We start from the raw sequence: 42,171 nt of genomic DNA, 5'->3' as shown, positions 1-42,171 counted from the left end.
GTCCCCGGAATTTTTGCAAGCTTGGCCCCGGTCTTGCAGGCCCACGCTGGCAGGCTATAAGATAGCCCCGGCATCTTGCTGGTTTTTGTAAAACTGTCCGTGATTTTTTTAGCGTCTTTTATTAACATAATTATCCTTTCTTATAAAATCCCATAATAAACATTTTAAGTTATTTGTCAAGCGGCCGTTATGCTGTCGCAACATTTAAGAGGCTGCCGAAATCCTCCACCGCTCGAGCCCCACGGGGCCCCCCGCCCCCCCCCCGGCAGGTGGCGATCGCGGCGGGCGTGCCGGTGATCCCGGCCACCGGCGTGCTGGGCAATGATTTCGACGCCATCGCGCGCGAGGCCGGAGAAATCGGCTATCCCTTGATGCTCAAGGCCTCCTGGGGCGGCGGCGGCCGCGGCATGCGCCCGGTCACCGGGCCCGAGGAGTTGAAGGAAAAGGTGCTGGAAGGCCGGCGCGAAGCCGAGTCCGCCTTTGGCAACGGCGAGGGCTATCTCGAAAAGATGATCACCCGGGCCCGCCATGTCGAGGTGCAGATCCTCGGCGATCAGCATGGGCAGATCTACCACCTGTTCGAGCGGGATTGCTCGGTGCAGCGGCGCAACCAGAAAGTGGTCGAACGCGCCCCGGCCCCCTATCTGACCGAGGCCCAGCGCCAGGAGATCTGCGCGCTCGGATACAAGATCTGCAAGCACGTCGATTACGAATGCGCCGGCACCGTCGAGTTCCTGATGGACATGGAGACGGAGCAATTCTACTTCATCGAGGTCAACCCGCGGGTGCAGGTGGAACATACCGTCACCGAGGAGGTGACCGGCATCGACATCGTGCGCGCCCAGATCCTGATCAGTGAGGGAAAGCCGATCGCCGAGGCCACCGGCAAGGCCAGCCAGGAAGAGATCCGGCTGAACGGCCACGCGCTGCAGACAAGGATCACCACCGAGGACCCGCAGAACAATTTCATCCCCGATTACGGCCGCATCACCGCCTATCGCAGCGCCACCGGCATGGGCATCCGGCTCGACGGCGGCACCGCCTATGCGGGGGGCGTGATCACCCGCTATTACGACAGCCTGCTGACCAAGGTCACCGCCTGGGCGCCGACGCCGCAGATGGCGATCGCGCGGATGGACCGGGCCCTGCGCGAGTTTCGCATCCGGGGCGTGTCGACCAACATCGCCTTTGTCGAGAACCTGCTCAAGCATCCGACCTTCCTCGACAATACCTATACCACCCGGTTCATCGACGAGACGCCGGAGCTGTTCCGCTTTTCCCGGCGGCGCGACCGCGGCACCAAGGTGCTGACCTATATCGCCGACATCACCGTCAACGGCCACCCGGAGACCAAGGGGCGCCCGAAACCGCGCGCCGACATCCGGCTGCCGAAACCGCCCGCGAAACAGGGCGAGCCGCAGATGGGCACCCGCAACCTACTGGAACAGCAGGGGCCCAGGGCGGTGGCCGACTGGATGCGGGCGCAGAAACAGCTGCTGATCACCGACACCACCATGCGCGACGGGCACCAGAGCCTGCTGGCGACCCGGATGCGCTCGATCGACATGATCCGGGTGGCGCCCGCCTATGCCGCCAACCTGCCGCAGCTGCTCTCGGTGGAATGCTGGGGCGGGGCCACCTTCGACGTGGCCTACCGGTTCCTGCAGGAATGCCCCTGGCAGCGGCTGCGCGACCTGCGCGCGGCGATGCCAAACCTGATGACGCAGATGCTTCTGAGGGGCTCAAACGGGGTCGGCTACACCAATTACCCCGACAACGTGGTGCGCGCCTTTGTGCAAGAGGCGGCGAAGACCATCGACGTCTTCCGCGTTTTCGATTCCCTCAACTGGGTCGAGAACATGCGCGTGGCGATGGACGCGGTGATCGAGGCCGACAAGATCTGCGAGGGCACGATCTGCTATACCGGCGACATCCTTGATCCCGACCGGGCCAAGTACGACCTGAAGTACTATGTCGGCATGGCGCGCGAGCTGGAGGCCGCCGGCGCCCATGTGCTGGGGCTCAAGGACATGGCCGGGTTGCTGAAACCCTCCGCCGCCGGCGCGCTGGTCCGGGCGCTCAAGCAGGAGGTCGGGCTGCCGATCCACTTCCACACCCATGACACCGCCGGGGGCGCCATCGCCAGCATCCTCGCCGCAGCCGACGCCGGGGTCGACGCGGTCGACTGCGCCATGGACGCCTTTTCCGGCAATACCTCCCAGGCGACACTGGGCTCGGTGGTCGAGGCGCTGCGCCACACCGACCGCGAGACCGGGCTCGACATCGCCGCGATCCGCGAGATCAGCGATTACTTCGAGGCGGTGCGCGCGCAATACGCCGCCTTTGAAAGCGGACTGCAGGCGCCGGCCTCGGAGGTCTACCTGCACGAGATGCCCGGCGGGCAGTTCACCAACCTCAAGGCGCAGGCGCGCAGCCTCGGGCTGGAGGAGCGCTGGCACGAGGTCGCCCGCACCTATGCCGACGTCAACATGATGTTCGGCGATATCGTCAAGGTGACGCCCAGTTCCAAGGTGGTGGGCGACATGGCGCTGATGATGGTCTCCCAGAACCTCAGCCGCGCCGATGTCGAGGACCCGGACAAGGAGGTCTCCTTTCCCGACAGCGTGATCGACATGATGCGCGGCAACCTCGGCCAGCCGCCGGGCGGCTTTCCCGAGACCATCGTGAAAAAGGTGCTCAAGGACGAAAAACCCAACACCGAGCGCCCGGGCAAGCACCTGGATCCTGTGGACCTGGAGGTGACCCGCGCGGAGCTGTCGAAAGAGCTCGAGGGCAGGCCGGTGGATGACGAGGACCTGATGGGCTACCTGATGTATCCCAAGGTCTATCTCGATTACATGGGAAGGCACCGCACATATGGCCCGGTGCGCACGCTGCCGACGCGGACCTTCTTCTACGGCATGGAGCCGGGCGAGGAAATCTCGGCCGAGATCGACCCGGGCAAGACGCTGGAGATCCGCTGCCAGGCGGTGGGCGAGACCGACGAGACCGGCGAGGTCAAGGTGTTCTTCGAATTGAACGGCCAGCCACGCACGGTGCGGGTGCCGGACCGGCTGGTCACCGCCCAGACCCGCGCCCGCCCCAAGGCCGAGCATGGCAACCCGGCCCATGTCGGCGCGCCGATGCCCGGCGTGGTCGCCTCGGTCGCCGTCACCGCGGGCCAGAAGGTCAAGGCTGGCGATCTCATGCTCACCATCGAGGCGATGAAGATGGAAACCGCGATCCACGCCGAACACGACGCAACCGTCAAGGCCATCCACACCGCCCCCGGCGCACAGATCGACGCCAAGGATCTGCTGGTGGAATTCGAATAGGCTGGGCCGGATGGCCCCCGGAGCACATGGGGGCGATTGACGCATCAGGTAAAATCGCGCAGGAGGGGAATGGGCCGGTCAGCGGCCCTTGCCCCACCCTTGGTCCGTGATCCTGTTCCATGAGCTTTTCCGCCGATGCCGCCGAAACCCTCTCGCTCCGCGCCCTGGCCTGGCTGGTGGGCAATGACGATCTGCTGCCGGTCTTTCTGAACGCGACCGGCGCCGGGCAGGACGAACTGAGCGCCCGGGCGCAAGAGCCGGAGTTCCTCGGTGCGGTGCTCGATTTCCTGATGATGGACGACGCCTGGGTGACCGGGTTCTGCGGCGCCAACGGCATCCCCTATGACCACCCGATGCAGGCCCGCGCCGCGCTGCCCGGCGGGGCACAGATGCATTGGACCTGACCCCACCGGGAGGAGCCCGCGCCATGAGTATCGAGGCCATCGTGTTCGACAAGGACGGCACGCTGTTCGACTTCGCCGCCACCTGGGAGGCCTGGGCCGAGGCCTTTCTGCTGCGCGCCACCGGGCAGGACCGCGCCCGCGCCCAGGCAATCGGGACCGAGATCGGTTTCGACCTCGCGGCGCGCCGCTTCGCCCCCGACAGCGTGGTGATCGCCGGCACCCCGGCCGAGGTGGCCGACGCGCTGGAGCGCCACTTTCCACAGCTGACCCGACCGGCCCTGATCGGCATGCTGAACGAAGAGGCCGAGCTTGCCCCCCAGATCGAGGCGGTGCCGCTGGCGCCCTTTCTCGACGGGCTGCGCGCGCAGGGGTTGCGGCTGGGCGTGGCCACCAACGATGCCGAAGCCCCGGCCCGGGCGCATCTGCTCGCCGCCCGGGTGCTGGACCGGTTCGACTTCGTCGCCGGGTTCGACAGCGGGCACGGCGCCAAGCCCGCGCCGGGGCCGCTGCTGGCCTTCTGCGCCGCCGTCGATGTGGACCCGGCGCGCGCCCTGATGGTGGGCGACAGCACCCATGACCTGCACGCCGGCCGCGCCGCCGGCATGTCCACCCTGGGGGTGCTGACCGGCATGGCCGGCGCGGACGAGCTTGCCCCCCACGCCGACGCGGTGCTGCCCGATATCGGGCATATTCCCGCCTGGCTCGCCACGCGCGGCTGATCGCAGCCTGAAAACGACAGGATTCGTCGCGGACAAGGCGGCGCGCCGCCCGCGCCTGGGGCCTGCTGTGGGGCAGCACAGCCAGCGGGAGGCATTCATGGTGCAACAGGCACAACGGCGAAAGCGCGGCGGCGGCCGCTCAGGCGCGGCGGCCCGGCGCGGGGCGGCGGTGATCGAACAGATGCCCTTCGCGCCGCCGATCAACCGCGACCGCCCGACCGAGCCGCTGACCGACGAGGGCATCGCCGCCATCCACGACGGCGCGATGCGCATTCTCGAGGAAATCGGCATCGCCTTTCTCAACCCCGAGGCCATCGAGATCCTGCGCGAGGCCGGCTGCAGCGTGCGGGGCGAGGTCGTCCGCATGGGCCGCGACTTCGTGATGGAGATGGTGGCCAAGGCGCCGTCGCAGTTCACCCTGACCCCGCGCAACCCGGACCGCACCCTCACCGTGGGCGGCAAGACCATCCTGTTCGGCAACGTCTCCTCGCCGCCCAACTACTGGGACATGGAGATCGGCCGCAAGGTACCCGGCACCCGCGAGAAATGCGCCAACCTGCTGAAACTCACCCAGTATTTCAACTGCATCCACTTCGCCGGCGGCTACCCGGTGGAACCCGTGGACATCCACGCCAGCGTCCGGCACCTCGACGTGCTCTATGACAAGCTGACGCTCACCGACAAGGTGATGCACGCCTATTCGCTGGGCAAGGAGCGGGTCGAGGACGTGATGGAGATGGTGCGCATTGCCGGCGGCCTGACCGAGGAGGAGTTCCAGGCGACGCCGCGGATGTATACCAACATCAACTCCACCTCGCCGCTCAAGCACGACTACCCGATGATCGACGGCTGCCTGCGCATGATCCGCCGTGGCCAGGCGGTGGTGGTCACCCCCTTTACGCTGGCCGGCGCGATGGCGCCGGTGACCATGGCCGGCGCGGTGGCGCAATCGCTGGCCGAGGCGCTTTGCGCCATCGCGCTGTTCCAATACGTGCGTCCCGGCTGCCCCTGCGCCATCGGAACCTTCACCTCCAACGTCGACATGAAATCCGGCGCCCCAGCCTTTGGCACGCCGGAGTACATGCGGGCGACCCAGATGACCGGCCAGATGGCGCGGTTCTACGGCCTGCCGCTGCGCTCCTCGGGGGTTTGCGCCGCCAACGTGCCCGACGGGCAGGCAATGTGGGAAACCTCCAACTCGCTCTGGGCGGCGGTGCAATCGGGCACGCATATGGTCTACCATGCCGCCGGATGGCTCGAGGGCGGGCTGATCGCCAGCCCCGAAAAATTCATCATGGATTGCGAGGTGCTGCAGCAGATCCAGCGTTACATGCAGCCCGAGATCTGGGCCACCGGCCCCGACGAGGTGGCGGTCGAGGCGATCGGCTCGGTCGGCAACGCCGGGCATTTCTTTGGCATCCAGCACACCCAGGACCGTTATACCACCGCCTTTTATCAGCCGTTCCTGAGCGACTGGCGCAACTACGAGGGGTGGGAGGCCGCCGGCGGCGTCTGGACGCCGGAGCGCGCCCATACGATGTACAAGCGCATCATCGCAAGCTTCGAGCCGCCGCCGATGGACCAGGCCATCCGCGACGAGCTGACCGCCTTCGTCGCCCGCCGCAAGGCCGAGGGCGGCGCGCCGACCGATTTCTGATTCGATCGCGCCCCGGGCGCGGCGCCGTTCGGCATTTGTTAAGCCTTCCCGGCCCAAGCTGTGCGCGGGGCACAGCAACGGGGGGCCGGCATGCACGGTCTGGTCAACAGGGCGATCCAGTCCTTTGTCACCGATACCTACGGGCCCGATCGCTGGCGCCGCGTGACCGAGGCCGCCGAACTCGGCGATTTCGAGTTCGAGGCGATGCTGATCTATGACGACGCGGTGACCGAGGCGCTGCTCGCCGCGTTCTGCGCCGATCTGGGCCGCAGCCGCGGCGAGGTGCTGGAGGATCTGGGCACCTATCTGGTCTCGCACCCCTCGGTCGAGGCGCTGCGCCGTCTGCTGCGCTTCGGCGGCGACAGCTACGTCGATTTCCTGCATTCGCTCGACGACCTGAACGATCGCGCCCGCCTTGCCGTGCCGGACCTGCACCTGCCCGCGCTTGACCTGCGCGAGGAGGGCGCGGGGCGCTATACCCTTGCCTGCGGGCCGGGGATGCCCGGGTTCGGATGGGTCATGATGGGCATCCTGCGTGCGATGGCCGACGACTACGGCGCGCTGGTGCTGCTGGAACATCACGGCCCCCACGCCGACGAGGGCGCGGATGACGAGGCGGACGAAGTCATCGCCGTGACGCTGATCGAATCCGCCTTTGCCGCCGGCCGCGCCTTTGATCTGGGGGCGCGCGCGGGATGATCGCCGAGGACACGCTGGCCGGGATACTGGCCCGGCTCTGCCCGATGCATCTGCTGGTGGACGACAGCGGCGTGATCCGCCGCGTCGGGCCGACCCTGCAAAAGCTGCGCCCCGAAACCCCCATGCCGGGGCAGCGGTTTCTCGATCTGTTCGACCTGACCCGCCCGCGCAAGGTGGGCTGCTTTGCCGATCTGCTGACCGGCGAGGGCAAGCTCGGCGTCGCCTTCCGGGATGCCCCGCACACCGCACTCAAGGGCCAGATCGTGCCGCTTCCGGGCGGCGCGGTGATCGACCTCTCCTTCGGCATCTCGCTGATCGACGCGGTGCGCGACTATGCCCTGACCAGCGCAGATTTCGCCGCCACCAGCCTGGCCATCGAACTGCTCTACCTGGTCGAGGCAAAATCGGCCGTGATGGGCGAATACGGCCAGCTCAGCCGGCGGCTCCAGACGGCGCGGATCTCGGCCGAGGAGCAGGCCTTTACCGACACGCTGACCGGGCTCAAGAACCGCCGCGCCATGGACCACGTTCTGACCCGAAAGGCCGCTAGCGGCATGCCCTATTCGGTGATGCACATCGACCTGGATTTCTTCAAGCAGGTGAACGATTCGCTGGGCCACGCCGCCGGCGATCACGTGCTGCAGCAGGTCGCCCGCATCCTGGTCGAGGAGACCCGGCAGGAGGATACCGTGGCCCGCGTCGGCGGCGACGAGTTCGTGATCGTCTTCGACAACCTGACCGACCGGCCCCGCCTGCGCCGCATCGCCGAACGGCTGATCGACCGGCTGCAACAGCCGATGCTGTTCCAGGGGCGGCCTTGCGCGATCTCGGCCAGCATCGGCATCGCGCCTTCGGTCGAGCAGCCGCTGGTCAGCCCTGCGGGCCTGCTGCGCCTGGCCGACCTGGCGCTCTACGACGCCAAGCACGCCGGGCGCTCGACCCTGCGCTTCGCCACCCCGCGACCGGCGGAACCCGCCTGGACCCGGCCAGCGGCGGGCAAGGACGGCGAAACGGCGCCTCCCAGCGCGGTTTCAGGGCGCGACTCTTGACAGTCGCGGCCCGGCGTGGTCTGCTACCCGGCATCGGGTAATCTTATTCCAGCGTGCCGCGCCGCCCCTGCGGGCCCTCCGCAACAGCTCGGCCCGCCACCATTGGTGAGGATATTGGAAATGTGGAAACGAAATCTCTGTGCATCCCTGGCCGCGGCCAGCATGGTTGTCGTCGGCGTCGAGCGCGCCAAGGCGGATGACGCCGCCGCCCTGCTCGGCGGGGCGCTGCTGGGCGGAATCATCGTCAACGAGATGAACAAGAACAAGACGCGCCGCACCACCGTCCGGCGTACCGGCGTTTCCTCGACCCAGCGCGAGGAGAACCGCCAGGTGCAGGTGGCGCTGAACTACTTCGGCTACAACGTCGGATATGCCGACGGCGTCCTCGGTCGCAACAGCCGCACCGGCATCCGCCGCTACCAGGCCGACATGGGCTATGGCGTCGATGGCTATCTCGACCCGCATGAAACCAGCTTCCTTCTGGGCAGCCATCAGCGCGCGATGGCCAGCGCGCACATGGCGCCCTACGCCCAGATCGTCGCCACCCAGGGCCACCCCGGGCTGCTGCGCACCTATCGCAACGAACAGCTCGGCATCGCCACGCCGGGCACCCAGATGCAGCCCCAGATGGCCACCGCGCCGACACCGGCGCCCATGCCGGCCCCGGTTCAGACCCAGCCCGAACCGGTCACCGCCCGCGCCGACACCAGCGGCAGCAACCTGCCGCAGTTCAACTTCGCCCCGGCGGAGCGCTCGATCCGCGATCACTGCGACCAGGTCAGCGTGAACACCGCGGCCAACGGCGGGCTGCGCACCGCCGCCAGCATCACCGACGCCGGCTTTGCCCTGAACGAACAGTTCTGCCTCGCCCGCACCCAGGCGATGTCGGACAGCGCCCGGATCGAGGCCTCGATCCCCAACATGACGCGCGAGCAGATCGAGGCGCAGTGCGACGGGCTGGCCCAGGCGATCGAGCCGCAGCTTCAGGGCATCGAGAGCCTGCAGGCCGGTCAGGTCATGGCCAAGACCAAAGCCTTCCTCGAAAGCTCCGGTCAGCCGATGGCGCAGCTGGTCTCCGGTGGCAAGGTCTGCCTCGGCGCCGGCTACCGCGCCGACAACGCGCGGGTCGCGCTGGCCAGCGCGGTGCTGCTGACCTCGGCCGGCCAGGGCGGCTATGGCGAGATGGTCAGCCACCAGTTGCGCGAGGGCTTCGGCACGCTCAGCGCCGCACCGCAACAGGCCGCCTCCTGGATGCAGGTGGCAATGACCGCTGTCGCCAACGGCCAGACGGTTCTGGGCCAGAACCAGGGCCGCGCCCAGGTGCTCCAGGCCGCCTCCGGCGGCGCGCTGCCGGTCTTCGGCACCGCCAACGAGTGACCGACGCCTTGAAAGAATGCGCAAGGCCCGTCCCCGGATCAGGGGGCGGGCCTTTTGCTTGTCCCCTGCCCAGTCAGTCCGGGCGCGGCGCAGCGGAGACCTGGACCCTCCTGCCCCCGGTGGCGAGAGATCCCCGGCTTCGCGGGGCGGACGGGGAAAGAAACGATGTCTTACCAGCCTGTTCACGGATGTCGTACAAAACGGGCCGAAAACTCCCCGATTTAACGGAAAGTTACGTGCAGCGGGCGGTGGGCGGTGGGCGGTGGGCGGTGGGCGGAGAGCCTAGAAAACGGGAATTAATCTGAACACCCCAAAAATTTCTTCCCTTGAGGTATCCGTAAGTGACCAACGCCGAAAACGAGAATCTAGCTAAATACATTGAAGATTTCGGGCCGGACTTCGGCACGGACTTATTCAATTTACAAAATTCATACTTTAATATCGCAGTACAATGGCGCTTTTACAAAAGTTTGTTTGGAGTCAATCAACAAAGAATTGACCTTTTAAATAAGGTATCCGGCATCTTCTTTCGAGAGGTCGAGCGTACCTTATTTGAATCTGTAATAACTGGATTGTGCCGCATTACTGATCCCATAGAAACAGGAAGAGGAAATGGAGCGCGAAAAAATCTTACGTTTCGCGTTTTGGAGAAGCATATTGAAAACAGTGATATGTCTATTTTTGAAGAGTTCATGGCAAGGTTTGATGAAGGAGCAACTTTTGCGAGAGACTGGAGAAATAGAAAGCTCTCTCACCTAGATTACGATGTTGCTCGCGGCGGCGCTACATTAGAGACAGCGAGTCGCGCGAAAGTTCAGGAATTAATTGATTGCCTAGGTGAATTGTTACAATGGATTCATCAAGAGTATTTAGACATGTCCCTCTCCTTAGATGTAGGACTTCCCCCTGAAGATGAAATGCGCGTTTTGGAACTCCTGTACCTTTCTACTCAGGAAGAAGAAAATTTTGAAAGGCAGTTAAAAGAAAGGATTGAACGCCGCGACTTTTCCGATATGCCGAAACGGTCAGAGGTTCCAGATTGGTTGCTTGGGCTTGATTGAAACGCATCAAACATCCAACTCCTCCACGAACCGCGCGTTTTCCTGGATATACTGGAATCGCAATTCCGGCTTTTTGCCCATCAGCCGTTCCACCAGCTCGCCGGTTTCGCCCGGTTCGTCCTCGTCGATGGTCACCCGGATCAGCTTGCGCGATTTCGGGTCCATGGTGGTTTCCTTGAGGTCCTTGGCGTCCATCTCGCCCAGGCCCTTGAACCGGCTGACGTCGATTTTTCCCTTTCCGCCCAGCCCCTTGTCCATCCATGCATCGCGCTCTTCCTGGTCCAGGCAATAGACCCGCCGCGCCCCTTGCGTCAGCCGGAACAGCGGCGGGCAGGCCAGGTAGAGGTGCCCGGTGTCGATCATCGGCCGCATCTGGGTGAAGAAGAAGGTCATCAGAAGCGAGGCGATATGCGCCCCGTCGACATCGGCGTCGGTCATGATGATGATCTTGTCGTAGCGCAGGTCGTCGATGTTGAACCGCGTCCCCAGCCCGACGCCAAGGGCTTGAGTCAAATCGGAAATTTCCGCGTTCGAACTCAGCTTGTTCGACGCCGCCCCCAGCACGTTGAGGATCTTGCCCCGCAGCGGCAACAGCGCCTGGGTCTTGCGGTCGCGCGCCATCTTGGCGCTGCCGCCGGCCGAGTCGCCCTCGACGATGAACAGCTCGGTTCCCTCTCGGGTGTTCGACGAGCAATCCACCAGCTTGCCCGGCAGCCGCAGTTTCTTCGTCGCGGTCTTGCGCTGGGTCTCCTTCTCCTGCCGCCGCCGCAGCCGCTCCTCGGCGCGCAGCACCAGGAAATCAAGGATCGCGCCGGCCGATTTGGTATCCGCCGCCAGCCAGTTGTCGAAATGGTCGCGCACCGCGCCCTCGACCAGCCGCTGCGCCTCGACCGTGGCAAGCCGGTCCTTGGTCTGGCCGACGAACTCTGGCTCGCTGATGAAACAGGAGACCAGCGCACAGCCCCCGGTCACCAGATCCTCTCGGGTGATCTGGGCGGCCTTCTTGTTGCCGACCAGCTCGCCATAGGCGCGGACGCCCTTGAGGATCGCGGCCCAGAACCCGGCCTCATGCGTGCCGCCCTCAGGCGTGGGTACTGTGTTGCAGTAGGACTGGATGAAGCCGTCGCGCGAGGGCGTCCAGTTGATCGCCCATTCCACCTTGCCCGGCGTTTTGAACCGTTCCTGGAACTCTACCGTGCCGGAGAACGGCTGATCGGCATAGGTCGAGGCGCCGTTCAGCGTCTCTTTCAGGTAATCGGCCAGCCCGCCGGGAAAGTGAAAACTTGCCTCGGTCGGTGTCTCGCCGTCGTCGATCTCGGACTTCCAGCGGATCTCCACCCCCGAGAACAAATAGGCCTTGGAGCGGATCGACTTGAACAGGCGGGCCGGCTTGAACCGGTGCGAGCCGAAGATTTCCTCGTCGGCGTGAAAGGTCACCGTGGTGCCGCGCCGGTTCGGCGCCGCGCCGATCTTTTCCACCGGGCCAAGAGGCAACCCGCGCGAGAACCGCTGTTCGTAAAGCGTCTTGTCGCGCGCCACCTGCACCACCATGGAATCCGACAGCGCGTTGACCACCGAGGCGCCGACCCCGTGCAGCCCGCCCGAGGTCTGGTAGGCCTTGCCGGAAAACTTGCCGCCCGCATGCAGGGTACACAGGATCACCTCGAGCGCGGATTTGCCCGGAAACTTCGGGTGCGGGTCCACCGGGATGCCGCGGCCGTTGTCGCGGACGGTCACCGAATAATCGCCGTGCAGCTCGACCTCGATGCGGTTGGCGTAACCCGCCACCGCCTCGTCCATCGAGTTGTCAAGCACCTCGGCCACCAGGTGATGCAGCGCGCGGTCATCGGTGCCGCCGATGTACATGCCGGGGCGCTTTCGGACCGGCTCCAGCCCCTCGAGCACTTCGATCGAGGAGGCGTCGTAGGCGGGTTGGGCGGCTCCGGAGAGGAGGTCGTTGGGCATGGGGCTGCTGCTCTTTTTCTTGGTTGGAGGCCAGTATGCCAGAGCGGCAAGGCGGGGGGAAGATGCCGTGGCCGTGCCGGGCGGCCAGTGGCGCTGCGGGGCGATCCGGTGTCGTTTTCCGGCAAGCAGCCCGCCCCGGTTGACCGCATGCGATGGCACGAAGACTCCCGCGCGCGAAGGTAGTATGGAATGATGGAACTGACAGAGGCCACCGCGCCCGAAACCCGGCTGAAATCCTGCCCCGACTGGGGATACCTGTTCCGCGAGTTTTACGAGCTCTACCGCTTTCTCCCCTCCGGCGGCAGCCCCCGCATCCGCAGTCACCAGCGCGCGGTGCGCGAGGCATTGCGGCGGGGCACCTCGAAAAACCCGGTGGTGGCGCCGCAGCCGCCCACCGACAAGCCGGTGACCGCGCATCTGAAACGGGCGCTGGACCTGGGGCGCGAACAGAACCTGGCCCCGGTGGTGCGGGCGCTGGAATCGGTGGCGCCGCTGCTGTCCTGGCAACATGGCTACGAAAAGGTGCCCAAGGGGCTGAGCGGCAGCTATGCCTATGCCGAGCTTTGCGGTCCGCACGGGCCGGTGGTGATCGACGAGCTGATCCTGGGCGTGGTGCTTTTCGCGCCGGGCTGCACCTATCCCGCCCATGCCCACCGCGGCATCACCGAAAGCTACATCTGCCTTTCCGGCGCGGTGTCCGAGAACCATCAGGGCGTCTATGCGCCCGGCTCGATGATCTTCAACCCGCCCGAGCATCTGCACCGGATCACCGTGGGCGACCGCGATCCGGCGCTGCTGGCCTATGCCTGGATCGGCGACAAGGGCGATCTGTCGGATCAAAAGATGGTGTTCACCCGCAAGGCGCGTTAGGCCCCGGGCAACCAATCCTTGATCGCCTGGGCCACCTTCTGGGGGATCTGGTGGCAGATCCAGTGATCGGCCGCCTCGAATTCCACCCGCGTGAGATCGGGGGCGAAATCCTCCAACCCCTCGGTCGCCTCGGGCAGCAGCGCGGTATCGCCCCGCCCCCAGATCAGCAGGTGCGGACAGCGCACCATCAACCGCTCGCGCGGCATCTCGGGCAGGTCGGTGATCGGCGCGCCGGGCGCTGCGACCTGCAGCGGCGAGGCGCGGTACCAGTGGATCATGGTCTTGAGCCGCCCGGGCCGCGACCATTCGGCGGTGTACTCGGCCAGCTTGTCCGGCGTCATCCAGGCGTTGTTCATCCTGGCGAGGAACAGCGCCTTCATCTTCTCGAAATCATTGGCGGAGAAATACCGCTCCGAGCCCTCGCGGCGCAGGGAAAGGATGTATTGCGAGGCCTCGGCCTGTGCCCCGCCGGCGGCCAGCGCGCGCTGGAACGGCGCCGGGTGCACGCCGTTGGCGATGATCAGCCGGCTGACCAGCTTGGGGCGGAACATCGCCAGCCCATAGGCCACCGCCGCGCCCCAGTCGTGCCCCATCACGGTGAGTGGCCCGCCGATATGGTCGATCAGCGCCGCCATGTCGCCCACCAGTTGCGAGCCGCGATACAGCGCCACGTCGTCCGGCGCCCAGCTTTGGCCATAGCCGCGTTGGTCCGGCGCGATGCAGTGAAACCGGTCGGTGAGGTAGGGGGCCAGATCGGCCCAGGCGCCGCTGTATTCGGGGAACCCGTGCAGCAAGAGCAGCGGCGGCTTGGCCGGGTCGCCCCAGCGGCGGATGTGAAACGGATGGCCGTTCAGGTCGATGATCTCGGTTCTCATGGCTTCACTCTAACCGTACGGGGGCGCCGGGCAATGGCCCGCCGCGATGACGCGGGGTCGCGCGCGCCGTTGGTGCGGCGGGATTGATGGGGATCAACGCGGTGAACCCGGAAAAAGGTTAGCATTGAACTCATAATTTTTCAGATGGAGAATTGCCTATGCCAACCCCCGCCACAGTGCCCACCCCGACGCAGACTGACGTGAAGACCGAACCGGCGGCGGCGCCTGCGGAGGAGGTTTCTTCTCCGCCACAGCCGGCCCCGTCCGCTCCCCGCCCGGCGACACCGCCCAGCCGCGAGGAGGTGCGCCGCGCCTTCGAAACCGGGCGCTATCCCTATCGCAAGAAACTGGGGCGCCGAGCCTATGAGGCGGAAAAGGCGCAGTTGCAGGCCGAACTGCTCAAGGTTCAACTCTGGGCGCAAGAGACCGGCGAGAAATTCGTGCTGCTGTTCGAGGGGCGTGACGCCGCCGGAAAGGGCGGCACGATCAAGCGGTTTATGGAGCATCTCAACCCCCGCTCGGCCCGTATCGTTGCGCTCAACAAGCCAACCTGGGAGGAGAAGGGACAGTGGTTCTTTCAGCGCTATGTCCAGGAGTTGCCGACCAGCGGCGAAATGGTGTTCTACGACCGGTCCTGGTACAACCGCGCCGGGGTCGAGCGGGTGATGGGGTTTTGCACACCGAACGAATACCTCGAGTTCATGCGCCAGACGCCGGAGCTGGAGCGGATGCTGGTCCGGTCGGGTATCCATCTGTACAAGTACTGGTTCTCGGTCACCCGGGCGGAACAGCAGCGCCGGTTCCAGTCGCGCGAGACCGATCCGTTGAAACAGTGGAAACTGTCCCCGATCGACAAGGCCTCGCTCGACAAGTGGGACGATTACACCGAGGCGAAAGAGGCGATGTTCTTTTACACCGACACCGCCGACGCCCCCTGGACCATCGTCAAATCGAATGACAAGAAACGCGCCCGGCTGAACTGCATGCGGCATTTCCTGGCCTCGATCGACTACCCGGACAAGGATCACGAGGTGGTGGGGGCACCCGACCCGCTGATCGTCGGGCAGGCGCAACATGTCGTGCACCGCACCGATCATATCCTCGGCACGGCCCAACATCCCGACAAGCGCATCGCGCGCTGATCGGCGGTGCGGCGCCGCCTGACGGTGCCGGATCTTGCCAGGGGTGCGAATGCGGCTTAACTCATCACATGCCTTTCGCCTTGCGCCTGTTTTTGCTGGTTTTTCCCCTCGCCCTGGCCAGCCCGGCGACCGCCCATCCGCATGTCTTTATCGACGCCGGTTTGCAGGTGGCGGTGGACGCGAGCGGTAGAGCGACCGGCGTCACCGTCACCTGGGAATACGACGAGCTTTACTCGTTGATCAGTTTCGAGGATCTGGGGCTGGACTCCGATTACGACGGCCAGCTGACGCCCGAGGAACTGGAGCAGATCGACGGCTTTGACCTGAACTGGATCGATGGCTACGAGGGCGATCTCTACCTTTCAACCGCGGCCGGGCCGGTGGCGATGGGACCGCCCGAGGGCCGTGGCGTGACGGCGGTGGAGGGGCGCATCCGCTCGTCCCATTTCCGACCGCTGGCGCAGCCGGTGCCGGCACAGGAGCTGACCTTGCGGGTCTACGATCCCGGGTTTTACACCGCTTACGGGCTGGGGCTGGGGATCACGATCGACGGGGATTGCCGGGCCGAGGTGATCCCGGCCGATCAGGACACGGCCGACGCGCGGCTCAACACCCTGTTAGCGGCGAGGTCACCCGACGAGGTTGAGATGGATTTCCCGGCCGTGGGCGACGCCTATGCCGATACGGTTGTGATCCGATGCGCTGGGTGAGCTGGGCCGGGGCGCTCACGGTCGTGGGGGCGGCGCTGTGGCTTTGGGGATTCGGCGGGGCCGATTGGGTGACGCATACGGCAATCACGGGCCAGCAGCGGGCACAGGTCGCCATGGCGCAGGGGCTGCGGGCGCTCAGGGCGGGCGAACCGGGCGCGCTTGCCGCGCTGCTCGGGCTCTGTTTCGCCTATGGGTTCTTTCACGCCGCCGGGCCGGGGCACGGCAAGATCGTGATCGGCGGCTATGGCGTAGCGCGGCGAGTGCCGGTGCTGCGGCTCTCGGCGCTGGCGCTGGGGGCGTCGCTGGCACAGGCGGCCAGCGCGGTGGCGCTGGTCTATGCCGCGCTGGGCCTGTTCGGCTGGGGCCGGCGCCAGCTGGTGGGCGCGGCCGAAGACCTGTTTGCGCCGCTCAGCTATGGCATGATCGCACTGGTCGGCCTGTGGCTGGCCTGGCGTGGGGCGCGGCGGCTTATGTGCATGGCCCGCACACAGCGGCAGCCCCGCCATGACCACGATCACGACCAAGGGCCGGATGGCATCTGCGAAAACTGCGGCCACCGCCACGGCCCGACCCTGGAGGAGGCCGGGCGGGTGCACGGGCTGCGCGATGCGCTGGCGGTGATCGCGTCGGTTGCCGCGCGCCCTTGCACCGGCGCGATCTTCATCCTGGTGCTGACCTGGCAGATGGGCATCGCAATGGCCGGCATCGCCGGGGCCTTTGCGATGGCGCTGGGCACCGCCTGCGTGACGGTGGCGGTGGCGCTGGCCGCGACGCTGTTTCGGGCCGGTGCGATGGAGCGCTGGAGCGGCCCCGCTGCGATACGCGTGTCGGCGGTACTGGAACTGGCCGCCGGGTTGGCGGTGTTTGCCGTCGCGGTCCCGATCATGCTGCGATTGATCTGAGGCTTGCCCGCACGGCGCGTTGCGCCTAAGCCGCCTGAATGACGCGCGAACTGATGACATATGGCGGCCATGTGCGCGCCGTGGCCCTGCTGGGTCTGCCGCTGGTGGGTGGGCACCTGGCGCAATTCGCAATCGGGTTGACCGACACCATCATGGTGGGCTGGTACGGGGTCGAGGCACTGGCAGCCGTGACCCTCGCCGGCAGTTATTTCTTCGTTCTGTTCCTGACCGGCGCCGGTTTCGGCTGGGCGGTGATGCCGATGGTGGCCGCGGCCAACGCGGCGGGCGACGAGACCAGCGCGCGCCGCGCCACCCGCATGGGGCTGTGGCTGTCGGTGATGTACAGCGTGGCGGTGATGCCGCTCTTGTGGTGGTCGGGGTCGATCCTGCTGGCCCTCGGGCAAGGCGCAGAGGTGGCGGCGGATGCCGCGCGCTACCTGCGGATCTCCGGATGGGGTCTGTTTCCGGCGCTGCTGGTGATGGTTCTGAAATCCTACCTCGCAGCGCTGGAGCGGACCCAGGTGGTACTGTGGATCACGGTTCTGGCCGCGCTGGCCAACGCGCTGGCCAACTACGGGCTGATCTTCGGCCACTGGGGCCTGCCCGAGATGGGCATCCGGGGGGCAGCGCTGGCCTCGAACCTCACGCATATGGTTTCGCTGGTGGCGGTGGTGATCTACGTGACGCGTGCCCTGCCCGAGCAGGAGCTGTTCCGCCGCCTCTGGCGCCCGGACCGGGAGATGTTCGCGCGGGTGTTCCGCCTCGGCGTTCCGATCGGCATCACCAGCCTGACCGAGATCAGCCTGTTCTCGGCCTCAGCGCTGATGATGGGCTGGCTCGGCACCACGCAACTGGCCGCGCATGGGATCGCGCTGCAATTGGCGACCGCGACCTTCATGGTGCACCTGGGCTTGAGCAACGCCGCTACGGTGCGCGCCGGCAATGCCTATGGCCGCCGCGACAAGGCGCATATGGCGCGCGGGGCGGCGGTGGTCACGGCGATGTCGCTGGCGGCCTCGGTGCTGACCATCACGCTGTTCCTGACCCAGCCCGACCCGCTGATCTCGCTGTTCCTCGATCCCGACGATCCGGAGCGACCGCAGATCCTGGTGATCGGCGCGGGGCTCCTGGCGGCGGCGGCGCTGTTCCAACTCGTCGATGGCGCGCAGGTGATCGCGTTGGGCCTGCTGCGCGGGGTTCAGGATACCGGCGTGCCGATGCTGGTTGCGGCGCTGGCCTATTGGGGGGTGGGTATCCCGGCCTCCTACGCGCTGGGCTTTCCGCTGGGCCTGGGCGGGGTGGGCATCTGGCTGGGCCTGGCCTGTGGGCTGGCGGTGGCCGGCGTGCTGCTGATGTGGAGGTTCTGGCGGCAGGGGCTGGCACGCGCCGAGGCATAGGCCCCGGCAGGCGGGAACTGAGCGACCCAAGTGCCCCTTCAAACCGATGGTCTTTGGAAAATCTGGAGCGGGCGAAGAGATTCGAACTCTCGACCCCAACCTTGGCAAGGTTGTGCTCTACCCCTGAGCTACGCCCGCGTCATTGAGTGAGGCGTGAGATATAAATATCCGACTGAAGCCGCAAGGGGAAATGCGCGCGCGGCGGAAAATAATTCCTGCCGCGCGCCCTGCCCGGTTACGCCGGGTGCCGCCCCTCGCGCCCGGACCAGTGCCAGGCCACCAGCGCCGCGGCGGCGGCCATCGCGCCGAAGCTCAGCCAGGGTGCCTTCATCAGCACCAGCACCGCGAGGACCAGCCGCAGCAGCAACTCCAACCCACCGATGGGGCGCGCCTCGTGGCAAGCCAGCACGCTGGCCAGCAGGTAGGGCGCCACCGCGACGCGCAGCATCACCAGGGCAAGCGCACCGATATGCGTCGCCCCGTCGTACCGCGGGCATCCCCATGCCCAGAAGGATCGCCATCAGCATCGTCGCCAGCAGCGCAAGGAACAGGAACAACGCGCTTTCGCCGATGATCCCGCCCAAGGCGCGCAGCCAGGAAATGATATCGACGGCGATGTAGTTCGACAGTCCCGTCAGGTTGAGGCAGAAGTCGATCACCGAAACCGCCAGAAACATCAGGTAAAGCCGGCTGACCAGCAGCCCGGCCTCGGCCAGCGCCGACACGATCTTGCCGGGGGATTGCCGGACCTCCGGATCGAGGAAGAACAGCGCCACCAGCAGCGCCATCGCCCACCACCCGGCCGAACCGGCATCGCCGGCGGAGTTCTGGATCAGCTCCAGCAGCCAGGGCAGGCTCTCGGCGCGGCAGCCGTTTTCGCTGATGATCTGCGTCACCCCCCCAGAGCCCCGCCAGCGGGCCGCAGCCCACCGCCTCCTTTGGGGTGAGCAGCAGCAGAAGGATCAGCCCGATCGGGGCAAAGATCATCACCAGATGCAGCTTGTCGGCCCGGGTCGGGCGCATGTCCTCGGTGGCTTCGCTCACTTCCTCTAAGAAAACAGTCCGGGGGACTGTTTTCCCGAGGGGCGGCCAGGTCGAGCGCATGAACCGCACGATCAAAGAGGCAACGGTCAAACGCTTCCACTACGACAGCCACGACCAGTTGCGGACACACCTCGCCGACTTCATGGCAGCCTACAACTTCGCCCGCAGACTCAAGACCCTCGGCGGCCTCACGCCCTGCGAGTACATTTGCAAGATCTGGATTTCGGAGCCAGATCGATTCATCCTAAATCCGATCCACCAAATGCCGGGACTGAACAACTAGGCCCCAGCGTTATTGGGATAAAGCGCGCGCTGGTTGGCGGCCAGCTCCGCGCCCTTGTCGCCCTGTTTGGAATAGGGCCCGCGGCCCTTTTCCAGCACGAACCCCAGGATCAGCGACATCGGCGCGATGTCGGTGCCCCCTCCGGCGACGTTGAGCACCGAATTGGTCAGCGTCTGCCCCTCCTGCACTTGTAGGCTGGCGATGCCGGCGATTTAGGCCATGTGCAGGATCGAGACATGCGGGCTGTTGCCGGAGCTCGACGCCTCGGCGCTGAGGTTGACCTGGGCTGTGACCGGCCCAGTGGCGAACGCGCCCGAGGCGATCAGGGCCGCGAGGGCCAGTGCGAGATGTTTCATGGTTTTCCTCCCTGTGGAAAATGTGGGGCACCCTCCTGCCCCTGATTGGTCAACCGCCCGGCCCCGATTTCATGTCGGGGGCCTTGCGACCGCGGTACTTGACCGTGAGGTCCAGCGGCGTGTCGTTCTCGTCGTAGATGCCGATGATGACGCCGCGCTTGCGGGTCTTGGTGCGCATCTCGATCAGCTGTTCCTCGCTGCGGGTGGTGCGCTGCGACTGGCGGCGGGTCCAGGCAAAGAGCTTGTCGTACATTTGGGCAATGATATCGGCGTGGATGTCGCTGTCGCCCAGGTCGGTCAGCTCCTGCGGATCGGCCGCCAGATCGAACAGCATCGGGCGATGGCCGCCCTCGAAGTGGATCAGCTTCCAGCGCTTGGTCGCCACCATGAACATCACCGCGTCGCGCACCGGGATGTCATGCAGATGCGCCACCGGGGTGGCCGAGAAATCATATTCGCAGATGACATAATCGCGTTCGGTTTCCGCCCGCTCTCCATGCAGGATCGGCAGCAGGCTTTCGCCCTCGAGGATATGGTAGGCAGGCGCGCCGCCCGCGACCTCGACAAAAGTGGGGGCAAAGTCGATGCATTCTACCAGCGCGTCGCAGGTGGTGCCGCGCGTCGCCTCGGCCTCCGGGCTCGGATCGTAGATGATCAGCGGCACCCGGGTGGAGGCGTCGTGGAAAAAGGTCTTTTCCCCCATCCAGTGATCGCCGAGGAAATCGCCGTGATCGGAGGTCAGAACGATCATGGTGTCGTCGATGCGGCCGGTCTCCTCCAGCCAGGCGAACAGCCGCCCCATCTGGTCGTCGGCCTGCTTGATCAGCCCCATGTAAGCCGGGATCACCGCCTCGCGCACGTCCTGGCGCGAAAAGGCCTCTCCCACCTTGGTGTCCATGAACGCCTTGAAAATCGGGTGCGCGTGCTGGCGCTCGGCGTCCGAACGCACCACCGGCTGCACGTGTTCGGGGCCGAACATCGAGGCATAGGGTTCCGGCACGATATAGGGCCAGTGCGGCTTGATATAGCTGAGGTGACAGCACCACGGGCCGTCGTGACCTTCGATGAACTCCATGCCGCGCCCGGTCAGGTAGGGGGTTTCGCTGTCCGGCTCGGCGATGTTGGCCGGCTCGCGCGAGTTCTTAAGGAACCAGCCCGAGAGCACGTTGCCCTCCGCGTCGAGGCCGGAGTTGGCAAAATCGTGCCAGGGATTGTCGCTCTCGTAGCCCTTTGCCTTCAGCCACTTGTTGTATTCCTTCGCGCCGTCCGGATCATACGAGCCATCGGGCCCCTCGGGCAGCATGCCATCGTCGCGCTCGAACACGTCGAAGCCGCATTCGCTCACCCGGGCGCCGATCAGGCTATCGGGTTCCAACCCCAGCCTTGCCATCCCCTCCTCGTCCGCGCGCATATGGGTCTTGCCGACGAGATAGCAGTCCATCCCGGCCTTGCGCAGGTGATCGCCCATGGTGATCTCGCCCACTTTCAGCGGGATGCCGTTCCAGCTGGCACCGTGGGAATGCACGTAGCGGCCGGTATAGGTGCTCATCCGGGAACTGCCGCAGATCGGCGACTGGATATAGGCGCGGGTGAACCGCACGCCCTTTTCGGCCAGCCGGTCGATGTTGGGCGTGTGCAGATGCGCATGCCCATAACAGCTCAGATAATCCCAGCGCAGTTGGTCGAACATGATGAAAAGGACGTTCTTCGCTTTGGCCATTCCTCGTGCAGCGCGCGCGCCCTGTGCCCGCCTTCGCGGCATCAGGGTCGCGTCACCTCTCCTCCCGTGACATTCGGTCGCAACCTAACAAGTCCGGTAAAGGGTGAGAAATAATGATTCCGAACGACCTATAGCGATTCCGCTATATTCCCGCCGGACGCGGAGGTCAGCGCCCGCACCTCTTCGCGGATCATCTGCATCAGCAGTTGCGCCGGAGCGCTGACCGTCTGTCCCGCCGGTGTGGTCAACCCGACCGCCCCGTCCATCGCACCGCGCGCGAAATCGAGGCACTGCACCACACCCTCGGACAATTCGCGCCGCATGGCGCCCATCGGCTGACAGACCACCGCATCGGACATCGCCAGGTAGGACCGCGCGAATTCGAAGGAGATCGTCTCGATCATATTGCTGAAGCGCGATACCCCCTTTGAGATCAGAAAGCGGTCCAGCTCGTCGCGGATGATGGTGCCGGGGGTCGGGATGACCACCGGGTGGCGGTCGATATCGCGGATCGACAGATCGCCGCGCCCCGCCAGCGGATGACCGGTGCGCACGAAGAAGACCAGCGGTTCGCTGAAGAGATGCTCGAAATTCATCCCCTGCATGTGCTCGACCGCGAGCAGGCGGCCAAAGCCGAAATCCACCTGCCCGCCGCGCAGGTATTGCTGCAACCCGCCGCCCGTCGTGGCGATGAACCGCAGGTCGACCGTGGGATAGAGCGTCTTGAACCGGCGCACCGCGCCCGGCATCACCACGCGCACCACGTTCGGCAGGATATAGGCCACCACCTGCGCCTCGGCGCTCTGGCCCTGCAGCGCCTCAAGGCCGCGGTCGATCTGGCCCATACCGTTCGAGACAAAGGAAAACAGCGTGTTGCCGATGGCGTTCAGAACCAGCCCGTTGGCGGTGCGGTCGAAAAGCGGGCTTCCCAACTCCTCCTCCAGCTCGCGGAGCGACCGGGACACGGCGGGCTGCACCGTGCCCATCGCCTCGGCGGCGCGGGTGGCCGATCCGAGGTTGGCCACCGACAGGAAACAGCGCAGATGGCGCATCCGGATGCGGCTCGATGCAAGGCCCCTGGTCATGTTCGCCCCCCTGTCCGCACGGGTCCGGTCACTCCCCGCCCAGCAGGCGGGAGATGCGTCGGCCGGTCTGATGCACCGCCTCGCGTATTTCGGCGGGGATCGCCCCGCTGCCGTCGTTGGCGATGGTGGCGTTGATTGCCGCGATAACCCGGCCCGACATGTCGCGCACGGGGGCGGCGACCGAGGCGATGCCGGCCTCGAAGCTGCCGATCTGCTCGATGGTTTCGCTGTCACGGTCGCGCCGCCATTGCGCCAGAACCTCGGCTTGCCCACGCACTGCACGCCCCGGCGCAGCGTCAGCGCCGCGGTCGCGATAGAGCGCGATCATCGTATCCTCGTCCAGATCCGCCAGAAGCACCCGGCCCATTGTCGTGCTGGCTGCCGGCAACCGGCTGCCCACGTGGACGATACTGCCCATTCCCATGCGCGAGGGGATGCGCAGCATGTAAAGCACGCGGTCGCCGTCGCGCACGCCGAGATGAGCGGACCAGTCGGTCTCGTCGCGCAGCCGTTCCAGCTCGGGCAAGGCGATCTCGACCAGTTCGCGCGTGGCCATGTAGCCGTAGCCGAGCCGCAAAACGGCGGGCCCGAGGCTGTAGCTCTTGCCGCGCGGGTCCTGCAACAGGAACCCCATCTGTGCCAGCGTATAGACGGTGCGAAAGGCGGCGGAGCGGCTGAGCCCCAACTCGCGCGCCAGCTCCGACAGCGTCATTTCCTTGCGCTTGGGCGTGAAGGCGCCCAGCACCCTCAGCCCGCGCACGAGGCCGGGAACGATGTAGCGGTCTTCTGATGGGCTGGGCGAAAATGTTTTATCCATAAAACGCATGGTATCCTGCAAAACGATTTCTGACTAGACCGGTTGCAAGACGCGCGACAGAAGAAAGGATTCGCCATGAACATCCAGACCTCCTCCACCTCGCTTGCGGAAGAGTTGAAGGCCCACACAGGCCGCTTCACCGACAAGGAATTCGACTGGAACGCCTTTCCATCGAACGCCGGATTCGAGGAATTGAAGCGCGCGCAGATGCGCTATATCGGTGCCGGCGGTTCGCCCAAGGTGGGCGATACCAGCACGCTGAAGCCGAATCACTTTACCCTAAGCCTGATCTACAAGGAGCCGGGCAAATACGCCGCTTGCCATTCCCACGAGATCGAGGAAAGTTTCCTGATCATCGACGGTACGCTGGTGGTCGGATGGGAGAAGGACGGCGAGGTTGTCGAGGTCAACCTCGGACCCAAGGACATGATCCTGAACGCGCGCGAGATCGGCCACGGGTTCCGCGTCGACGGGGTCGAGCCGGTGCTGATGTCGATCTCGGTTGATGTCGGCAAGCCGCTGCCGCCGGTCTATCACTATCACCCCAAGGAGCACGCGCCGGAACTGGCCCGGTCGTTCGGCGCACAGCCGGGCAAGACGATGAAATTCGACCGAAACTGCGCGCATCCGCTGCAACAGTTGATGGCGAAATACGTTGTGCGCCACCACGAACAGCCGACGATCTGGGAGGACGCCGGGTTCACCCGCAAGGTTTATGTCGGCCCCGGCGGGATCGAGAACGACACCTGCCGCAAGGAGATGTGGGGCGTGCCCAGCCGGGTCGGTGTCAAACCCTTCACGCGGCCGGTCGAGGATGCGCTGATGGTGCTGGAGGGATCGCTGACCGTGGGCTGGGAAGAAAACGGCGAGGTGGTCGAGATCGAACTCGGGCCCCGCGATCTGGTAAAGACGCCGGCAGGGCGCAAGCACTGGTTCCGCAACGACTCGGCCGCGCCGGTGACGGTCTGGACCGTGATCGGCCAGTCGGAAGAAGATGGCGTGACCTACCAGGCCGGGTAAGAAATACCCTCCCCAACTGCAAAGGGCGCCGTCGCGGCGCCCTTTTTTCGTCTGCCAAAGGCGGCCAGACTGCTCAGACGGCCGACGCGGGCTCTCCCAGCGGTGCGGCCCAGGCGCTGTAGCCATAAACCCAGTCGGCGTTGCCGCCCTGTTTCAGCCAGTCGTTGGCGAGCGATCCGCGCTGCACCGCCGCCGTTCGGTCGCGGCGGGCGCCTCCGGCGATTGCGATTCGTAGCCCGGTCATCGTGATTCTCCCTTTGCTTTTCGCCACTTCATAAACTCGTTAACATTGTTCATTATATAACCATTTGGTCGTATTTGAATTTTCTGCGCTAAAGCAGACACTTGTCAACGCTCTCCAAGACAGTGCGCCCAATCTGAAAACGCCTTGACTCAAAGGGGCTCGCCAGTTCAAACTAATTCTTGAACACACTGTTTAAATATGAACAACTCCACAGGGGGAAGCGGACATGGACGCATTTAAGGACAGGTTGTCGCAGCAAGCCCACGACACCGGCCGCCCGGCTCTGGCCCACCAATCGCGGGGGCGGGCCCTGAGTACACAGGAGACCGCGCTGGCCGAGGCTTTGATGGAAATCTACGGCAAAGGCACCCACGATTTCGCCGCCGTTGCCGAAAAGCTGACCGCAAAGAACATCACCGCCCCGGTTTCCGGACGCACCGACTGGTCCGAGGCGCTGCTGGCCGGAGAGTTGACTGCGATCAACGCCGACATGGACGCCGCGTATGAGGCCAATGGCTATGGCGCTTGAGTTCCGCTCCGTCACCAAGGTCTTTCCAACCAATTCCGGCGCCCCGCTGACCGCCGTCTCCGACGTGAGCTTTCGCGTGAACGAAGGCGAGTTCGTCTCGGTCGTCGGCCCGTCGGGCTGCGGCAAGTCGACCATCCTGTCGATGACCGCCGGCCTTTACCAGCCCAGCGAGGGCGAGGTTCTGGTCAGCGAAGAACGCGTGGACGGCCCCAACGCGCATGTGGGCTTCATGCTGCAAAAGGACCTGTTGCTGCCCTGGCGCAACATCATCTCGAACATCGAGTTCGGGCTGGAATCGCGCGGTGTGCCGAAGGCCGAGCGCCATGCCCGCGCCATGGCCGAGCTCAAGCATTGCCATCTGGACGGGTTCGACCGGCAGTACCCCTATCAGCTTTCAGGCGGGATGCGGCAGCGCGCGGCGCTGGCGCGCACCCTGGCCATCGACCCCGAAATCATCCTTCTGGACGAGCCGTTTTCGGCACTCGACGCGCAGACCAAGCTCTTGCTGCAGAACTCCTTCGCAAAGACCATCGCCGAGGCCGGCAAGACCACTCTGCTGATCACCCATGACCTGGCCGAGGCAGTGCTGATGTCGGACCGCATCCTGGTGCTGAGCGAGCGGCCCGGCACCATCGTGGCCGAGATCGAGGTGGATCTGCCGCACCGTGAAGAGCCGATCAAGCGCCGTGTGCTGCCCGAGGTGGGCGAATACGCGGCACAACTCTTCAAGCATCTGAAACTGGAAGAAAAAGCAGCCTGACAACTGGGAGAATCAAGGTGAAACACAGCATAATCAGAACCATCGCCGCCGCTGCGATCGCCCTTTCGGCAACCGCCGCGCTGGCGACCGAAAAGGTAACCTACCTGTTCCCCGCGCCGGATTTCCTGCCCGCCTTCGCGCCGTTCCAGCTGGCCAAGGGCAAGGGCTACTTCGACGAGGCCGGCCTTGACGTGACCTTTCAGGTCGGCAAGGGCGGCGCCGATGTGGCCACGCAGGTGGCGCTGGGCAACGCCGACCTGGGCGGTGGCATCGGCGACACGCCGATCATCGTGCGCGCCAACGGGCTGAAGATCCAGGGCGTCGGCCTTCTGGGCGGGCGCGGGCTGACCCAGCTGGCCTGGCGGGCCGACAGTGGCATCACCGGCCCCGCCGACCTCAAGGGCAGGTCGATCGGCGTGCTGTCGTTCCAGGACACCACCTATTACAACCTTCTTGGTGTTCTCGCCTCGGTCGGGCTGACCAAGAACGACGTCGATATCCAGGCAGTGGGTCCCGGCGGGATCATCCAGCTCAGCATCGCGGGCAAGCTTGATGCCATGTCCGGCGTGCCGGAGTGGATTGCCGCCATCGAAGGCGCCGGCGTGAAGATGGAACAGATCCCCGTGGACACCGTGTTCCCCGCCATGGCGCAGGCGATCATCGCATCCGACGCGACCATCGCCGAGCGCCCCGAGGTGGTGCGCGGCTTTGTCCAGGCGGTCATCAGGGCGATCGGCGACATCAATGGCGACCCGGCGCAGGCGGCCAAGGATTACGTTTCCTTCGTGCCGCAGCACACCGGCAAGGAGGCCCAGGTCGAGGGGGTCATGCGGGCCTATTCCACGCTGATCTACCCCGAGGGCGAGAACCAGCCGCTGGGCGCCTTCGACCCTGACCGCATCGCCGAGGTGCAGAAATTCTATCTCGACTCCGGGATCGTCCGCACCGCGGTTCCCGTCGACGAGCTCTACACAAACGCCTTTGTGAAATGACCGACGCAACCGCAACCCAGGCCGGGGCAAACGCCCCGGCCGCCACCCGCAAACGGACGATCCCCGGGGGACTGCGCATGGACCGCCTGAACACGACCGTCGCGAGCCTTGGCCTGCTGGCTCTCGTCCTGCTGGCCTGGCAATACCTGCCGACGGCGCTTGACGTGCCGAAGTACATCATCCCGACCCTGTCGGACTGCCTGTCAGAGCTGAAGCGGATGTGGCTTTACGAGGGGCTCACCGCACACACCCTGTCGACCGCGCTCTATACCCTTCTGGGATTCCTGATCGGCAGCCTGCTGGGCGCCACGCTGGGCTATCTTCTGGGCATGTCGGCGTTCTGGGAAAAGGTGCTCTCGCCTTACATCCTTGCGCTTCAGATCGCGCCCAAGGTGGCCTTTGCGCCGCTGTTCATCATGTGGTTCGGCTACAACTCGGTGCCGAAGCTGCTGGTGACGGTGCTGATCGTGTTCTTCCCCGTCCTGGTCAACGTGCTGCAGGCCATGCGCACCGTGGACCGCGACCTGATCAACCTCGCGCGCGCCTATAACCTGAGCCGGCTGGGCGTCTTCCGCAAGATCGAGATGCCCTCGACCCTGCCCAACCTGATGGCCGGGCTGCGCATCGCCTCCACCCTCGCCGTGATCGGCGTCACCGTGGGCGAACTGGTCGGCGGAAACACCGGGCTGGGATACCTGATTTCCTACGGCGGCGGCCAGGCCAATGCCGCGATGGTGTTCAATGCCATCGTCCTGCTGACCGTGATCGGGTTCGTCCTCTACAGCGCGCTGGTGCGCATCGAGAACCGCATTCTGCATTACCTGCCCAAGGCCCACGGCTGAGCCGGCGCAGGACCAAACAGGGAGACATGAAGAAATGACTGCCATCGACAAGAAGGCCCTGATCGAGAAACGGGTAAACGAGGGCCTGCGCGGCCAGTGGTACCCGGTTTGCAAATCGGTCGAGGTCAAGACGACGCGACCCTATGGCACGAAGCTTCTTGGCGAGAAGCTGGTGCTGTGGCGCAATGGCGCGGGCGAGTTGAAATGCATCGAGGATTTCTGCCCGCACCGCGGCGCTCCGCTGAGCTATGGCGAGATCCACGAGGGAAACATCGGTTGCCGCTATCATGGCGTGAAGGTCGATGGCGACGGCGTCGTGGTGGAAGTGCCGGCCATGCCGGAATGCGCCCTGGAAGGCCGCAAGGCGCTGACCTCCTACGAAGTGACCGAGGCCAATGACGCGGTTTTCGTATACGTGCCTTCGGTCGACCAGCCCGAAGCGCCCAAACTGGTATTGCCGGACGTGATGAATGACGACGCCTGGACCGGTTTCCTGTGCACCTCGGTCTGGGGCGCGAATTACCGCTATGCGATCGACAACCTCGCCGATCCGATGCACGGCTGCTACCTGCATGCGGAAAGCTTCACGCTCGCCTACGGCTCGAAACAGGACCTGATGAAGCTCGACAAGACCGACAACGGCTTCCGCATCGAGCGCGTTGGCCAGACCGGCGAAAACTTCGACTGGACCGAGTTCGAGGTCTATCCCGGCGACATGTTCTGTTTCCTCGAAATCCCCTATCCGCCGGCGGCGGGTCCGGGGGGCGTGTTCCGCATCATCGGCTTTGTGCAGCCGATGGATGAACACACGACCAAGGTGTTCTTCTGGCGCATGCGCCAGGTCGAGGGGCTGGCGCGCGAAAGCTGGCGCTTTCTCTATCGCGCCAAGATGGAAAAGACCCATTGGGACGTGCTGGAACAGGACCGGGTGATGCTCGAAGGGATGCCCGACGACGCCCGCAAGCGCGAGATGCTCTATCAGCATGACCTCGGTGTCAGCCGCATCCGCCAGATCCTGACCCGTGCCGCCAAGGCACAGGTCGAGGCCGAGCTGAAACAGCAAGACGTCGCGGCGGAGTGAGCATGCTGAAAGACCGGCATATCCTGCTGACCGGCGCGGCGCGCGGGCTGGGGGCGGAAATCGCCCGCAGCCTGGCCGGGCACGGCGCGCGGCTGATCCTCGCCGATATCGCCGAGGACGAGGGGCGCGCCACCGCGACCGAGGTCGGGGCGGCGTTTCTGCCCGTCGATCTGGGCGATCCCGCCTCCGTCTCCGCGCTCGGACAGAAGGTATCCGCCATGACCGGCGGCGGGCTGCATGGGCTGGTGAACAACGGCGCCATCGCCACCGGAATCGGCGGCATCCCCTTCGACCAGATCGAGATCGACAGCTGGGACCTGGTGCAGCGCGTCAACGTGCGTGGCACCTGGCTGATGACGCGGGCCTGTGCCCCGATGTTGCGGAACAGCGGCTCTGGCCGGGTGGTAAACGTCGCCTCGGACACCGCGCTCTGGGGCGCGCCGAACCTGCTGTCCTATACCGCGAGCAAGGGCGCGGTGATGGCGATGACCCGCTCGCTGGCGCGCGAGTTGGGGCCGGACCGGGTGGGAATCACGGCCGTCGCGCCGGGCATCCTGACCACCGAGAGCACCGAGTATGTCCCCGAGGCACGGCACCGGCTGTATTCCGAGGGGCGCGCTTTGCCCGGTCCGCAGGGTCCGGGCGAGATCACCGACGTCATCGCCTTCCTGCTGAGCGAGGGGGCGCTGACGCTCACCGGGCAGGTGCTGCCAGTCAACAACGGCTTCGTGTTCGCATGAGTGGCTGGCAGACGCATATCGCCAGCGGGATCGAGTATCTCGAGCGCCCCGGCAGCGGCCCGGTGCTGGTGCTGCTGCACGGGATCGGCTCTCAGGCGGCCTCGTTCACACCGCTGTTGCCGTATCTGGCCCGTGACCAGAGGGTGATCGCCTGGAACGCGCCGGGATACGGCAACTCGGCGCCGCTGGCGCAGGACTGGCCGGTTGCGGCCGATTATTCTCGCGTGCTCGAGCGGTTCCTCGACGCGCTCGATCTGGCCCGCGTCACGCTGCTGGGTCATTCGCTGGGCACGCTGATGGGGGCGAGCTTTGCCGCCGCCCGGCGCGAGCGGGTCGCGCGGCTGATCCTTGCCGCGCCGGCGCTGGGTCACGGGGTGCCGCGCGGCGGTGCCCTCAGCTCGGCCGCGCGATCGCGGATCGACGATCTGGAGCGACTGGGCGCAAGGGCCTTTGCCGAGGCCCGCGCCGCGCGGCTGCTGCATGCGCCCGAGGACAACCCCGAGGCGCTGGCCCTGGTCCGCGACAGCATGGCGAAAGTCACTCTTCCCGGCTACGGCCAGGCAGCGCGGATGCTGGCCTCGGGGCGGCTGCTGGACGATGCGGAGCGGCTAAGCGTGCCCACCGACGTGATCGTCGGCGCCGACGACCGGGTGACGCCCCCCGACGGCGCCTGTCGCGCCCATGCCGCCCTGCAGGGTGCCGCGCGCGGGCGGCTGACGCTGTTGCCGCAGGCCGGCCACGCGATTTACCAACAGGCCCCGGCCCGGTTCGCTGCCGCGCTGGATCTGACACCCGAACCTGCAAGCTGAACTGCGGGACCCGGAGGAGAGACCGAGATGACCGAGACGATACGAACAGGCGGACTGAGGGGCATCATGATGCGCGGTCCCGACCTGCCCGCCACCCTGCCGTTTTACGAGGACATGTGGGGGCTGAACCTGGCGCACAAGGACGACCACACCGCCTATCTGCGCGGCACCGGGTCCGAGCCGTTCCTCTACGGGCTGACCGAGGGCGAGGTGTTCGGCATCGAATATGTACATTTTTCGATGCCAAACCGGGAGTCGATGGATGCGCTTCACGCCCAGGCCGTCGCGCGCGGTGCCGATGTGCTGGGTGCGCCGGCCGAATTCGACGACTGGCCCGGCGGCTATGGCTTCGAGCTGCTCGACCCCGACAACCGCCGCCTGCGCTTTCGCACCGAGGCGCGAGAGCTTGAACCCGAGGCCGAATGGGCCAAGCCGCGCAAGGTCAGCCATGTGGTGCTGAACACGCCGGACATGGAGGGCGTGCAGGGCTTTTACGAGGAGGTGTTGGGGTTTCGCGTCTCGGATTATTCCGCCGACCAGATGGTGTTCCTGCGCTGTTCGACCGACCACCATGCCATCGCGCTGGTCCGCGCCCATTACCCCAGCGTGAACCACGTTGCCTTCGAGTTGCCATCGATCGACGAATTCATGCGGTCGATCGGGCGGATGAAGCAGAAGGGGCACGTCCCCACCTGGGGACCGGGCCGGCACGGACCCGGCAACAACCCGTTTGCCTACTTCGTCTCGCCCTCGGGCTTCGTGATCGAGTTCACCTCGGAGGTGCAGCAGATCGACGAGACCAGCCACGAGGCGCAGGTATGGCCGCGCGACGTTCCTGAGAAAATGGACCAGTGGATGACAGCAGGTCCGCCCACCCCGGCGCAGCGCGCGGTGATGCAGGGGCGGCCCGATCCGGGCTTTCCCGAGCTGCGCAAGGCCGACCGGGGGGCGGCGGAATGAACCTCGGTTATGACAACGCCGTCGCCGTGGTGACGGGGGGCTCTTCCGGTATCGGATTGGCTACCGTCCGCGTTCTGCTGGGTGCCGGGGCCAGGGTGGCGCTCTGCGCGCGCAACCAATCCCGGCTGGAGGATGTGGCCGGGGTGCTGCGCCGCGACTATGGCGAGGACAGGGTACTGACCCGCGCCTTTTCGGTGCTGGACGAGGCGGCGGTCAACGCCTTTGCCGATGCGGTGCGCGAGACTTTCGGGCGCTGCGATCTGCTGGTCAACAACGCCGGGCAAGGCCGCCAATCGACCTTTGCCGACACCTCCAACCAGGACTGGTGCGACGAGTACGAACTCAAGATCTTCAGCCAGGTCCTGCCGATCCGCGCCTTTCTGCCGATGCTGAAGGAGGCGAGCGGCGCCATCGTGGCGGTCAATTCTCTGCTGGCCTATCAGCCCGAAAGCCACATGGTCTGCACCTCGTCGGCCCGCGCCGGCGTTCAGAACCTGTTGAAATCGCTCAGCCTGGAGCTGGCGCCCGACGTGCGCGTCAACTCGGTGCTGATGGGGCTGATCGGGTCGGGCCAATGGACCCGCCGTTTCGCCGAGCGCGAAGATCAGAGCGTCAGCCGCGAGGACTGGTATCGCGACCTGGCCCGGCGCAAGGGCATTCCGCTGGGCCGACTGGGCGACGCCGAAGAGGCCGCCAACGCCATCGCATTTCTGGGGTCGCGCGCGGCCAGTTACATCACCGGCGCCCAGCTCGACGTTTCGGGCGGGCTGAACCGGCATATTTAGGGACATTCAGGGACGTGGGCATGAAATACGAACAGATCCAACAAACCGCGACCGTCGGCGATTCCATTGCGGGGGCGCTGGCCGATATCGGGGTGACGACGATGTTCGGCGTCATCTCGATCCACAACATGCCGATCCTCGACGCGGTGGCACGCCAGGGGCGCATCCGCTTCGTTCCCGCCCGCGGCGAGGCCGGCGCGATGAACATGGCCGATGCCTATGCCCGCGCCTCGGGGGGCTTGGGCGTCTGCCTGACCTCGACCGGCACCGCCGCGGGCAACGCGGCTGGGGCACAGGCCGAGGCGCTGACGGCGGGCAGCCGGGTGCTGCACATCACCAGCCAGGTCGATACCGACCTTGCCGACCGCGACCGCGCGCCGATCCATGACGTGCCGAAACAGGCCGAGATGCTGCGCGGAATCTCAAAGGCGGTGTTCCGCATGTGGGACGCCAACGGCGCCATCGGCACGTTGAACGCGGCAATCTCGGCCACGCTGTCGGCACCCAGCGGCCCGGTCAGCCTGGAGATCCCGGTGGACGTGCAGCGCAGCCCGGCCACATCCGCCGCCCGCCTGCATGCGCCCGTCCCGGTGCGTCCGCGCGCCAGCGACGCGATGATCGACGAGTTGGCGGAGTACCTGACGGCCGCCAAGCGTCCACTGATCTGGCTCGGCGGCGGCGCGCGCGGGGCGGTGGCCGAGGCGACCGAACTGATGCGGCGCGGCGTTGGCGTGGTGACATCGACCAACGGGCGCGGCGTGGTGTCCGAGGAGGAACCGGCGACGCTGGGCGCCTTCAACATGGGGCCGGAGGCGGCGGCGCTTTACGAAAGCTGCGACCTGATGCTGGTGGTGGGCTCGCGCCTGCGCGGCAACGAGACCCGCAACAACAAGCTGCCGCTGCCCCGGCCGCTGCTGCAGATCGACGCCGACGCGGGCCAGGGCGGGCGCAACTACCCGGTGGACGCCTTCGTGCACGGCGATGCCGCCGACACCCTGCGCCGGTTGCTGGACCGTCTGCCCGAACGGCTCGCCACCGACCCCGACCTGAGCTTCGACATCGCGCGGGCGCGGGCCGAGGCCGAGGGGCGCTTGCGCGACCAGCTTGGCCCCTACCGCGTGGTGGCCGATGCGCTGAGCGACAAGGTCTCGCAAGAGGGGCACATCTGGGTGCGCGACGTGACTATCTCGAATTCCACTTTCGGCAACCGCTACGTGCGCCTCACCGACCCGAAACAGGGGGTGCATGCGCTGGGCGGCGGCATCGGTCAGGGAGTGGCGATGGGCATCGGAGCGGCGCTGGCCTGCGCGCCGGGCACCAGGGCGATCACGCTTCTGGGCGATGGCGGCACCATGCTGGGCCTGGCCGAGGCGATCACCGCCGTCGAGGAAGACGCGCCTCTGGTCTATGTCCTGATGAACGACCAGGCCTATGGCGTGATCCAGAACATCCAGGACGCGCAATACGACAGCCGCCGCCACTACTCGGCCCTGCGCGTTCCGGAGTTCGGAACCTTTTGCGCCGCCATCGGCCTGCCTCACCGCAAGGTGGATGACGTGGCCGGTTTTGCAGCGGCGCTGGACGCCGCCGTCGCCGCCGGGGGTCCGCAGCTGATCGAGGTGGACATGTGCGCCATCGGCCCCTTTGCCGAATCCTTCGCAGGTCCGCCCGCCGGCGCGGCGCAAAAGGCGGAGTGACCCCATGCGGCTTGGCCTGATCGGATACGGCAATATCGCCACGACCCTGCTGGGGTTGTTGGAAAGGACCGGTCTGCACCCCGCGCATCTGTCGGTGCTGGCGCGCCCCGGCAACGCCCCGGCGGTACGCGCCCGACTCGCTGCGGATGCCGCCGCGCTGACCCGATCGGCGACGGTGGTCGAGGATGCCGCCGGACTGTTGCGCACCGCCCCCGATCTTGTGGTGGAATGCGCCAGCCACAGCGCGGTCGCGGCGCATCTGCCCGCGATCCTGCGGGCCGGCGTGGATGTGGTGCAGGTCTCGGTCGGGGCGATGTCGGATGCGGCGCTTGAGGCCGATCTTCGCGCTGCCGCGACCGAAGGCGGCGCGCGCATCGTGCTGCCCGCCGGCGCGGTGGGCGGCATCGACCTTCTGGCGGCGTTGGCCCCTGCGGGCGGGCTGGAGGTGATCTATCGCGGCAGCAAGCCGCCCCGCGCCTGGGCCGGCACACCGGCCGAGGCTGTGCTGGATCTGGATGGCCTTACCGAACGCAGGGTGTTCTTCCAGGGCAGCGCGCGCGAGGCGGCGCGGGACTATCCGAAAAACGCCAATGTCGCCGCAACCCTCGCGCTGGCCGGTGCCGGGTTCGAGGTAACCCGGGTCGAATTGATTGCCGACCCTTCCGCCCCCGGCAATGTGCACAGCTATGAGGTCCGCTCGCCGGTGGCGAACTACCGGATGGAAATCGAAAACCTGCCCTCGGCGGGCAATGCAAAAACCAGCGTGTCCACGGTCTACTCGGTCTTGCGCGAGGTCCGGAACCGCATGGAGGTGGTGGCGATATGACAGATATGAGCTTTGACGAGATGCCCGACGGGCGATTGTTCATGGGCGGCGAATGGCGTGCGGGTACGGGGGCCGAAATCACCTCGGTTTTCCCCGCCGACGGCAGCGTCAACCGGGTGCTGCGCGGTGCCTCGCGCGCCGATGGGACCGAGGCGATCGCGCGGGCCAAGGCCGCGCAGGCCGACCCGGCCTGGCGTGGGCTGAAGCCGCATGAACGGGCGCGATACCTTTATGCCATCGCCGACGGGATCGAGGCGAACATCCAACGCATCTCGCGGATCCAGAGCCGCGACACCGGCAAGACCCAGCGCGAGACAGCGGCGCTGGCGGCCTCGGCCGCCGGTACCTTTCGCTATTTCGGCGCGGTGGCCGAGACCATGGACGAGGATCTGACCGCCCAGCGCGGCGATAGTCTGACCCTCTCGGTGCATGAGCCGCTGGGCCTGGTCGCCGCGATCACGCCCTGGAACTCGCCCATCGCCTCGGACGCGCAAAAGGTCGCCCCGGCGCTGGCGGCAGGCAACGCGGTGATCCTCAAACCCGCCTCATGGTCGCCGCTGACCGCGCTGGAACTGGCCCGCATCGTGGAGGCGACGGGCCTGCCCAAGGGGCTGTTCTCGGTCCTGCCCGGGGCCGGGCGAGAGATCGGCAACCTGCTGGTGGAGCATCCTGACATTGCCAAGGTCAGCTTCACCGGCGGCACCTCCACGGGGCGCGCGCTGGCGCGCAAGGCCGCGGAAAAGCTGATGCCGGTCAGCCTGGAACTGGGCGGCAAATCCCCCACCATGCTGTTCGGGGACGCGGATATGGAGCAGGCGCTGGCCGGCATCCTGTTCGGCATCTTCTCGTCCTCAGGGCAAAGCTGCATCGCCGGCTCGCGCCTGTTCGTGCAGCGGGGAATCTACGACGAGGTCGTCGCGCGGCTGGTTGCGGCGACCAAGCGGCTGAAGGTCGGCCACCCGTTCGACCCCGCAACTCAGGTCGCACCGCTGGTGCACATGGACCACCGCGACGAGGTCGCCGCCCATGTCGCCCGCGCGCTGGAGGATGGCGCCGAGCTGCTGTGTGGCGGGGCCGTGCCGGAGGGCGAGGAATACGCCAACGGCAGTTACTACCTTCCCACCATTCTCACGGGCGTGAAGAACACCGACCGGATCTGCCGCGACGAGGTCTTTGGCCCGGTGCTGGCCGTGCTGCCCTTCGAGGACGAGGCGGATGTCATCGCGCAATCCAATGACAGCGACTACGGCCTCGCCTGCGGCATCTGGACCCGCGATTTCCCGAAAGCCTGGCGCGTCGGCCGGGCGGTCAATGCCGGCACGATCTGGCACAACACCTATAAGCAGTTCTCGATCTCCACCCCCTTCGGCGGCGAGCGCGACAGCGGCACCGGCCGGGAAAAGGGGCGTCAGGGGCTGCGCGCCTACATGACGCAGAAAAGCTTTTACTCGGACCTGAGCGGCGCGCCGCACCCCTGGGCGGGCGCGGCACTGGAGGAGGCATGAGCGGCAAGATTGCCATCGTGGGTGCCGGCCCCTCGGGCTGTTTCCTGGCGCAGGCGCTGCTGAAGGCCGCGCCGGGGCTGGAGGTGGATCTGATCGACCGGCTGCCGGTACCCTATGGGTTGGTGCGCTATGGCGTGGCCGCCGATCACCAGGGCACCAAGGCCGTGTCCCGGCAGTTCGCCCGCGTCTTCGAGCGGCAGGGCGCGCAGTTCTTCGGCAACGTGACGCTGGGCGCGGATGTGACGCTGGAGACGTTGCGCGCGGCCTATGACGCGGTGGTGCTGGCCGCCGGGCTGTCGCAGGATCGGCCGCTGGCCATTCCCGGCGGCGATCTGCCCGGGGTCCATGGCGCCGGAACGCTGACCCGCGCGCTTTATGACCATCCCGACGCCTGCGCCCTGCCCGACCTCGGCCCCCGCCCGTTGATCGTCGGAAACGGCAACGTGGCCATCGACCTGCTGCGCCTGCTGGCCAAGACGCCAGAGGAAATGACAGGATCCGACCTCGGCGCGGGACCCGGCGAATGGCTGGCCGGGAGCGGGATCGAGGAGATCACCATCACCGGCCGGTCGCCCGCCGCGCAGGCCAAGTTCGACACGGTGATGATCAAGGAACTGGCGAAGCTCGCCGGCGTCAGCATCCGCGTGATCGGCGCGGGGGCCAGCGACGACCCCGTTGAGCAGAAGAAGATCGAGGCGGTGCAGGCGCTGGACGGCATCGCCACCGGTCCGCGCCGGATCACCTTCCGCTTCGGGCTGACCCCGCTCGCGGTCGAGGGGGAAACATCCGCCGAGGCGGTTCGCTTTGCCACCGACCAGGACGAGGAGGTGCTGTCTTGTTCCTCGGTTCTGACCGCCATCGGCTTCGGCCCCGCCGGCGACCTGCCGCGCGATGCGCTGCTGGCCGATGCGCGGGACGCCGAGGCGGGTGCGTTGGCCCCCGGACTGTACGCAACTGGCTGGTTCCGGCGCGGGCCGCGCGGCACCATCCCGGAAAACCGCGCCGACGCGCAGGCGCTGGCCGCCCGTATTCTGGACGATCTGAAATCCGACCCCGATAAACCGGGCCGCGCCATTCTTGCGGATCTGGCCGAGGCGGTGGATTACACCGGCTGGACCCGGATCGACGCCCATGAAACCGAGGCAGCCCCAGAGGGCCGCTGCCGCGCCAAGATCGCCACCCGTGCGGAAATGCTGCGCCGTGCGCGCCAAGAGGAGAGACCAAAATGAAGATCACCATTCTCTACGGCACCGAGACCGGCAATGCCGAGATGCTGGCCGAGGATATCCAGGCCGAACTGGAAGGCGAAAACGAGGTCGATTGCCTCAACCTGTCGGACATGTCGCCCTCCGACTTCGATGCCTCCCGCTTTTTTCTGCTGGTCTGCTCGACCTATGGCGATGGCGACCTGCCCGCTTCGGCCCAGCCTTTTGCCGAGGCGATGAACGCGGAAAAACCCGACCTCTCGGCGATCCATTTCGCCATCTTCGGGCTGGGCGACAGCGAATATGACGAGACCTTCAACCATGGGCCGAAGAAACTGGCCGAGCTGATGCTGGCCCACGGCGCGCGGCAGATCGGCGAGCGGGTGGCGCATGATGCCTCCGGCGACGACATGGCCGAGGATCTCGCCTTTCCCTGGGCCGAAGAGGTGATCGCGCAGGCTGGCGAAGCCCTGGGCGAGGCGGCCTGATGACCCCGCAGGAGATCCGAGCGCGCCTCACCGTGCCCTGGCGGCATGGCGAGTTCGTCGATCTGGCCGGGGTCGAATGCGACGCGCCGCTGGATCTGTCGGGCTGCACGCTGACCGGCGTCGATTTCTCCGGCGCGCGGTTTGCGCAGGGGATCGACGCGCGCGGCGCGCGGTTCGACGGGATCTGCTGGTTTCGCGGTGCCACGTTCGGCGGCCCAGCCCACTTCGGCGGCGCGCTTTTCATGAACGACGCCCGGTTCGAAAACAGCCGGTTCGACCGCGCGGCCGATTTCTCCGGGGCCGAGTTCCGCGGCATCGGACGGTTCGACAATACCCGCTTTGATGCCGGCGCCGATTTCTCCGCCACGGTCAGCTATGGCAATGTCTCGCTTCAGGCCGTGTCCGCCGTCGGGCCGGTCACATTCCGCGGCGGCGAATGGCTGGGCGGATTGTGGTGCCAGGGCGCACGGCTGCCTGCCGAGACCGACCTTGGGGAGACCCAGGTCCACGGGCGACTGTGGCTGCGGGATGCGCGGCGCGGAAACTCCGCGCTCGGCTCCGGCGATTTCGGGATGTCCTTCGGCTATACCTACGTCTGAGTGCGGCGCGCCTACATCTGCTCCGCCGACCAGCCGCGATAGCCCAGCGCCTCGGAAATCTCCCGCGCGGCAGCCTTCAACTGCACCTCGATCCGCTCCACCATCGGGCTGCCCTCTGCAAAGACGCTGGCATGCCCGGTCACGTTGATCGCGGCAATGGCGTGGCCCTGATGATCGTGCACCGAGACGGCAGCCGAGCCGATCTCGGGCTCGAAATTCGCCACGCTCCAGGACAGGCCCCGGGCGCGGTCGGCCTCGATCTGGTTTTGCAGTTCTTCCAGCGTTGTGCGCGTCTTCTGGGTATAGGCCTCCAGCGCCCGTCCGGCATAGAGCTCGGCCAGCGCGCTGGGGGTCAGATCGGACAGCAGGATACGCCCGATCGTGGTGGCATGGGCAGGCAGGCGGGTGCCCTCGCGCACGGTGCTGGCCAGGTGCGACACCGGCGTTTCCCGCGCCAGGTAGACGATCTCGCGCCCCTCGCGCACGCCAAGATGCGCCGAGAGGCCCAGCGCTTCGACCAGCTTGCGCAGAACCGGGCGCGCGGTCGGGATGATGCCGCGTTCGTTCAATGCCTCCGAGGCCAGCGCGATCAGCCCGGTACCAAGCCGGTAGCCCCCCGCCTCGGGCAGCGGCTCGATCATCCGCTCCGCCTCCAGCGTCGCCAGCAGCCGGATCAGCGTGGTGCGGTTGATGCCGATGTCCTTGGCCGTCTGGCTGGAATTGCGGCACCGGTTTCCGGCCGCGATATGGCGCAGAAGGCGCAAGGCGCGCTCCACCGGTGGCACCGAGTAATCCGGGCGGGTTTTCTCCGTGCCGTCACTCTCAGTCATCGCCACCCCAATCAACCAAATATGAACGTATTTTTCCTTATTGGTCGGGAGCGCGCAACGCAAGCCCTCACCGCCCGGCCCGGGCGCCTCACACCTCCTCGAACCCCCGGTAGAACCGGTTGTGGGTGGGCGAGATCAGCACCTCGTTAAGACAGGCATGCGCCGGCATCTCGGCCACAAAGCGCACCGTCGCCGCCAGATCCGCAACCTGCAACATGCGGTCCCGCTCGGCCTGGCTCGGCGGCTTGGGGCGCTTGTCGAGGATTTCCGTCGCCACCTCGCCCGGCATGATCACGGTCGAGCGGATGCCATGGGCACCGCCCTCGTCGTTGATCGTCTCGTTCAGCGCGATCACCGCCCGCTTGGTCGCGTTATAGGCCGCCCCGGTCAGTCGCCCGGCATAGCGCCCGGCCCAGCTGGAGATCAGGATCACCTGCCCGCCGCCGCGCGCGCGCATCCCCGGCAGCACAGCGCGCACCGGGTAGAACACCCCGTTGAGGTTCACATCGACCACCGTGCGCCAATCCTCGTCCGTCAGGTCGAACAGGGCGCGTTTCGGCACGTTCATACCGGCATTGGCCAGCAGGATATCGACGGTGCCGATCCGCGCCGCCGCTTCCGCCACCGCCTCGACGTCGGTGACGTCGAGCGGCTCGGCGCGGGCCAGCCCGCCCCCTGCCTCGATCTGGCTTACCACCTCTTGCAGCGGTTCCGGGCGGCGGCCCGAGACCACCACCTCGGCCCCCGCAGCGGCCAGCGCCCGCGCGGCGCCCGCCCCGATGCCGGAGCCGCCGCCGGTGATCCATACCCGTTTTCCAGTCAGTATTTGCATAATGTCCCTCTCAAGCCGGTTGCTGTTCCCAATATGGCGCGCGCAGTTCGCGTTTGAGGATCTTGCCGATCGAACTGCGCGGCAACGCGTCCCGGGCCTCCACCGCCGACAGCCGCTGGCTCTTGCCCAGCCCCTCGTTGGCGCGTGCGCGGATCTCTTCTGCGCCCCGTGTCGCGCCGGGCCGCAGCACCACCAGCCCCAGCGGGGTCTCGCCCCAGCGCTCGGACGGCACCCCGATCACCGCGGCGTCGGTCACGTCCGGATCGTCCAGCAACACCCGTTCCAGATCGTCGGCAAAGACGTTCAGCCCGCCGGAGATGATCATGTCCTTCTTTCGGTCCGACAGGATCAGGAAACCGTCCCCGTCGAACCGGCCCATGTCGCCGGAGCGGAAGAACACCCGACCCTGATCGTCGCGCCAGAGATAGTCCTCGGTCAGGTCGTCGCGCCCAAAATAGCCCGCCATCATGGCGGGCGAGCGACCGACGATTTCTCCGACCTCGCCCGGGGCGACCTCGCGGCCCGCATCGTCGATCAACCGGATCTCGCTGCCCGGGGCGGGCTGGCCGACGGTGTGCAGCTTGTCGGGATGCTCATGCGCGGCCAGCATGGTGATGCCGCCGCCCTCGGTCAGCCCGTAAAGCTCGGTCAGGGTGCCGGGAAAGCGGGCCAGCGCATCACGTTTCACATCCGCCCTCAGCGGCGCCGAGGTCGACCATTTGAAGCGCAGCGCGCCCAGGTCGAAGGTGTCGAACTCCGGCACGTCGAGGATGCGCTTGTATTGCACCGGCACCAGCATGGTGTGGGTGATCCGCTCGGCCTCAGCGATCTCCAGCCATTCCCACGCGTCGAACTTGCGCACAAGATGCACGGTGGAGCCGCCCGCCAGCGTCGGCAGGAACGACACGATGGTGGTGTTGGAATACAGCGGCGTCGACAACAGCGTGCGCGCGTCCTGATCGTAGCCGCTCAGCGCGATCCGGTCCATCTGCGCCGCGCGCAACCCGTGGTCGTGCAGGATCCCTTTGGGTGTTCCGGTGGTGCCCGAGGAATAGATCAGGTTGAACCGGTCGTCCATGGCGATGGGGATGCGTGGATCATGCTCCGGGACCTCCGCAAGCAGCGCCTCGTAATCGTCAACGCCGGGCGCGTGGAAATCCAGCGCCACCACCCGCAGCGGCAGGGCGTCGACCGCATCGGCGGCCAGATCGCGATAGGCTTCGGCCAAGAACAGCAGCCGCGCGCCGCAATCGGCCAGCATGCCCTTCAGCGCCACGGGCGAGGCCATGGTGGACAGCGGCGTGACACAGCCGCCAGCCCGCAGGATCCCCATGAACAACTCCGCATAGGCAACCGAGTTGGGCGACAGGATCGCCACCGGCTCGCCCTTTTGCATCCCCATCGCCAACAGCGCGTTGGCAACCCGGTTGATCCGCGCGTCGAACGCCGCCCAGCTCTGACGCGTCGCACCGCAGACAACGGCCTCGACTTGCGGCTTGTCCCGCGCGACCCTGCGGACCATCTCTACCACGCTCAAACGCGCCTGCTCCGCCCCGGCCGGGCGTTCGAATTCGATCATGCGGCTTTCCTCCCCCGCGCATGCCGCGATCGTAGGGCGCAGCGCAGGCCGAACACAAGCCCAGCCGGCGGTGTGGCGCGTGCCGGGTTTTGGCGGGTTTCCCGCCCGCTGGCAAAGCATTGCGCGGTCTGCAGGGCTTTGTTGCGCAAATCGGTTGAGGGGATTCATCTTGTGAATCCAGCGTGATAGCTGGAGGGCATGAGCAACTGGGCGTCAACGAAGTACAAGACCGCGAACTGCGCCTTCGTACAACACCGCACTGAAGCAACGCGGATCGCTTTCGATCTGGTTTGATCCCGGGATGATCCGGGTGCCGCCGCCGAGCGGCAAGCGTGGTCGACAGCAGCAATTCAGTGACGCGGCGATCCAGACCTGTTTGAC

The 42,171-nt window shown here is 66.3% G+C and carries 41 protein-coding genes, 1 tRNA gene and 2 pseudogenes; 31 read left to right on the top strand and 13 right to left on the bottom strand.

Translation table 11 applies throughout. The features are described 5' to 3' along the window. Positions 1–212: 212 nt before the first annotated feature. The 8 genes from P1U75_RS10200 to P1U75_RS10165 all read left to right on the top strand — a co-directional run bounded on the left by P1U75_RS10200 (position 213) and on the right by P1U75_RS10165 (position 10,301). The gene (locus P1U75_RS10200; protein ID WP_300242784.1) at positions 213–3,335 is read left to right on the top strand and encodes a pyruvate carboxylase; all 3,123 of its coding nucleotides are present in this window, start codon (positions 213–215) and stop codon (positions 3,333–3,335) included. A gap of 119 nt (positions 3,336–3,454) precedes the next feature. Next, positions 3,455–3,739 carry a DUF3572 domain-containing protein gene (locus P1U75_RS10195; RefSeq protein WP_300242782.1) on the top strand — a complete coding sequence of 95 codons (285 nt, stop codon included), beginning with the start codon at positions 3,455–3,457 and terminating at the stop codon, positions 3,737–3,739. Positions 3,740–3,762: 23 nt separating this feature from the next. Next, positions 3,763–4,458 (top strand): HAD family hydrolase, encoded by a 696-nt coding sequence (locus P1U75_RS10190; RefSeq protein ID WP_300242780.1) that lies wholly within the window; start codon positions 3,763–3,765, stop codon positions 4,456–4,458. A gap of 97 nt (positions 4,459–4,555) precedes the next feature. After that, complete coding sequence (locus P1U75_RS10185) at positions 4,556–6,115, top strand: trimethylamine methyltransferase family protein (protein WP_300242778.1); 1,560 nt, start codon at positions 4,556–4,558, stop codon at positions 6,113–6,115. A 90-nt stretch (positions 6,116–6,205) separates the two neighbouring features. After that, positions 6,206–6,814 carry a heme NO-binding domain-containing protein gene (locus P1U75_RS10180; RefSeq protein WP_300242776.1) on the top strand — a complete coding sequence of 203 codons (609 nt, stop codon included), beginning with the start codon at positions 6,206–6,208 and terminating at the stop codon, positions 6,812–6,814. Further along, the gene (locus P1U75_RS10175; protein WP_300242774.1) at positions 6,811–7,863 is read left to right on the top strand and encodes a diguanylate cyclase; all 1,053 of its coding nucleotides are present in this window, start codon (positions 6,811–6,813) and stop codon (positions 7,861–7,863) included. Before P1U75_RS10180 ends, P1U75_RS10175 begins: the two co-directional genes overlap by 4 nt. A 120-nt stretch (positions 7,864–7,983) precedes the next feature. Beyond that, entirely contained in the window at positions 7,984–9,240 is a 1,257-nt protein-coding gene (locus P1U75_RS10170; RefSeq protein WP_300242772.1) for a peptidoglycan-binding domain-containing protein, read from the top strand. Between the two features lie 341 nt (positions 9,241–9,581). Continuing rightward, the gene (locus tag P1U75_RS10165) at positions 9,582–10,301 is read left to right on the top strand and encodes a hypothetical protein (protein ID WP_300242770.1); all 720 of its coding nucleotides are present in this window, start codon (positions 9,582–9,584) and stop codon (positions 10,299–10,301) included. Between the two features lie 6 nt (positions 10,302–10,307). Here the strand turns inward: P1U75_RS10165 and parE are convergent, their stop codons facing one another. Then, on the bottom strand, positions 10,308–12,266 hold the full coding sequence (parE, locus tag P1U75_RS10160) for a DNA topoisomerase IV subunit B (protein WP_300242768.1): 1,959 nt from the start codon (positions 12,264–12,266) through the stop codon (positions 10,308–10,310). A gap of 189 nt (positions 12,267–12,455) precedes the next feature. Between parE and P1U75_RS10155 the strand changes: the two genes are divergently transcribed. Next, positions 12,456–13,136 (top strand): dimethylsulfonioproprionate lyase family protein, encoded by a 681-nt coding sequence (locus tag P1U75_RS10155; RefSeq protein WP_300242765.1) that lies wholly within the window; start codon positions 12,456–12,458, stop codon positions 13,134–13,136. On the opposite strand, the gene P1U75_RS10150 is transcribed toward P1U75_RS10155, so the two are convergent. Continuing rightward, positions 13,133–14,011: an alpha/beta hydrolase gene (locus P1U75_RS10150; protein WP_300242763.1), complete on the bottom strand. Its 879-nt coding sequence runs from the start codon at positions 14,009–14,011 to the stop codon at positions 13,133–13,135. The genes P1U75_RS10155 and P1U75_RS10150 overlap by 4 nt on opposite strands. A gap of 158 nt (positions 14,012–14,169) precedes the next feature. Here P1U75_RS10150 and ppk2 point away from each other — a divergent pair, with 158 nt between their 5' ends. The 4 genes from ppk2 to P1U75_RS10130 all read left to right on the top strand — a co-directional run bounded on the left by ppk2 (position 14,170) and on the right by P1U75_RS10130 (position 18,162). After that, entirely contained in the window at positions 14,170–15,153 is a 984-nt protein-coding gene (gene ppk2 / locus P1U75_RS10145) for a polyphosphate kinase 2 (protein ID WP_300242760.1), read from the top strand. Between the two features lie 92 nt (positions 15,154–15,245). After that, positions 15,246–15,863, top strand: coding sequence for a DUF1007 family protein (locus P1U75_RS10140; protein ID WP_300242758.1), 618 nt, complete (start codon positions 15,246–15,248; stop codon positions 15,861–15,863). After that, positions 15,851–16,765 (top strand): hypothetical protein, encoded by a 915-nt coding sequence (locus P1U75_RS10135; protein WP_300242755.1) that lies wholly within the window; start codon positions 15,851–15,853, stop codon positions 16,763–16,765. The genes P1U75_RS10140 and P1U75_RS10135 overlap by 13 nt, the downstream gene beginning before the upstream one ends. Before the next feature lie 38 nt (positions 16,766–16,803). Beyond that, the gene (locus P1U75_RS10130; protein ID WP_300242753.1) at positions 16,804–18,162 is read left to right on the top strand and encodes an MATE family efflux transporter; all 1,359 of its coding nucleotides are present in this window, start codon (positions 16,804–16,806) and stop codon (positions 18,160–18,162) included. 63 nt (positions 18,163–18,225) lie between these two features. Here P1U75_RS10130 and P1U75_RS10125 read toward each other — a convergent pair. Continuing rightward, positions 18,226–18,300: transfer RNA gene (locus P1U75_RS10125), tRNA-Gly, on the bottom strand. Continuing rightward, positions 18,291–19,058, bottom strand: coding sequence for a hypothetical protein (locus tag P1U75_RS10120; protein WP_300242751.1), 768 nt, complete (start codon positions 19,056–19,058; stop codon positions 18,291–18,293). Before P1U75_RS10120 ends, P1U75_RS10125 begins: the two co-directional genes overlap by 10 nt. A 191-nt stretch (positions 19,059–19,249) precedes the next feature. On the opposite strand from P1U75_RS10120, the pseudogene P1U75_RS10115 reads away from it, so the two are divergent. Continuing rightward, positions 19,250–19,489, top strand: a pseudogene (locus tag P1U75_RS10115) (integrase core domain-containing protein); the annotation flags it as partial. On the opposite strand, the gene P1U75_RS10110 reads toward P1U75_RS10115, so the two are convergent. The 5 genes from P1U75_RS10110 to P1U75_RS10090 all read right to left on the bottom strand — a co-directional run bounded on the left by P1U75_RS10110 (position 19,486) and on the right by P1U75_RS10090 (position 23,467). Beyond that, the gene (locus tag P1U75_RS10110) at positions 19,486–19,677 is read right to left on the bottom strand and encodes a hypothetical protein (protein ID WP_300242749.1); all 192 of its coding nucleotides are present in this window, start codon (positions 19,675–19,677) and stop codon (positions 19,486–19,488) included. The pseudogene P1U75_RS10115 and the gene P1U75_RS10110 overlap by 4 nt on opposite strands. 24 nt (positions 19,678–19,701) lie before the next feature. Next, positions 19,702–19,845 (bottom strand): hypothetical protein, encoded by a 144-nt coding sequence (locus P1U75_RS10105; RefSeq protein ID WP_300242747.1) that lies wholly within the window; start codon positions 19,843–19,845, stop codon positions 19,702–19,704. A 49-nt stretch (positions 19,846–19,894) separates the two neighbouring features. Then, a complete protein-coding gene (locus P1U75_RS10100; RefSeq protein ID WP_300242745.1) occupies positions 19,895–21,565 on the bottom strand; it encodes a sulfatase-like hydrolase/transferase in 1,671 nt (556 codons plus the stop codon). 128 nt (positions 21,566–21,693) lie between these two features. Next, complete coding sequence (locus P1U75_RS10095; protein ID WP_300242743.1) at positions 21,694–22,650, bottom strand: LysR substrate-binding domain-containing protein; 957 nt, start codon at positions 22,648–22,650, stop codon at positions 21,694–21,696. 28 nt (positions 22,651–22,678) lie between these two features. Then, complete coding sequence (locus tag P1U75_RS10090) at positions 22,679–23,467, bottom strand: IclR family transcriptional regulator (RefSeq protein WP_300242741.1); 789 nt, start codon at positions 23,465–23,467, stop codon at positions 22,679–22,681. A gap of 75 nt (positions 23,468–23,542) precedes the next feature. Here P1U75_RS10090 and P1U75_RS10085 point away from each other — a divergent pair, with 75 nt between their 5' ends. Then, positions 23,543–24,487: a cupin domain-containing protein gene (locus P1U75_RS10085; RefSeq protein ID WP_300242739.1), complete on the top strand. Its 945-nt coding sequence runs from the start codon at positions 23,543–23,545 to the stop codon at positions 24,485–24,487. A 73-nt stretch (positions 24,488–24,560) separates the two neighbouring features. Here the strand turns inward: P1U75_RS10085 and P1U75_RS10080 are convergent, their stop codons facing one another. Beyond that, positions 24,561–24,731 carry a hypothetical protein gene (locus P1U75_RS10080; protein WP_300242737.1) on the bottom strand — a complete coding sequence of 57 codons (171 nt, stop codon included), beginning with the start codon at positions 24,729–24,731 and terminating at the stop codon, positions 24,561–24,563. A 226-nt stretch (positions 24,732–24,957) separates the two neighbouring features. Between P1U75_RS10080 and P1U75_RS10075 the strand changes: the two genes are divergently transcribed. The 15 genes from P1U75_RS10075 (at position 24,958) to P1U75_RS10005 (ending at position 38,549) form a co-directional block, all read left to right on the top strand. Beyond that, on the top strand, positions 24,958–25,260 hold the full coding sequence (locus P1U75_RS10075) for a recombinase-like helix-turn-helix domain-containing protein (protein ID WP_300242735.1): 303 nt from the start codon (positions 24,958–24,960) through the stop codon (positions 25,258–25,260). Then, positions 25,244–26,020: an ABC transporter ATP-binding protein gene (locus P1U75_RS10070; RefSeq protein WP_300242733.1), complete on the top strand. Its 777-nt coding sequence runs from the start codon at positions 25,244–25,246 to the stop codon at positions 26,018–26,020. Before P1U75_RS10075 ends, P1U75_RS10070 begins: the two co-directional genes overlap by 17 nt. A 17-nt stretch (positions 26,021–26,037) precedes the next feature. Then, complete coding sequence (locus tag P1U75_RS10065; RefSeq protein ID WP_300242732.1) at positions 26,038–27,012, top strand: ABC transporter substrate-binding protein; 975 nt, start codon at positions 26,038–26,040, stop codon at positions 27,010–27,012. Between the two features lie 77 nt (positions 27,013–27,089). Next, on the top strand, positions 27,090–27,854 hold the full coding sequence (locus P1U75_RS10060; protein WP_300242730.1) for an ABC transporter permease: 765 nt from the start codon (positions 27,090–27,092) through the stop codon (positions 27,852–27,854). A gap of 34 nt (positions 27,855–27,888) precedes the next feature. After that, positions 27,889–28,935, top strand: coding sequence for a Rieske 2Fe-2S domain-containing protein (locus P1U75_RS10055; protein ID WP_300242728.1), 1,047 nt, complete (start codon positions 27,889–27,891; stop codon positions 28,933–28,935). 2 nt (positions 28,936–28,937) lie between these two features. After that, positions 28,938–29,675, top strand: a complete 738-nt coding sequence (locus tag P1U75_RS10050) for an SDR family oxidoreductase (RefSeq protein ID WP_300242726.1) — start codon at positions 28,938–28,940, stop codon at positions 29,673–29,675. After that, positions 29,672–30,484, top strand: a complete 813-nt coding sequence (locus tag P1U75_RS10045) for an alpha/beta hydrolase (protein ID WP_300242724.1) — start codon at positions 29,672–29,674, stop codon at positions 30,482–30,484. Before P1U75_RS10050 ends, P1U75_RS10045 begins: the two co-directional genes overlap by 4 nt. 27 nt (positions 30,485–30,511) lie before the next feature. Continuing rightward, entirely contained in the window at positions 30,512–31,444 is a 933-nt protein-coding gene (locus P1U75_RS10040; RefSeq protein WP_300242722.1) for a VOC family protein, read from the top strand. Continuing rightward, positions 31,441–32,229, top strand: a complete 789-nt coding sequence (locus P1U75_RS10035) for an SDR family oxidoreductase (RefSeq protein ID WP_300242720.1) — start codon at positions 31,441–31,443, stop codon at positions 32,227–32,229. Before P1U75_RS10040 ends, P1U75_RS10035 begins: the two co-directional genes overlap by 4 nt. A gap of 20 nt (positions 32,230–32,249) precedes the next feature. Beyond that, positions 32,250–33,926, top strand: a complete 1,677-nt coding sequence (locus P1U75_RS10030) for a thiamine pyrophosphate-binding protein (protein WP_300242718.1) — start codon at positions 32,250–32,252, stop codon at positions 33,924–33,926. 4 nt (positions 33,927–33,930) lie between these two features. Beyond that, positions 33,931–34,752 carry an aspartate dehydrogenase gene (locus tag P1U75_RS10025; protein WP_300242716.1) on the top strand — a complete coding sequence of 274 codons (822 nt, stop codon included), beginning with the start codon at positions 33,931–33,933 and terminating at the stop codon, positions 34,750–34,752. Continuing rightward, positions 34,749–36,257 (top strand): aldehyde dehydrogenase, encoded by a 1,509-nt coding sequence (locus P1U75_RS10020; RefSeq protein ID WP_300242714.1) that lies wholly within the window; start codon positions 34,749–34,751, stop codon positions 36,255–36,257. The genes P1U75_RS10025 and P1U75_RS10020 overlap by 4 nt, the downstream gene beginning before the upstream one ends. Then, positions 36,254–37,486 carry an FAD-dependent oxidoreductase gene (locus P1U75_RS10015; RefSeq protein WP_300242712.1) on the top strand — a complete coding sequence of 411 codons (1,233 nt, stop codon included), beginning with the start codon at positions 36,254–36,256 and terminating at the stop codon, positions 37,484–37,486. Before P1U75_RS10020 ends, P1U75_RS10015 begins: the two co-directional genes overlap by 4 nt. After that, a complete protein-coding gene (locus P1U75_RS10010) occupies positions 37,483–37,950 on the top strand; it encodes a flavodoxin domain-containing protein (RefSeq protein WP_300242711.1) in 468 nt (155 codons plus the stop codon). The genes P1U75_RS10015 and P1U75_RS10010 overlap by 4 nt, the downstream gene beginning before the upstream one ends. Next, entirely contained in the window at positions 37,950–38,549 is a 600-nt protein-coding gene (locus P1U75_RS10005; protein ID WP_300242708.1) for a pentapeptide repeat-containing protein, read from the top strand. The genes P1U75_RS10010 and P1U75_RS10005 overlap by 1 nt, the downstream gene beginning before the upstream one ends. A gap of 11 nt (positions 38,550–38,560) precedes the next feature. On the opposite strand, the gene P1U75_RS10000 is transcribed toward P1U75_RS10005, so the two are convergent. The 3 genes from P1U75_RS10000 to P1U75_RS09990 form a co-directional block, all read right to left on the bottom strand. After that, on the bottom strand, positions 38,561–39,379 hold the full coding sequence (locus P1U75_RS10000; RefSeq protein WP_300242706.1) for an IclR family transcriptional regulator: 819 nt from the start codon (positions 39,377–39,379) through the stop codon (positions 38,561–38,563). Positions 39,380–39,467: 88 nt separating this feature from the next. Next, entirely contained in the window at positions 39,468–40,211 is a 744-nt protein-coding gene (locus tag P1U75_RS09995) for an SDR family NAD(P)-dependent oxidoreductase (protein WP_300242704.1), read from the bottom strand. Between the two features lie 10 nt (positions 40,212–40,221). Then, entirely contained in the window at positions 40,222–41,790 is a 1,569-nt protein-coding gene (locus P1U75_RS09990; protein WP_300242702.1) for a class I adenylate-forming enzyme family protein, read from the bottom strand. A gap of 198 nt (positions 41,791–41,988) precedes the next feature. Here P1U75_RS09990 and P1U75_RS09985 point away from each other — a divergent pair. Then, positions 41,989–42,171, top strand: a pseudogene (locus tag P1U75_RS09985) (transposase); the annotation flags it as partial.

Origin of the sequence: Antarcticimicrobium sp. (assembly GCF_029212575.1) — a bacterium.
Lineage (GTDB): Bacteria > Pseudomonadota > Alphaproteobacteria > Rhodobacterales > Rhodobacteraceae > Antarcticimicrobium.
The sequence above is the reverse complement of the archived record's forward strand: the minus strand, read 5'-3'. Positions and strand labels throughout refer to the sequence as shown.

What these genes read in the sequence shown, in the direction of transcription:
- P1U75_RS10195 (WP_300242782.1), top strand. Translation starts at nt 3,455, where the DNA reads ATGAGCTTTTCCGCCGATGCCGCCGAAACCCTCTCGCTCCGCGCCCTG.
- P1U75_RS10190 (WP_300242780.1), top strand. Translation starts at nt 3,763, where the DNA reads ATGAGTATCGAGGCCATCGTGTTCGACAAGGACGGCACGCTGTTCGAC.
- P1U75_RS10185 (WP_300242778.1), top strand. Translation starts at nt 4,556, where the DNA reads ATGGTGCAACAGGCACAACGGCGAAAGCGCGGCGGCGGCCGCTCAGGC.
- P1U75_RS10180 (WP_300242776.1), top strand. Translation starts at nt 6,206, where the DNA reads ATGCACGGTCTGGTCAACAGGGCGATCCAGTCCTTTGTCACCGATACC.
- P1U75_RS10175 (WP_300242774.1), top strand. Translation starts at nt 6,811, where the DNA reads ATGATCGCCGAGGACACGCTGGCCGGGATACTGGCCCGGCTCTGCCCG.
- P1U75_RS10170 (WP_300242772.1), top strand. Translation starts at nt 7,984, where the DNA reads ATGTGGAAACGAAATCTCTGTGCATCCCTGGCCGCGGCCAGCATGGTT.
- parE (WP_300242768.1), bottom strand. Translation starts at nt 12,266, where the DNA reads ATGCCCAACGACCTCCTCTCCGGAGCCGCCCAACCCGCCTACGACGCC.
- P1U75_RS10155 (WP_300242765.1), top strand. Translation starts at nt 12,456, where the DNA reads ATGATGGAACTGACAGAGGCCACCGCGCCCGAAACCCGGCTGAAATCC.
- P1U75_RS10150 (WP_300242763.1), bottom strand. Translation starts at nt 14,011, where the DNA reads ATGAGAACCGAGATCATCGACCTGAACGGCCATCCGTTTCACATCCGC.
- ppk2 (WP_300242760.1), top strand. Translation starts at nt 14,170, where the DNA reads ATGCCAACCCCCGCCACAGTGCCCACCCCGACGCAGACTGACGTGAAG.
- P1U75_RS10135 (WP_300242755.1), top strand. Translation starts at nt 15,851, where the DNA reads ATGCGCTGGGTGAGCTGGGCCGGGGCGCTCACGGTCGTGGGGGCGGCG.
- P1U75_RS10130 (WP_300242753.1), top strand. Translation starts at nt 16,804, where the DNA reads ATGACGCGCGAACTGATGACATATGGCGGCCATGTGCGCGCCGTGGCC.
- P1U75_RS10105 (WP_300242747.1), bottom strand. Translation starts at nt 19,845, where the DNA reads ATGAAACATCTCGCACTGGCCCTCGCGGCCCTGATCGCCTCGGGCGCG.
- P1U75_RS10100 (WP_300242745.1), bottom strand. Translation starts at nt 21,565, where the DNA reads ATGGCCAAAGCGAAGAACGTCCTTTTCATCATGTTCGACCAACTGCGC.
- P1U75_RS10095 (WP_300242743.1), bottom strand. Translation starts at nt 22,650, where the DNA reads ATGACCAGGGGCCTTGCATCGAGCCGCATCCGGATGCGCCATCTGCGC.
- P1U75_RS10090 (WP_300242741.1), bottom strand. Translation starts at nt 23,467, where the DNA reads ATGGATAAAACATTTTCGCCCAGCCCATCAGAAGACCGCTACATCGTT.
- P1U75_RS10085 (WP_300242739.1), top strand. Translation starts at nt 23,543, where the DNA reads ATGAACATCCAGACCTCCTCCACCTCGCTTGCGGAAGAGTTGAAGGCC.
- P1U75_RS10080 (WP_300242737.1), bottom strand. Translation starts at nt 24,731, where the DNA reads ATGACCGGGCTACGAATCGCAATCGCCGGAGGCGCCCGCCGCGACCGA.
- P1U75_RS10075 (WP_300242735.1), top strand. Translation starts at nt 24,958, where the DNA reads ATGGACGCATTTAAGGACAGGTTGTCGCAGCAAGCCCACGACACCGGC.
- P1U75_RS10070 (WP_300242733.1), top strand. Translation starts at nt 25,244, where the DNA reads ATGGCTATGGCGCTTGAGTTCCGCTCCGTCACCAAGGTCTTTCCAACC.
- P1U75_RS10060 (WP_300242730.1), top strand. Translation starts at nt 27,090, where the DNA reads ATGGACCGCCTGAACACGACCGTCGCGAGCCTTGGCCTGCTGGCTCTC.
- P1U75_RS10055 (WP_300242728.1), top strand. Translation starts at nt 27,889, where the DNA reads ATGACTGCCATCGACAAGAAGGCCCTGATCGAGAAACGGGTAAACGAG.
- P1U75_RS10050 (WP_300242726.1), top strand. Translation starts at nt 28,938, where the DNA reads ATGCTGAAAGACCGGCATATCCTGCTGACCGGCGCGGCGCGCGGGCTG.
- P1U75_RS10045 (WP_300242724.1), top strand. Translation starts at nt 29,672, where the DNA reads ATGAGTGGCTGGCAGACGCATATCGCCAGCGGGATCGAGTATCTCGAG.
- P1U75_RS10040 (WP_300242722.1), top strand. Translation starts at nt 30,512, where the DNA reads ATGACCGAGACGATACGAACAGGCGGACTGAGGGGCATCATGATGCGC.
- P1U75_RS10035 (WP_300242720.1), top strand. Translation starts at nt 31,441, where the DNA reads ATGAACCTCGGTTATGACAACGCCGTCGCCGTGGTGACGGGGGGCTCT.
- P1U75_RS10030 (WP_300242718.1), top strand. Translation starts at nt 32,250, where the DNA reads ATGAAATACGAACAGATCCAACAAACCGCGACCGTCGGCGATTCCATT.
- P1U75_RS10025 (WP_300242716.1), top strand. Translation starts at nt 33,931, where the DNA reads ATGCGGCTTGGCCTGATCGGATACGGCAATATCGCCACGACCCTGCTG.
- P1U75_RS10020 (WP_300242714.1), top strand. Translation starts at nt 34,749, where the DNA reads ATGACAGATATGAGCTTTGACGAGATGCCCGACGGGCGATTGTTCATG.
- P1U75_RS10015 (WP_300242712.1), top strand. Translation starts at nt 36,254, where the DNA reads ATGAGCGGCAAGATTGCCATCGTGGGTGCCGGCCCCTCGGGCTGTTTC.
- P1U75_RS10010 (WP_300242711.1), top strand. Translation starts at nt 37,483, where the DNA reads ATGAAGATCACCATTCTCTACGGCACCGAGACCGGCAATGCCGAGATG.
- P1U75_RS10005 (WP_300242708.1), top strand. Translation starts at nt 37,950, where the DNA reads ATGACCCCGCAGGAGATCCGAGCGCGCCTCACCGTGCCCTGGCGGCAT.
- P1U75_RS10000 (WP_300242706.1), bottom strand. Translation starts at nt 39,379, where the DNA reads ATGACTGAGAGTGACGGCACGGAGAAAACCCGCCCGGATTACTCGGTG.
- P1U75_RS09995 (WP_300242704.1), bottom strand. Translation starts at nt 40,211, where the DNA reads ATGCAAATACTGACTGGAAAACGGGTATGGATCACCGGCGGCGGCTCC.
- P1U75_RS09990 (WP_300242702.1), bottom strand. Translation starts at nt 41,790, where the DNA reads ATGATCGAATTCGAACGCCCGGCCGGGGCGGAGCAGGCGCGTTTGAGC.